Origin of the sequence: Microbacterium sp. EST19A, from assembly GCF_019969685.1 — a bacterium.
In the GTDB taxonomy this organism is placed as follows: Bacteria; Actinomycetota; Actinomycetes; order Actinomycetales; family Microbacteriaceae; genus Microbacterium.
Genome location: NZ_JAHXYZ010000002.1, coordinates 563500 through 621170, shown reverse-complemented (window position 1 = coordinate 621170; position 57671 = coordinate 563500). Strand labels below are relative to the sequence as shown.

The following is a 57671-nucleotide window of genomic DNA, read 5'->3' as shown; positions in this document are numbered from 1 at the left end:
TCGCTCTGGCCTCGCCCAGCCGTCACTCGAGCTCACGCGTCTGCTCGCGGAGCGGGCCGCCCGTCAACGGGGCACGGATGCCGCCGCACCGACCCGCGTTCCCGCCTCCCGCTTCAAGGACTACGTCACGGACTTCGCCGGCACGTTGTCGTCCATCGTGCGGCCGATGCCTGAGCGGCCCTATCGGCAGACTCGCCTGGGCACGCTGTTCCACGCCTGGGTGGAGCAGCGTTCCGAGCTCGTGGGCGTCGGAAGCCGCGTCGACGAAGCGCTCTGGGAGCTCGACGAGGACGAGGTCCCGTCCGATCCCGGGTTCGGCTCCGACGACGCTCTCGACGGAGCGACCACCGCCGCGGATACGGCGGACCTGGCAGCCCTGCAGCAGACGTTCGAGCGGAGCGAGTGGGGACTGCTGCAGCCGATCGCCGTCGAGATCGAGATCGACTTCGCGCTCGGCTCCGGCATCGCGGGACCCGGCGATCCGGAGCAGTCGCACATCGTCATCTGCAAGCTCGATGCCGTCTACCGGCGCGACGACCGCGGCGGGCGCATCGAGATCGTCGACTGGAAGACGGGCAAGGCGCCGCGCACTGCTGCGGAGCGCGAGGAGCGGATGCTGCAGCTCGCGCTGTACCGCCTCGCGTACCACCGGCGCTTCGAGGTGCCGTTGGAAGACATCGACGTGGCGCTGTACTACGTGGCGGACGACCTCGTCATCCGCGGGGACCGCGTCTACTCGGAGGAGGAGCTCTTCCAACGCTGGAGCGCGGCACGCGCGGCACGCTGAGCCTCTTCGGAATCGTCGGCGGCCTCGTCGGACGCGTCGTCATCCGCCGGCTTCGCCTGAACGGGACGCGGGGTCAGCGGATGCGAATCCTCGCGGACGCCGGCCGCACCGTTGGTACCCGCGAAGAGCCCGGCCACGCCCGAGAGATCCTCGGTCTCGACGTTCAGCATCTCCGCCCGGTGCGCCGCTTCGGTGCTCTGCGCGTCGGACGTGTCACGCCCCTCTGCAGCCCACGGCGGCGCGGACGTCTCGGCGTGAGCGTCATCCGCGTCATCCGCGTCGGTGTCGGAAGCGCCATCGCTCCACAGCTCGTTCGGGTTGTAGGCGTCGGTCTGCATCGACGTGTCGACCTCGGCGGACGTGGCGACCGGAACGCGGCCCAGGGCGTCGAGGGCCGAGTCGACTCCTTCGCTGCGCGCCGCGATGATGCTGAGATCATCGGTGCGCAGGCCCTCGGCGAGGGATTCGAGGAGAGCGGCGGCATCATCGACGATGTCGGGTCGACGCATCGAATCGCCGTGCACGAGCCAGCGTGCGAACTCCAGCTCGGCCAGCAGTCGTGCGCGCACCTCGAGCCCGGCATCCGGAGCGCGATCGACGGCACGGGCGTAGGCGGCGTGGACGTCACCCGCCGCATCGGGTGCGGCCGACAACCAGGAGAGGTCGATCGCAGGGTCTCCGACCGACAGGCCATGCCAGCCGAGGAGACCGGTGACCTCGGGTCCCCGCTCCGGATCGTCGGCGAAGAGGAACGAGGTCGCCTGGACTCCGCCGAGCACGACGGTCGACTCGAATCGCCAGAGATCGTCGTCGGCGACGGCATCCCGCCAGCGCACGGTGAGACGAGCGGGCACTCGGCCCGTCGAAGCGGCCGAGTCGACCAGGCGGTTCAGCTCGGACCGGCTCTCCTCGGCGGAGCGCATCACGAGGCCGGCACCGCGGACGACCGAGGTCGGCATCCCGTGCACGGCGGCGATCGCCGCGCCCATGGACTCGGCGGCGCCGCGCCCTTCCGGCACCAGGGAGGCTTCGATCTGGAAGCCGGGGAGCAGTTCGGTCACCAGCGCGCGGCCCTTGCCGACGGTCGTCTCTCCGATGTACTCGGGCGCCTGGAACGGCAGCATGGCCCGGGCGCCGTCCGTCAGTGCGCGCAGCGCCAGCGCTTCCGCGGACAGTTCACGCGCGGTGTCCTCGTCGTCGGCCACGCGGATCGCGAGCTCGCGGCCGTCGGCCAGCGAGGCGACCGCCGAGTCGAATCGACCATCGCCGTCTGCGCTCAGAGCACGGGCACCCGTGACCTCTGCGCCGGGCAGTGCGGCCGTCACCGCCGCGGCTAGAGTGAAAGGAGAGCGTCCCATGCCCTTAGGGTAGGTCGACGCCGGGGCGGTCCCGCCTCCGCCACGCCCGTGAGAGAGGGAGTCGATGACCTTTCAGCCCCCCGCCCTCGACCGCGCCGCTGAACTCCGCGAGGAGCCGGGTGCCGTCGAACGTCTGCGATCCGAGCCCGGAACCCGTGCGATCGTCGTTCGCGACGGCCGGGTCAGGGTCGTCGAGTCCGCGCTCCTGAGGGTTTCCGCGGACGCTGTCGGCGAGGCGACCTGGGCTCTGCTGGGGCGCGACCAGGACGGCACCGTGCTGCTGCTCGCCGCGGCTCCGCCGGAGAACGATGCCCTCGACACGGCGCCCGACGAGATCTGGCTCGGACTGCGCGACCTCGGTGGTCGCATCGACCGGCTCGAGTCCGAACTGCTCGTCGAGGCGATCGCGATCGCCGGATGGCTGCGGGACGCCTCGTTCTGTCCGACGTGCGGTGGCGGCACGGAGCTCCGCCAGGCCGGGTGGTCGCGGCGCTGCCTCGTCTGCGGACGCGAGCACTTCCCGCGCACCGATCCCGCCGTGATCGTCGCCGTCGAGAGCCGCGACGGCGAGCGGCTGCTTCTCGGCGCGAATGCGAACTGGGGCGGACGGATGTACTCCTGTTTCGCCGGATTCACCGAGGCGGGGGAGTCGCTCGAGTCGACCGTGCACCGCGAGATCGAGGAGGAGTCCGGCGTGCGGCTGTCGGCCCTGCGGTACATCTCCTCGCAGCCCTGGCCCTTCCCGCGCTCGCTCATGATCGGCTTCCGCGCCGTCGTCGACGACGAGTCCGAGGCTCTCGCGGACGGTGAGGAGATCGTCGACGTCCGCTGGTTCACGCGCGAGGAGATCGGCTCGGCGCTCGCCGGCGATGGACCCGTGGGTCTTCCCGGGCCCGCGTCGATCGCCCGTGCTCTGATCGTCGACTGGTACGAGGGGCGCGAGTGAGCGCACTCGATGCCCTCGACGAGCGGCAGCAGGCCGCGGCATCCGTGCTGCGCGGTCCGGTCGCTGTGCTCGCCGGCGCCGGAACCGGCAAGACCCGGGTGATCACCCACCGCATCGCCCACGGCGTCGACACCGGCGCGTATTCGCCCTCGCGGGTGATGGCGGTGACCTTCACCGCGAAGGCGGCGGGAGAGCTCCGCGGCCGGTTGCGCGCGCTCGGCGTCGAGGGAGTCGCCGCCCGCACCTTCCATGCCACGGCCCTCGCGCAGCTGAACTTCTTCTGGCCGACCCTGGCCGGCTCTCCCGCCCCGTCGATCATCGACAACAAGGTGCGGATGCTGGGACAGGCGGCCGACGCGATGCGGCTCCGGCCGAGCACCGCCACGCTCCGCGACATCGCCTCGGAGATCGAGTGGCGCAAGGTCTCGATGCTGTCGATCGAGCAGCACGCCGCGCTCGGCCGCACCGTCACCGGAGTCGACGCAGGCCAGCTGATGGAGCTGATGCGCGCCTACGAGACGCTGAAGGACGAGCGCCGGCAACTCGACTTCGAAGACGTCCTGCTCGCCTGCGCCGGCATGCTGGAGGCGGAGCCGCGGGTCGCGGCATCCGTCCATGAGCAGTACCGGCACTTCACGGTCGACGAGTTCCAAGACGTCTCGCCCCTGCAGAACCGCCTCCTCGAGCTCTGGCTCGGAGACAGACAGGACATCTGCGTGGTCGGCGATGCGAGCCAGACGATCTACTCGTTCGCGGGTGCCGAGCAGCGGTTCCTGCTCGAGTTCGGACGCCGCCACCCGGACGCGACGGTCGTGCGCCTCGAGACGAACTACCGCTCTCAGGCCCCGATCCTGACGGCCGCCAACGCTCTCATGCACGGTCGGCCCGGTGCGCTCGAGCTGGTGCCGGCGCGTGAGCAGTTCACCGCGGACGCGCCGACCGTGACCGCCTACGACTCCGAGACCGAGGAGGCCGCAGGGATCGCGGCGGCGATCTCGGCCCGGATCGCGTCCGGCGCCTCGCCGGCCGAGATCGCGGTGCTGTACCGGGCCCACGCGCAGTCGGGGGTGCTGCAGCAGGCGCTCGCCGCCGAAGGCATCCCCACCTCCGTGCTCGGCGGAACGCGCTTCTTCGCGATGCCCGAGGTGCGGCAGGCGATCCTGGCCCTGCGCGCGGCGGCCGTGGCTCCGACGGAGCAGGGATTCCTCCCGAACGTGCAGCGCGTGCTGCGAGAACTCGGTCTGACCGAGGAGCCCCCGGCGGCGGGCGGTGCTCAGCGCGACGGCTGGGAGGCACGACGGGCGATCCTGAGGCTCGCCGAGGACGCCGGGCCCGACGCGAACCTGCGCAGCTTCAGCGACGCGATGATGGCGCGGGCGAAGGACCAGCACGAGCCGACGATGCGCACCGTGACCCTGTCGACCCTGCACGCCGCGAAAGGTCTCGAATGGCCGCACGTGCACCTCGCGGGCTGGGCGGAGGGCTCGCTGCCGATCTCGTACGCCACCAGCTTCGAGGCCGTCGACGAGGAACGGCGCCTCGCATACGTCGGCGTCACGCGCGCCGCGCGTACCTTGGAGATCTCGTGGTCGCGGTCGGCAGGGCGAGGAGAGCGGGCCCCGTCGAGGTTCCTGGCCGAGATGGGGACGACGGCTCGCGGCACCGGCATCCTTCGTGAAACGTCACCGCACGCCACGCGCGCGAGCCGTCCGCGCTGACCCGGACGACCTGACCGCCGCCGTCGCCGAGTGCGAGGAGCCGCGCGGCGAGGAGAGCTCCTTCTGCCACCTGCGCGGCCCGGAGCGGACCGGCCTCACGATCGATCAGCTGCGCATGCAGCAACGGCCATGCCGGGTCGCGGGCCGTGTCCTCGGCGTCACGGCAGGACAGGCACGGCGTGTGCCCCGGGACGACGAGCGGACCGACGGTGACGTGTCCGGGCTCGAAGGCGACGGGCAGGTGCGGTATGTCCTCGCGCAGATACCGGGCGAACTGCAGCGCAGCGGCGGAACCCTGCACGAGGATGATGCCCACCGCACCGCGTACGGCGCGATCGACGAGCGTGACGCCCTCGTCGGCGAGCGTTTCCCTCGCGCGGTGGGCGCCGCGTCCGTCGGTGATGCCGATCGTCTCGACCCATGCGGGCGGCATGGCGACCGGGTCGTCGATCAGCAGGTGCTGGATGCGGGCGAGCAGCAGCCGTGCCTCCTCACGCGGCGCACCGGTGCCATGCGCGATGACGTCGAACGATGCGCGCCGGAATCCGGACAGCAGACGGCTCAGGAGCAACTCGACCCACGGCGCATCGGCCGGGATCTGCAGTGCACCGTCTGTCCCCAGCTGCAGCGTGTGCCCGTCCCGCCACAGCAGCGGCGCGCCCGGGTCCAATCGGGTGAGGGTCGGCGGAGTCAGCGGCATTCACCGATTCTGGGCAGGATCCGTCGGCTGTGGCGTCGCGAAGGCGGTTCCGTGGACAACTTCCGCGGGCGGCCCGTCAGGGGAGGAGTGGTCACCCGCCCGCTCGCTCAGACCGGTCGTTCGCCTTCCGGTGTCGCGTCCCCGTCGGAATCGTCCGATCCGCCGTCTCCGTCGCCCGGCTCCTCCGCCGAGAAGTCGTCGCCGTCGAGGAGGCGCGCGAGAGCCTCGTCGAACTCGTCCGCCACCGGCTGCTCGCCGCGCTCCGCGGCCTGCAGGCGGGCGATCAGTGCGCTCGGGTCGTCGATGTCCTCGGCCGCCGGCATCAGGTCGGGGTAGTCCCAGAGCGAGTCGCGGCCGGCGATGCCGACGGCATCCGTCACCGCCTGCCACATCGCCGAGGCCTCGCGCATCCGGCGCGGGCGCAGCTTCAGCCCGACCAGAGCGCCCAGGGCGTCTTCCGCGGGACCGCCGACCGCGCGGCGGCGGCGGGCCGCCTCCGCGATGCGGGCGCCGTCGGGAAGCCGCGCGGTCGCCTGCGCGGTGACCACGTCGACCCAGCCGTCGATCGTGGCGATGAGGTTCTCGAGCCGCTCGAGCGCCTCGCGCTGCGCCTCGGTCTGCGCCGGCAGCAGTGCGCCGCCCTCGATCGCGGCCCGCAGCTCCTCGGGGTCGGACGGGTCGAGGCGACTGGCGACGTCTTCGAGCGCATCCACGTCGACGCTCACGCCGCGGGCGAAGTCGGTGATCTGCGCCATCACGTGCAGGTGCAGCCATTTCGCGTGACGGTAGAGGCGGGCGTAGGCGAGCTCGCGCGTCGCGAGATACAGCGCGATCTGGTCCTCGGGGATCTCGAGACCCTCGCCGAAGGCGGTGAGGTTCTGCGGGATCACCGCTGCCGTCCCGGCCGGAAGCACGGGGATGCCGACATCGCCGCCGGAGACCACTTCGAGCGACAGGTTGCCGAGCACCTGGCCGAACTGGGCGGCGAAGACCGATCCGCCGAGACCGCGCATGAGCTTTCCCGCGCCCTGCACGACGCTGCGCATCTCCTCGGGGACCTGAGTGTCGAGGGCCGAGGTCAGCGCGTCGGCGATGCTCGTCGACACCGGGCCGGCGATCTCCTTCCACACCGGCAGCGTCTTCTCGACCCACTCGCCGCGGGTCATCGCCGTCGGAGCCTCGGCCAGTTCGGAGATCGTCGTGGCCTCGCCCAGCCAGAGGTTCGCGAGGGTGAAGGAGTCGACGAGCGAGCTGCGTGAGCCGTCGGTCACGCCCTGGCCGTCGCGGTTCGCGATGTGCAGGGCCTGCCGCTGCGCGTTCTCCCACGGGTCGCCGCCGAACGCGCCCTGCAGCTGCGACATGATCGTCTGCATCATGGCGGGATCGAACTGGAAGCCCTCCATGCCCTGCATGGCCTCTCGAAGAGCTTCGGGATCGATGTCTCCGCCGCCCTGGTTCGAGAGCATCCGTCGGAGGAACTCCTGGAAGTCCTCGGGTGTCGGGTCGTTGTCTGCCATGTCGTTCGCCCTCTCAGCACGCCTATAGCCGTGGCATCTACGCTAGTCACAGGTTTCTGCACGCGTCCCCGAAGCGAGCAGATCGCTGTACGCCGCTCGCGAACGACGGAGGATGCTGTGGATCGAACGCGGTCAGGAAAGCTCGGACTGGGAGTCTGGGCGCTCATCGTCGCGCTCATCGCCCTGGCCGTGCTGACCTTCCTCCCGACGCCGTACGTCATTCAGCGGCCCGGGCCGGTCTACGACACCCTCGGCACGGCGACCGGGACCGACGGCGAGCCGGTCCCGCTGATCAGCGTCGAGGGAGCCGAGACCTTCGAGACCGCCGGAACTCTCGACCTCACGACCGTGCAGGTGGTCGGCAACCGCGAGCGCACCCCCAGCTGGTTCGAGCTCGCGCTCGCCTGGATGGATTCGTCCCGCGCCGTCGTGCCGCTCGACTCGGTGTTCCCCGCCGGCGTCACGACCGAGCAGCGCGACGAGCGCAACGCGATGCTGATGGTCGACTCGCAGCACGAGGCCACCGCCGCGGCGTTGAACGAGCTCGGCTACGACACGGGCGCGCAGGTGGTCGTGCAGGAGGCCGTCGCCGATGCGCCGGCCGACGGGCTGCTCGAAGCGGAAGACGTGATCACCGCGATCGACGGCACCCCCGTCACGTCCGCGACGCAGCTGCGCGAGGCGATCCAGGATGCCGGGGGAGACCCGGTCGTGCTCGACGTGCTCCGCGACGGCGAGCATCAGACCGTCGAGGTGACACCCGAGAAGCACGTCGAGAACGACGTGACGACCTGGCTCATCGGCATCACGCTGCGCACCGACTACGACTTCGAGGTCGACGTCACCCTCCAGCTCGACAACGTCGGCGGGCCGAGCGCCGGGATGATGTTCGCGCTCGGCATCATCGACACGCTGACCGAGGGTGAGCTGAACGGCGGGAAGAACATCGCCGGCACCGGGACGATCGACGCCGAGGGCACGGTCGGCCCCATCGGCGGCATCCGTCAGAAGCTCTACGGCGCACGCGACGCGGGCGCCGACTACTTCCTCGCCCCGGCGTCGAACTGCGACGAGGTCGAGGGGCACGTGCCCGACGGTCTCCAGGTGATCCGCACCGCGACGCTCGAGGAGTCCCTCGACGCCCTCGAGGTGATCGCGGCCGACGGCGACGTGGACTCGCTCCCCACGTGCGACGTCGCGGCGTCGTGACACCCGTGACACCCGCGGCGCCGTGACCTCGCCGTGACCGGGATGACAGCCGCCGCACAGTGAGGCCCGCCTAGGATGGAACGGTGACCTCGAACTCAGCCTCAGCTCCGACTCCGGCCACGCCTCGAACCTCCCGACGCATCCTCGGCATCTCCCTGGTGATCATCGCCGCACTGATCGCGGCGTTCTTCGTGTTCGCCTCGCTCTACACGGAGTTCCTCTGGTTCGACCAGGTGGGCTTCACCGGCGTCCTCACCACACAGTGGATCGCCACCGCCGTGATGTTCGTGGTGGGCTTCCTGGGCATGGCCGTGCCGCTCTTCCTCGTGATCCAGCTGGCATACCGCCTGCGACCCGTCTACGTGCGGCTCAGCTCGCAGCTGGACCGGTACCAGGAGGTCATCGAGCCCCTTCGCCGTCTGGCGATGTGGGGCATGCCGATCTTCTTCGGCCTGTTCGCCGGCTTCGCGGCCGCCGGACAGTGGAAGACCGTCTGGCTGTGGGCCAACGGCGTGGCGACCTCCGACGTCGACCCGCAGTTCGGGATCGACACCGGCTTCTACATGTTCGCGATGCCGTTCTACTCGATCCTGCTCGCGTTCGTCTCGGCCGTGCTCCTGCTCTCGCTGCTGGTGACCGCGCTCGTCTCGTACCTCTACGGCTCGGTGCGCATCGGTCAGGGTGAGCTGCGCATCTCGAAGCCCGCCCGCATCCAGCTCGCGGTGATCGCCGGTCTCTACCTGCTCGTGCAGGCTGCGAGCCTCTGGCTCGACCGGTACAAGACCCTGACCACACCCGACGACCGCATCACGGGTGCCGCCTACACCGGCGTCAACGCCACGATCCCGGGTCTCGCGATCCTCGCGATCATCGCCGCCGTCGTCGCCGTGCTGTTCTTCGTGACCGCGGCCATCGGCCGCTGGCGCTTCCCGCTCGCGGCGACCGCGCTGCTCCTCGTCGCCTCGCTCGTCGTGGGCGTCGGCTACCCGTGGGTCGTCACGACCTTCCAGGTCAAGCCGAACCAGAACGCGTACCAGGCGGAGTACTACCAGCGGAACATCGACGGCACGAAAGAGGCCTACGGCGTCGCCGACCTCGAGACCACGGCCTTCGAGGCCGAGACGGATGCCGCTGCCGGCCAGCTGCGCGAAGACGCCGAGACCACCGCGTCGATCCGCATCATGGACCCGAAGGTCATCCCGCCGACCGTCCGTCAGCTCGAGCAGTACCGCGGGTACTACCAGTTCCAGACGAACATGGACGTCGACCGCTACGAGATCGACGGCGTGATGCAGGACACCGTGGTGTCGGTGCGAGACCTCGACATGTCGGGCCTCGGCGACGGCGACAACTGGAACAACCGCGTCGCGGTCTACACGCACGGCTACGGCCTCGTCGCCGCGGCGGGCAACCAGCGCACGAGCGACGGCGAGCCCGTCTTCCTCGAGCGCGGCATCCCGTCCTCCGGGTTCCTCACGGACCGCGAGAACTTCGAGCCCCGCGTCTACTTCGGCGAGAACTCCCCGGAGTACTCGATCGTCGGAGCCCCGAAGGACTCCGAGCCGGCCGAGATCGACTACCCGCGCGGCAAGGACGGCTCGAGCGAGACGAAGACGACCTTCGAGGGGAACGGCGGCCCCAAGGTCGGCGACACCTTCACGAAGCTGCTCTACGCGCTGAAGTTCCAGTCCGAGCAGATCCTCTTCTCGAACCTCGTGAACGAGGACTCGCAGATCCTCTACGACCGTGACCCGAAGACCCGTGTGCAGAAGGTGGCGCCGTACCTCGAGCTCGACAGCGACCCGTACCCGAGCGTCGTGGACGGTCGCATCGTCTGGATCGTCGACGGCTACACCACGAGCTCGACGTACCCGTACTCGACGGGCGTCAGCCTGTCGGACGCGATCGCCGACTCGAACGTTCCGTCGCCGACGCTCGCGATCGACGACATCAACTACATCCGCAACTCGGTCAAGGCCACGGTCGACGCCTACGACGGCTCGGTCACGCTGTACGCGTGGGACGAGGAAGACCCGGTGCTGAAGACCTGGCAGAAGGTCTACCCGTCGACGGTCAAGCCGATCAGCGAGATGTCCGGCGAGCTGATGAGCCACGTCCGCTACCCGACCGACCTGTTCAAGGTGCAGCGCGACGTGCTCGGCATCTACCACGTCGACAAGGCAGGCTCCTTCGCACAGCAGGACAACCGGTGGCAGACGCCGAACGACCCGCGCAGCGAGGCGATGCTCCAGCCGCCGTACTACCTGACCATGAAGATGCCGGGCCAGGACGAGCCGCGCTTCTCGATGTTCTCGACATTCATCCCCGTGTCGCAGGGTGCGGGAGGCAGTCGCGACGTGCTGATGGGCTACCTGGCCGTGGACTCGGATGCCGGGTCCGAAGCCGGCGTCAAGGGGGAGGGCTACGGCCAGCTCCGAATGCTGGAGATCGACACGGACACCACTGTGCCCGGCCCCGGTCAGGTGCAAAACACCTACAACTCCGACACGGCCGTGGTGCCGCAGCTGAACCTGCTGCAGCAGGGCGAGTCCGAGGTCATCTACGGCAACCTGCTCACGCTTCCGGTCGGCGGCGGTCTGCTGTACGTGCAGCCCGTGTACGTCCAGTCCTCCGAGGGCACGCAGCTGCCGCGACTGCAGAAGGTGCTGGTCGCCTTCGGTGATCGCGTCGCCTTCGAAGACACGCTCACCGAGGCTCTCGACACGCTGTTCGGTGGTGACTCGGGCGCGACCGGTGGTGACGATCAGGTGGAACCGACCGATCCGGCTGAGGAGGGCACACCGGATCCCGACCAGGGCGAGACCCCGACCGAGCCGACGGCCCCCACGGGCGATGAGGCCACAGCCCTCGCCGAGGCGCAGCAGGCGCTGCTCGATCGGGACGCCGCGCTGAAGGCCGGAGACCTCGAGGCCTTCGCAGCGGCCGACAAGCGCCTCACGGCGGCCGTGGAGAAGCTCCTCGAACTGGATACCGCCGCGGGTCAGTGATCCCACGCAGCTGAATCGAATCGGGCGTCCCTTCGGGGGCGCCCGATTCGCGTATCGGCTCACCCTGTGGTTCCCATCGGATTCGCTGGATGGGACGCGAGCAGGTGGCCACCTACTGTTGCATCCAGAGCGTCCTACCCGACCCGATGGAGCAACGTGAACGAGCAGAACGACCCGGCAGAGCCCGGCCCCGTGCAGATCGCCGTCGCCCTCCCCTCGACGTCGGGGATCGAGGTCAAGTCCATCGACTGGGTGCCGCTTACCGAGCGCACCGGTACGCCCTCGAGCCTGTTCCCCCTCTGGTTCATGTCGAATGCGAACCTCACGACACTCGCGACGGGCATGGTCGGGGTCGCCATGGGGGCGAACTTCCTCGTGTCCCTCGTCGCGATCGTGCTCGGTGTCTGCGTCGGCACCGTGTTCACGTCCTTCCACTCCGCCCAGGGGCCGCAGCTCGGGCTGCCGCAGATGATCCAGTCGCGGGCGCAGTTCGGTTACCGAGGCGTCGCTATCGTGTGCCTCGTGGTCGTCGCCAGCATCGTCGGATTCAACATCTTCAACCAGCTACTCGCCGGCCAGGTGCTCACCGCGACGACCGGTGTGGATGCGGGCGCCGGATGGTACGTCCTCATCACCGCGCTCGCGCTCACCCTGGCGATCGTCGGGTACCACTGGATCCATCGCGTGCAGAAGTGGCTCACCTGGCTGTTCCTCGCGACCTTCGGCGTGTTCACGGTCGTGGCGCTCTTCGCGTTGCCGCTCACGGCGGCCGACTTCTCGCTGGGCGACATCAGCTGGCCGGCATTCCTGGTGCAATTCGCCGCTGCCGCCGCGTACGCCCTCGGGTGGGCCCCGTATGTGTCGGACTACTCGCGGTACCTCCCGCCCCAGACGAGCCCGCGCCAGGCGCTGTTCTACACGTCCTCGGGCGTGATCGTCGGCGCAGGTTGGCTCATGATCCTCGGCGCGTTCGTCGCCTCGCTCTTCGCGGATATGGACCCCGTCGAGGCGATCACGGCGGCGGCGGACGCGATCGTGCCCGGCGCAGGGGCGGTGCTGCTGTGGTCGGCGCTCCCCGCATTGATCACAGTGATCACGATCAACATCTACGCTGCGAGCATCGAGCTCATCACCGTGGCCGACTCGTTCCGCTCCGTGCGGCCGACGCGTTTCGCCCGCATCGTGGCCTGCAGCATCATCGGCCTCGGCGGCCTGCTGGGTGCCGCGTTCTCTACGGGGGAGTTCCTCGACTCGTTCGGAAGCTTCCTCGTCGTCCTGCTCTATGTGCTCGTGCCGTGGACCTCGGTCAACCTCGTCGACTACTACTTCGTGCGCCGCGGGCGCTACGCCGTCGCCGAGATGTTCCGCCCGCACGGCATCTACGGCGCGTGGGGCTGGCGGGGCATCACCGCCTACGTCATCGGCATCGCGGCGATGATCCCATTCGTCGTGACGACCTGGTTCACCGGACCGCTCGCCACGGCGATCGGCGGCATCGACATCGCGCTGTTCGTCGGACTCGTCGTCTCTGCCGTCGCCTACGTACTGCTCGCGCGCGGGCTGGATCTCGATGCCGAGCGCCGGCTCGCCCGAGATGAGGCCGAAGCGATGGGCGTGCGCTCCGTGACGTTCGGTGCGGAGCGTGGCTGAGGCCTCTTCCGTGGTCCCCATGGGGAAAAGCGAAAGGCCCCTGATCTGGATTTCTCCTGATCAGGGGCCTTTCTTGTGTCGCATTCTCGTTGCGGGGACAGGATTTGAACCTGCGACCTCCGGGTTATGAGCCCGGCGAGCTACCGAACTGCTCCACCCCGCGGCACAAGAAGTAACTTATCACGGATTCGGAGAGGCGGCCAATCGAGCGGGCCCCTCGCCGATGCGAGAGGATGAGGTCATGTCCGAGACCGCTGCCGTGTCCGTCGCCGTGTGCCAGTTCGCGCCTTCGGCATCCCGTTCCGACAATCGTGAGCGGATCGCCGCGCTCACAGCGGATGCCGCGGCGCGTGGCGCGAAGCTGATCGTGTTCCCGGAGTACTCGAGCTACTTCGTGGATCCGATGGACGCGACCCTCGCGGCGAACGCCGAAGAACTCGACGGCGAATTCATCGCGACTCTCACCGCTCTGGCCGCCGACTACGCCGTCGTCATCGTCGCCGGCCTCGCGGAGCGCGCCACCGACGGCCACCGCGTCCGCAACACGGTCGTGGCGGTGCGCGGCGACGGCATCCTCGCGGTCTATCGCAAGGAGCACCTGTACGACGCCTTCGGGCAGACGGAGTCGGACTGGGTCGAGCCCGGTGACCCGGGGGAGCCGTCGACGTTCGAGCTCGGGGGCCTGCGCTTAGGCCTGATGACCTGCTACGACCTGCGGTTCCCGGAGCTGGCGCGCACGCTCGTCGATGCGGATGCCGATGTGCTCGTCGTGCCGGCGGAGTGGGTGCGCGGTCCGCTCAAGGAGCACCACTGGACGACCCTCCTCGCTGCGCGGGCGATCGAGAACACGGTCTACGTCGTCGCCGCCGACCACCCCACCCCGATCGGGGTCGGGCATTCGCAGATCGTCGATCCGCAGGGTGTCGTGATCGCCGGGGTCGGGACGACCGAGGGCATCGCCGTCGCGCCGGTCGAGCGAGCCGCGATCGACCGGGTCCGGTCCGTCAACCCGTCGCTGCGGGTGCGGCGCTACGCCGTCGTGCCCCGCTGAGGCGGAGTCGCCCCTCAGCCGGCCAGCGCAGCGAGACGCGACGCGGCCTCTTCGAGCACCTCGACGCGCTTGCAGGCGGCGAAGCGGACCAGGCCGCCGTACTCGCCACGTCGTCCTTCCGACACGAAAGCGGTCAACGGGATCGCGACCACGCCCGCGCGCTCCGGCAGGGCACGGCAGAATGCCGCGGCATCCGCGCCTCCCAGCGCCGTGGCGTCCGCGACCGTGAAATAGCCGCCCTGCGGCGTGTGCACCGTGAATCCGGCGGCCCGCAGTCCGTCGCCCAGGATCTCGTGCTTGCGGGCGAGCGCCGACGCCGCACCCGTGAAGTAGGCATCGTCCAGACGAAGGCCGACCGCGACGGCCGGCTGGAACGGCGATCCGTTGACGTACGTGAGGTACTGCTTCACCGTGAGGACGGCCGTGATCAGCGCGGCCGGACCGTGGACCCAGCCGATTTTCCAGCCGGTCGCCGAGAAGGTCTTGCCTGCGGACGAGATCGTGAGCGTCCGCTCCGCAGCGCCGGGGAGGGTCGCGATCGGCGTGTGCGGGCCGTGGAACGCGAGGTGCTCGTAGACCTCGTCGGTGATGATGATCGCGTCGTGCTGCTCGGCCAGACGGACGACCTCGGTGAGCACATCGGCTCCGAAGACGGCTCCGGTGGGATTGTGCGGGTCGTTCACGAGGATGATGCGGGTGCGATCCGTGACTGCGGCGGCGAGCTCGTCGAGATCGGGCTGGAAGTCCGGAGCGCGCAGCGGCACCGTACGCAGTCGCGCACCCGCCAGCGCCACCGCAGCGGCATAGGAGTCGTAGTACGGCTCGAAGACGACGACCTCGTCATCGGGACCGTCGATCAGCGCGAGCAGACTGGCCGTGAGCGCCTCGGTCGCGCCGGCCGTGACGATGACCTCGGTCGCCGGGTCGACCTCCAGCCCGTAGAACCGGAGCTGATGCTCGCTGATCGCCGCGAGGAGATCGGGGATGCCGCGCCCGGGCGGATACTGGTTCACCCCGTCGGCGATGGCCTGACGAGCCGCCTCCAGGACCGCCGACGGACCGTCCTCGTCGGGGAAACCCTGGCCGAGATTGATCGCGCCGGTTCTGGCCGCTGCCGCCGACATCTCTGCGAAGATCGTAGGTGCGACGGTTCCGTCTGCGGCGAGCAGACCTGCACCGGCCGCCGTGCGCCGCCATGCGCCGGGAATGACATTCATGAAGAACAGGCTAAGGCCATAGCTGAAACTCATCTTCGCCATACGAAACGCACAGATACAGGCGGCAGTCTGAAGGGGCGTTGATGAAGGAGCACACCATGAACGAAGACGACACCCAGAACCACTCGGCACCCGCGTCGAACGACGTCGTGCCGTCCGCCCCGGCAGCAGAGGGCGCCGCTCAGTCGGCGGCTCCGGCTACCCCCGAGAACACCGCACCGGCCGCGCCGGCGCACGGACACGAGGTGCCGTCGACCTTCACGTCGCAGGCGCCCGCCGCCCCGGCAGCGCAGTCGGCGGTCACGCCGTCACCTGCCGCGGCGACGCACATCGCGCCGCAGCCCTTCGTCGCCCCTCACCCGGCGCACGCGACGGCCTCGGCATCGGGAGCCGCCTTCGGCATCCCGACGGCGACCGCGCACACGCAGCCCACGCAGCCGCTGGACGGCACGGCACCGCTCGGCTTCGCCGGCGTTCCGGCCGACGGCACCAAGACCAAGGAGCCCAAGTCGAGGGGCGGCGCGAAGTTCGCGGCGTTCATCGTCGCGGCGGCCCTCGTCGGCGGCGTCGCGGGCTTCGGCGGCGGCGCGCTGCTCAGCGGTCTCCAGGATCAGCCCACCGGCGGAACCGCCAGCGGACCGCAGACCGTGACCGTCAACAACCCGGGCTCCGTCAACGAGACCACCGCGGTCGCGACGGCCGCACTGCCTTCGGTCGTCACGATCGAGGTGGCAGGATCCGACCAGGCCGGCAGCGGCTCGGGTGTGATCATCAGCGATGACGGCTACGTCCTCACCAACACCCACGTCGTGACTCTCGGCGGAGCTGTGGCCGACCCCAGCATCCGCGTCACCACGTCCGACGGCCGCATCTTCGAGGCCACCGTGGTCGGCACCGACCCGATCTACGACCTCGCCGTGATCAAGCTGACGGACGCGGACGGCCTCACGCCCATCGAGTTCGCCGACTCGTCGAAGCTCAACGTCGGCGACACCGCCGTCGCGCTCGGCGCACCTCTCGGCCTCGCGAACTCGGTCACCACCGGCATCGTGAGCGCACTCAACCGCAGCATCCAGATCGCCTCCTCGGCGCTGCCCGACTCGTCCTCGGAAGATGCTCCTCAGGAGCAACAGCAGACGCCCGAGGACCAGGGTCAGGGTGAAGGGCCGTTCCAGTTCGACATCCCCGGCAGCACCGGGCAGCAGTCGAGCGACTCGATCTCGATCGCCGTGATCCAGACGGATGCCGCGATCAACCACGGCAACTCCGGAGGTGCGCTCGTCAACAGCAAGGGCGAGCTGATCGGCGTCAACGTCGCGATCGCGAGCTCGGGAAGCTCCGAGGAGTCGGGTTCGATCGGCATCGGCTTCGCGATCCCCTCGAACATCGCTCAGCGGGTCTCCGACGAGATCATCGCCGACGGCACGGCCACGCATGGGCTGCTCGGAGCATCGGTCCGCGACGCCGCGAGCGTCGAGGGTGCGAATGTGGCCGGTGCGTACATCGCCGACGTCACCGACGGCGGAGCGGCGGCGGCTGCCGGTCTCAAGGCCGACGACGTCGTCACGGCGTTCAACGGCGTCCCGATCACCAGCGCCAGCGACCTCACCGCGCAGGTGCGCGCGGCGGCCGCCGGCAGCGACGCCAAGGTCACCTACGTCCGCGGCGGCAAGGAAGGCGAACTCGAGGTGACGCTCGGCGAGCTCGCCGGCTGACCCCGCACCGAGAAGGACGCCACCCCGCGATAGGCTCGCGGGGTGGCGTCCTTCTCTTTCGGCACCGGCAATGCGGCCAAGCTGCTCCGGATCCCGCTGTATGCCATAGGGCGCATGGGCACCTTCCTCGTCCCGCGCGGGCGCCGCTGGGTCTTCGGATGCGGGGCAGGTATCGGCGACGGCGCTCTGGCCCTGCAGAGATATGCGGCCGATACCGGGCACGACACCCTGTGGCTCACCTCGTCGGCCCGTGAGGATCAGGATGCCGCGGCGCTCGGCATCCGCACTCTGCGCAAGAGCGGACTGCGCGGCTGGTGGGCGACCGCCCGCGCCAGCGTGCTCGTCGTCACGCACGGCCTCGGCGACGTCAACCGCTACGCCAACGGCGGAGCCTTCGTCGTGCAGCTCTGGCACGGCATCCCGCTCAAGCGGATCGGCCTCGACTCACCGGCCACCACGCAGGTGCCGAACGTGCCGGGAGCACCCCTTCTGCGCCGGGTCGTCGGTCTGCTGTACCGCGGGGCCGCCCAGCGCATCAGGGTCCTGCCCGCCGCCTCCCATCGCTCGAGGGGGCGCCTGGAGTCCGCTTTCGGCCTGGGCGACGACCGCGTGGTCGTGACGGGCGAACCGCGTGTCGACGTCCTGTCGGCCGGATCGATCGAGGAGCGCAGAGCCGCGGCATCCGCTCTGCTCGGTCGCGTTCTCGGCGACCTCCCCCCGGGGGCGCGCACGATCCTCTACGCCCCGACGTGGCGCGACGGCGCCGAAGACCCAGCCGTGCCGTCGGCATCCGAGTGGGTGCGGATCATCCGCATGCTCAAGGAGAACGATGCGGTCCTGCTCGTGCGATCGCATCCGCTCGGTGAGGGCGGCTACGCTCCGCCCCTCCCGAGTCGGAGGGTGCGGATGCTGGGAGCATCGCTGCTCGCCGACGTGACGCCCGTGCTGCCGGCCCTCGACGTGCTGATCACCGACTACTCATCGCTCGCCTACGACGTCGGGCTCCTGGCGACGCCAGTGCTCTACCTGGCTCCGGATGCGTCCGAGTACGCGCGCACGCGCGGCTTCTACGGGCGGTTCGAGGATGTCGCGGGGCCGGACGCCGCCGCATCGTGGTCCGAGCTGCTCGTGCAGCTGCGGGTGCTGCTGTCCGATGAGGCCGCATACGACGCGGAGTCCGTCCGGTCCGCTACGCTCAGCGCGGAGATGCACGCATATCGAGACGGACGCAACACCGATCGGGTGTATCAGGCAATCCGCGCGCGGGGGATCCCCGCACCGAAGGGAGCAGCATGACAACGGCCCGGATCGATGAGGCGGCGGAAGCGCTGATCATCGCAGGGACCGGTCAGCGACCGGCGACGGCAGAGCTGGTCGGACCCCGGGCGCGCGTCGACGCACGCCTCACGGGTGGCGGCAAGACCTGGAAGGCGACGTTCCCGCTGCAGGCGTCGCGATGGGGCGGTCCGGAGCTGCCGCTTCCGTCGGGGGAGTACGAGCTGCGCATCGCCGACACCGATCTCGACGGGCTGCAGGTCGCGCCGGTCGTGATGACGGGCCTCCGGATCGCCGTCGACGGCGGAGCGGTGCGCATCGCCGCGCCGATCTCTCCGGTGTACGAGACGGTCGAAGGGCAGTCGACGCTCGAAGGGCGCTACGTGGCCCAGTCCGGCGGCACAGAGAACGCGGTGTTCTTCGAGAGCTTCTACGGCCGCAGCGTCGGCTGCAACCCGCAGGCGATCGACCGGGAGCTCGCTGCTCGCGCGCCCGAGGTGCGGCGATACTGGAGCGTCGTGGACCTCTCGGTCGCGGTTCCGGAGGGCGCGATTGCCGTCGTCGAGGGAAGTCCCGAGTGGTGGCATGCGCGGGGCGCCGCCCGTCTGCTCGTCGTGAACGACTGGCTGCGCCGTCGCTTCGTGCGCAAGCCCGGGCAGAAAGTGCTGCAGACCTGGCACGGCACTCCGCTCAAGCGGCTCGCCCTGCACCGTCCCGGGTTCGACCCGCGACGGATGGCGGCCGTGGTGAAGGAGTCACGACGGTGGGACGTGCTGCTCGCGCAGAACACCTACTCCGAGCGCATTCTCCGCAAGGCATATGCGTTCTTCGGCCGGCCGATCTGGGTCGAGGGGTACCCCCGCAACGACGCGCTCATCACCGGGGATCCGGCCGCGATCCGCACGGCCCTGGGCATCGGCGAGGGGGAGCGGGTGCTCCTGTACGCGCCGACCTGGCGCGACGATCGCAGCGAGATGGTCGACTTCATCGACCCGGAGCTCCTCGCCCGGCAGGCTGACGCCGTGGTGCTCGTCCGCGGGCACTCCCGCACACTGCAGCAGGGCCGCGACCGCGCGGGAGCCAGGGTCATCGACGTGACCGGATACCCCGAGACCGCGCAGCTGCTCCTGGCGGCCGACGCCCTCATCACCGATTACTCCTCGGTGATGTTCGACTTCAGTGTCACCGGCAAGCCGATGTACTTCCTCGTGCCCGACATCGATCACTATCGCGGACAGCTGCGCGGCTTCTACTTCGACCTCGCCGAGCGCGCCCCCGGCCCGCTCGTGCGCACGCAGGACGAGCTCGCCGCCGCGTTGGCCGACACCGGTCACGCAGCCTCCTACGCCGGCCGGTACGAGGCGTGGCGCGCCCAGTTCAACAAGCGCGACGACGGTCATGCCGCCCGTCGCGTGGTCGACCGCATCCTCGATCTGGGGTTCGTCACTCCCTGATCGTGCGCCTCGCCGTCAGGGCAGAGGCGTGTTGCGGGTGCCCAGGCGCGACGCGTCGACCGTGTCGCGCGCACCGCGCAGGACTCCGCCGAGGAATCCGACGCCCCACGACAGGTGCATGGTCGGGAGCACGAGCAGCGTCCACAGCTTCTGACGCAGACCGCCTCCGCCTGGCGCGAAGGCCACGGCGATCACGAGGAGCAGATAGAGCGCGAGCGGCAGGTAGGCCACGATCGACGCCACGAGCGAGAAGACCCCGCTCAGCACGCCGGTGAGCTGCAGCGCGCCGACGACGATGGCGAGCACGACCACCAGCACGAGCGCGGGCGGCGCGAAGTAGCGGATGCCGTTGCTGCGGCCGAACCGGCGAACCAGCTCACCACGCCAGGCGCCGGTGGCGCGGAACTGCCGCGCGAGGCGGAGCCAGCTCTCGCGCGGCCAGTACGTGACGGACAGGTTCGGGTCGAACCAGACGCGATGCCCTGCCTGGCGGATGCGCAGGTTGAGCTCCCAGTCCTCGCCGCGGCGGATCGACTCGTCGAAGAGCCCCACCTCGTCGAGCACCTCACGGCGCATGACGCCGAGGTAGGCGGATTCGGCCTCGCCCTCGTGCGTGCGGCCGTGGTACGCGCCGCCGCCGAGGCCGACGGGGGAGTTGTACAGCCGGGCGACCGCCTTCTGGAACGGCGTGCGCCCCTCGGCGTGCATGACGCCGCCCACGTTCGCGGACTGCGTGCGATCGAGGGTCTCCAGGGCGCGGGCGGCATATCCGGGAGAGAGTTCGGAGTGGGCGTCGACCCGCACGATCGTCGCGTAGCGACTGGCACGGATCGCGGCGTTCAACCCCACGGGGATGTGCGCGGCCGGGTTCTGCACCAGGCGGATGCGGTCGTCTGCCGCGGCGAGACCCTCGGCGAGCTCGGTCGTCCCGTCGGTCGACGGTCCGAGCGCGAGGACCAGCTCCGAGGGGCCGTCGACGTCCTGCGTGAGGACGGATGCGACGGCATGCTCGAGATAGGCCCGCTCGTTGAGCACCGGCATCACGAAGGACACCCCGGCGTCGGGCGTGACGGATTCGTTGGCTGGCACATGACGATCATGTCACGGCGACATCGGGCGTTCCCTGATCTCCGTATTCTGGAGGGATGGGTGCATTGTCTGACGCCAAGAAGGCGTACCGTCTCCTCACGCGCGCGCTCGCGTCCCGCAGCGCGGTGCAGCGGGTCCGGCGGCGCCTCGCCGAGCGCGAGCCGCATCCGCTCGATCACTTCCAGGTCGCGGTCTACTTCGCCGACGGCGCCGTGAACATGTACCAGATGCGGCAGTGGTACCGGCCTCTCGCCGAGCTCTCGAAGCGCTGGCCCGTGGTGGTGCTCTCGCGGTCCGCGACCGGCGCCGAGAAGCTGCTCGATGAGGACGGCCCGCCCGTCGCGTTCGTGCCGAAGGTGCGTGACCTCGAGAGGTTCATCGCGCAGCAGGACATCCGTGTCGTGCTGTACGTCAACCAGAACACCCGCAACTTCCAGATGTTCCGCTACGGGCGCCGCTGGCACGTGTTCATCAACCACGGCGAGTCCGACAAGATGTACATGACCACCAACCAGTACAAGGCGTACGACTACGCCTTCGTGGCAGGCCAGGCCGCGCGCGACCGGCTCTCCCGCACGCTCTGGGACTACGACGTCGACCGCCGCACCATGGACATCGGCCGCCCTCAGGCGGATCACTACTCCGGGACTCTGCCGTACACGCCGGACGAGCGCACCGTGGTGCTCTACGCGCCGACGTGGGAGGGGGACCGCCCGAGCGCGCTCTACGGATCGATCGCGACGCACGGTGAGGCACTCGTCAAGAAGCTGCTGGCGACCGGTGCGCATCGGGTGATCTATCGTCCGCACCCGCGAAGCGGCGTGGTCGATGAGGCGTACGGTGCTGCGCACCGCCGGATCATCTCCGCGATCAACGCGGCGAACTCGGCCGACCCGACCGCCCAGCACGTCTACGACCATGGCGCGGAACTCGGCTGGCAGCTCTCCGCGGCCGACGTCGCCATCGTCGACATCTCGGCCATGGTCTACGACCGTCTCGCCGCGGGCAAACCCCTCATGATCACGCGCCCCGCCGACGAGCGCGCCTCGATCGACACGACCGGCTACCTCGCGGACTGCGAGTGGCTCACCGTCGAGGGCGCTTCCCGCATCGTGACCGAGGTCGAGCGCGTGCGCGCCGATGACGCGGCCGTCGCCCGTCTGCGGATGTGGGTGCAGCACTACTTCGGAGACACGACGCCGGGCGTCGCCACCGAGAAGTTCCACGCCGCCGTCGAGACCCTCATGCAGGAGTGGGAGCAGTGGCAGGCGCACGAGGTCGGCGCCATCCGCGAGGACGAGGACGACGACGACGAAGAGGCAGACGAGGAGGACGCATGAGCGGCGATTTCGCGCGCGCCCGCGCAACGGCATCGCACCTGGAGGTGCGGGAGGAGACCGGCTCGACGAACGCGGATCTTCGCGAGCGCGCGGATGACCTCGAGCGCTGGCCCCACCTTTCCGCCCTGATCACGCGCAACCAGACGGCGGGCCGCGGGCGTCTCGACCGCACCTGGGTGGCTCCGGCCGGGGCGTCTCTCGCGATCTCGGTCCTCCTGCGCGCGCTGCCCGCAGCCCCGGCCGCGCGCGGATGGATCCCCCTGGCAGCAGGAGCGGCAATGGCCGAGGCCGTCGCCGCGCAGCTCCCCGGGCACGAGGTGGCCGTCAAATGGCCCAATGACGTGCTCGTCGACGGCCGCAAGATCTGCGGCATCCTCGCGGAGGCGACGGCGGATGCCGTCATCGTCGGTTCCGGCGTCAACACCGCCATGACCGCCGAGCAGCTCCCGGTGCCGACGGCGACGTCCTTCGCCGTCCTCGGTGTCGACGTCGATGAAGACGGACTGGTCGCGGACTACCTGCACGCCCTCGACGCGCACATCTCGGCGCTCGCCGCCGCGGACGACGCGATCGCGAGCGGCTTGCACGGTGCGGTGACCGCCCTCTGCGCGACCCTCGGTCTCCCCATCCGCGTCCTGCTCCCGGGCGATCAGTCGCTCGAGGGCGTGGCGACGGCGCTGGACGCCGAGGGGCGTCTGCTCGTCTCCGCCGACGGGACGGTGCACGCCGTCTCGGCGGGAGACGTCGTCCACGTGCGTCCCGCCTGAACTGACACGCCGTCACGCAGACGGCAATGTCGCAGATGACGGGCACAATGGTGGGGTGACTCAGCCCGTGACGCTCGGAGGCCGGCCGGTGATGCCGCCGCCCGGTGCGCCGACCGAGGAACTGATGATCGCACGCTTCCGTGGCCATGCCCGCCGGCTCTTCTGGTCTGCGCTCGTGCTCATCGCGTCGTTCGGGGCGACCGCGTTCTTCTACGACAACCTGCCCGCGGGGCTCGAGAACTGGATGCTGCTGACGGCCGCCGGTGTTCTCGTCCTTCTCGTCGTGGTGGTGCCGTACATCGTCTGGTTCTCCCGCAGCACCACGGTGACCACCCGCAGAGTCATCGCGCACCACGGGATCGGTGCCCGGCAGCGTCGTGAGATGTCGCACGCCAGGGGGTACACGATCGCCGTCCGTCGCGGACCGCTGCAGCGGCTGTGGGGCGCGGGGACCATCACTCTCTCCAACGGCGTCGACGCGCCGCTGCGTCTGCCGAACGTGCCGAACGTCACCCTCGTCCACGAGACGCTGGCCGACCAGATCGAGGTCGGCCAGATCCTCGCGCATCGCGACGCGCAGGGCACCACGGAGAGCCACGACATCGTCTGATCCGGCGGCCTCGACGCACGACGGCGCACACGTGTCGTACGGGACCGCCTCCGTGCGCGAGAATGGGTTCGGACGAATGGAGGCGGCACATGGCGCTGCGTGTGGGCGTGATCGGCGGAGGACAGCTGGCCCGGATGATGATCGCTCCGGCGGTCGAACTGGGACTCGACCTGCGAGTGCTCGCGGAGGACGAGGGCATGTCCGCCCAGCTCGCGGCGACCGCCGTCGGCGACTACCGCGACATCGATGCCGTGCGTGCCTTCGCGGCCGACGTCGACGTGGTCACCTTCGATCATGAGCACGTGCCTCAGGACGTGCTGCGGGCTCTCGTCGCCGAGGGCGTCGCGGTGCACCCGGGACCGGACGCGCTGCAGTACGCGCAGGACAAGCTCGTGATGCGCGCGCGCCTCACCGAGCTCGGCATCCCGCAGCCCGAGTGGGCGGCGGTGCGCAGCGCGGACGAGCTTCAGGCCTTCCTCGATGAGCACGACGGCAGCGGCGTCGTCAAGACGCCTCGCGGCGGATACGACGGCAAGGGCGTGCGGGTCGTCCGCGCGGCGGCGGAGGCCCAGGACTGGCTCGATGCCGTGGCCGAGGGAGAGGCGCTGCTCGTGGAGGAGCTCGTGCCGTTCGTCCGAGAGCTCGCGCAGCAGGTCGCGCGTCGCCCCAGCGGTCAGATCGTCGCTTACCCCGTCGTCGAGACGGTGCAGCGCGGCGGCGTGTGCGCCGAGGTGATCGCCCCCGCGCCTGCCGCGACGGAGCGGCTCTCCCAGGTCGCCGAGCAGATCGGCCGGACGATCGCCGAAGGCCTGGCTGTGACCGGCATGCTGGCCGTCGAGCTCTTCGAGACCGACGACGAGCGGATCCTCGTGAACGAGCTCGCGATGCGGCCGCACAACAGCGGTCACTGGGGGCAGGACGGTGCGGTCACCGGGCAGTTCGAGCAGCATCTGCGCGCCGTGGCCGATCTTCCGCTCGGCAGCACCGCGCCACGCTCGGCATGGTCCGTGATGGTGAACATCCTCGGAGGCCCCACCGAGGGCACACTCGACGAGCGATTCGCCGCCGCGATGGTGGAGCACCCCACGGCGAAGATCCACACCTACGGCAAGGCGCCGCGACCGGGTCGCAAGGTCGGTCACGTCAACGTCTCGGGCGACGACCTCGACGACGTCGTGTACGTGGCCAGGGCCGCTGCCGCGCACTTCGACTGAGTGCCGGACACCGGTCAACAGGTGTGCCGTTGGGGGCTTCTCACAGCAGCAGACCGTAGCCTGATCTGGTGACCGAGCCACTGCACTCCGCCGCCGCACCGCTGGTCGGCGTCATCATGGGATCTGACTCCGACTGGCGTGTCATGAGCGACGCATCCCAGGCGCTCACGGACTTCGGCATCCCGCATGAGGTGGAGGTCGTCTCGGCCCATCGCACACCGGACAAGCTGATGTCGTACTCCCGCGAGGCCAGGGCCCGCGGCGTCCGGGTGATCATCGCCGGCGCCGGGGGAGCAGCCCATCTGCCGGGGATGGTCGCATCGATGACGGCGCTGCCGGTCATCGGGGTTCCCGTGCCGCTCGCGTATCTCGACGGCATGGACTCTCTGCTGTCGATCGTGCAGATGCCGGCGGGCATCCCCGTCGCGACCGTCTCGATCGGCGGCGCACGCAACGCCGGGCTGCTCGCCGCCCGGATCCTGGGCACTTCTGATCCCGACCTCGCCGACCGCGTCGAGAGCTTCGCGCGCGACCTCGAAGCGCAGGTCGAGGAGAAGAATGAACGGTTGAAGGGCTCGCTGTGACGCTTGCGCCGCCGCGCGTGACCGGGCGCCCGCTGATCGAGACCCGGCCGCTGCGGCATCCGGACTCCTCCGATCAGGGGATGATGGCCAAGCGCGGCTGGTGGCTCGTCGCGCTGAACCTCTTGGTGCCGGGCTCGGCGCAGGTCCTCGCGGGAAACCGGCGTCTCGGACGAATCGGCCTCGGCGCCACACTCCTCGCCTGGTTCCTCGTGGTCGTCGCCGCGGGGCTCGGCCTGTTCGCGCGGCCGGTGCTGCTGTGGCTCACCATCGGCGGAGGGTTCGTCTCGGCGGCGGTGCTCACGATCGTGCAGATCCTGCTGGTCGCCTACGTCGTGCTGTGGATCGTGCTGACCTTCGACGCGCTGCGCCTGGTGCGCCTCGTGAGGGTTCCCGGCGCTTCGCGCTTCGCGATTCCCGTCGTGGCACTGATCCTGCTGGGCCTCGTGGGCGGCGGCGCCGGGTACGCGGCGACCGTCGTGGGATCGACCCGCAGCACCATCAGCACCATTTTCGGTCAGAGTGGACCGAGCCTTCCGCCCGATGACGGGTACTACAACATCCTGCTCCTGGGCGCCGACAGCGGCGACGGGCGCGACTCGATGCGGTTCGACAGCATCTCGGTGGTGTCCGTCAACGCCGACACGGGAGCCGTGACTATCACCGGTATCCCGCGCGAGCTGCCCAACGCGCCGTTCAGCGAGGGCAGCCCGATGCAGGCGCTGTACCCGAACGGGTTCGAGGGGCACGGCTCGTCGACCTGCGGCTGGAACGGGTGGATGAACCACGTGCGCAATGCCGCCGAGATCTGCCGTGAGGACCAGGGGGCGGGGCTCTACCCCGACGCCGTCGCGCAGGGATCGGACCCGGGCATCGAGGCCACGAAGGATGCCGCCGAAGGCGTGCTCGGGATCAAGATCCCCTACTACGTCTTCGTCGACATGCACGGTTTCGCTCAACTCGTCGACGCCCTGGGCGGCGTCGACATCAACGTCACCGAGCGACTTCCCAAGGGCGGCCCGCCGGAGAACTGGCACGGCACGGATGTGAACGAGTGGGCGATCGGGTGGATCGAGCCCGGCCAGCAGACCATGGACGGCGACACCGCCCAGTGGTACGCCCGCTCGCGCTACACGACCAGCGACTGGGACCGGATGAAGCGCCAGCGCGAGCTGCAGGAGGCGATCCTCGCCCAGTTCACCCCGCAGACGGTGCTCACGCGCTTCAACGAGGTGGCAGCGGCGGGAACGGCTCTCATCAGCACCGACCTGCCGCAGGACAAGCTGCCGGAGTTCTTCGACCTCATGCTCAAGGCGAAGGAGCAACCGGTCACGTCGATCGAGCTCACCCCGGAATCGGGAGTCGATGAGCACCAGCCCGACTACGCCTACATCCAGCAGATGATCCGGACGGCTTTGCATCCGCCGACGGAGACGCCGACGCCGACGCCCTGATCGGGCCCGCTGCGCGGAGGTTCCGCCCGGCGGGATGCCGCCGGGCGGAGTTCCGCCGCGGGGAAGAGGCCCGCGCGGAGGTCAGCGGACCTCGACACGCGGGCGCGCCGCAGCCCACGACCGTCTCCCTCGAGAAGAAGAGGTCGTGGGCTTCCGGTGCGGCCACCGGATTCGCCAGACGACGGTGATCGGAGGGGGAGGGATCACCGTCGTCCAGCCGACCACCGCACGAGGCGGTGGCCAGACTCAGGCGCGCTTGCGGCGAGCCGCACCAGTCGCGACAAGAGCTCCGCCGGCGACGAGAGCGACTGCTCCGCCTCCGAGGATCCACGGCGAGACGCTTCCGCCGGTGAGAGCCAGCTCGGTGCCGCCGGTGAGCGGCAGCTCGGAACCTGCGGGTGCGACCGCGGGATCGTGGTCGCAGCTCACGGCGGCGTCGTGTCCGTGCGAGACCGTGACGGTGGCGGTGTAGGAACGCGAGCCGCCGAACGCGATGGCGTACGAGCCCTCACCGTCGGACGGCGGACGGAACGTCAGCGTCAGGCTGCCGTCGGCGCCCGCGGTGTTGCCCGAGACCGCCGAGTTTCCGGCGTTCAGACCCGACACCGATACGTTCACGTTCTCGGACGGCAGGAAGTAGCCGGAACCGAAGACGATGGTCGAGACCTCGCAGATGTCGATGATCGGGTCATCGACCTTCACGCCAGGAGGCGACGGGTAGGAGTCGGACGCTGCTTCCGGCACGGCAGGCGCGGCGGTCGCAACGGTCGGCGCGATGAATACCAGCGCGCCAGCGGCAAGGCTGATGGCAGCCAGTTTCTTCAGCATGATTTCTCCCCAGAATTTCACGCGGAATCGCACCCGAATACACCCCTGCATTCGACTGCGTGAGCTCATCCTGCCCCCACGGCAGGAAGACAGAGCCCAGATATTCCCCAGTGAGTCGACAGTAGCCTATTCACCGGCGAAAGTCACGAACCGCAGCGCAGTTCTTCCCGAGAGATCTTCGGAGCCTCGATCAGCGGCGTGACAAGAGCGTCGGTGAGCCGCTCGCCGGCGCCCTCACCCTGGAATTCCACCGTGATCGTCGTCGACTCTCCGGGGGCGAGCAGGACGTCGTGCTGCACCACCGAGCGGTCTCCGAGCGTGGTCGTCTGCACGCCCTCCTCGGCGCCGTCGCGGTCGATGTGCGACGGTGTGGATCCCTCCGGGCCGTATACGGCGATCAGGGTGCCGACCGATCCCGGGGCGACCCCGTAGACACCGTCGCCGGTGACGTACGGCGGCAGCGATGTCGCCGCATCCGCCGGCGCGGTGTTCGTCCAGGTCACCCGCACCTGCGTCGTCGCCTTGCCTTGGCAGGTGCCGACGGCCGTGGTGATCGAGGCGCGCGTGTAATAGTCCATCTTCGCGCCGGTGGCGTCGTTCATGAGCACCCCGACGTAGGTCGCATCGGCGCTGTCCTCGGGGATGGTGCCGCCGAGGGCGGAGCCGGCGAGCACCGCCTCCTCGTCCTCGTGCGCGCTCCAGATGCGGATGCGGCCCTCGCCCGCCGATTCGGCCAGAGCGCCGATCAGAGCCTTCGGGTCGCCGCCGGAGAGCGCAGCGGCGAAGAGACCGCTCGCCGCCTGCGCGAAGACGTCGTCCTGAACGGCCGGATCGGGGATGGCGGCGTAGATCTCGGAGAGGAGGATGCTGATCACCGTCTCGGGCGTCGCCGTGAACGGGCCGAACGTCAGATCTCCGGTGGCGGCCATCAGGTGCTGCGCCACCACGGCGTCGACGGCGATCACGCCGTCGATCTCGCCGCCGAACCGGCCCTGCCAGCGCGCCGCGATCGTCGCACCCGCTTCGGAGAAGTCCGGGATGCTGGTGATGTTCTGCAGGTAGCGTCCCGGGCGGTCCTCGAACAGCGCGATCGTGGACTCGCTGAGGGGGAGGGCCGTGTCGAGCGCGGGGAAGTCCGTGGTCGACGCTTGCAGGCCCAGCGTGATCCGGCCGCCTTCGGCGTGCAGCAGCGCGATGGAACCGATGATCCCGCCGGATGAGCGCACCTCGGCATTGTTCTGCATCGCCAGCACGTAGTTGCGCGGACCGTCGCCGCCGAGCATGGTCGGCAGCAGCACCGAGGCGCCGTGCAGCGATCCGACCACGGTCGCCGCTTCGGTGACGGAGGAGCGCAGCTCCCGCACCGCGTCGGCGAGAGGCGGAAGCGTGGCATCGGCGTCGATCTGCTGGGCACGCTGCTCTGCCGAGGTGAGGGCGGCGCTGGCCGTGCCGAGGGGCTTCTCGATCTCGGCGAAGGGGGCGAGGTCGATCGCGCCGCCCGTGAAGCCGAGGCTGGCCAGATCGAAGTCGGCCGCGACGCCGAGGAGCGGAGTGAGAGCGTCGGCGGACACGTCATCGGCGATCTCGGCGACATCGCTCACCGCACGGAAGTTCGGCCCGAGCCAGGGGATGACGCCGAAAGCCTGCCAGACCGGGTCGGACGTGAGGTCGTGCGCCGAGCGGGCGTTCCCGGCGATGCTCTTCGCGATCGGCTCGGCGCCGTCGAGGTCGCCTTCCGCGATCGCCGTCTTGAGCTGCGACGCACCCGCGGCGACCTGTTGCAGGTCGCTCACCGCGCCGATCCCGCGGACCGTGACCCAGCCGATCAGGATGACGAGCAGCGTCAGGACGATGCCGACGGTCCAACCGACCCATCGGCGCCGCCGGGGAAGTCGACCGTCGCTCACGTGAGCATTCAAGCATGAACAGCGGGCGAGCCGGAGATCGGATGCTGTGGGAACCCTGATATTCGTGCGGCGCCGGGGCGAGGCTCCGCAGGGGAAGGGCACCGCGAGGATAGCCTGATCCCATGGGTGCTCGGCTGCGTGTGGTTCTGGATCAGCTCGTGCATGTCGTCGACGCCGACCACGCGGCGGCGGCCGTGGACCTCACGATCGGACTCGTTGCGACAGCGCCTTCCGGCTGCACCGTCGACGCCATCGTGCCGGCCGGTGCCGAGGTCACGGTGACCGGCGTCTCCGACGTCCGCACGCTCAATCTCGGTCGTCGTGAGCTCGCTGCCGCCTGGCAGATGGGCATCGCGCCGGGCGTCGGCGGAGGCCTGATCCATTCGCCGAGCCTGATGGCTCCGCTGGTGCGCCACGATCGGGTGCACGACAACGACCAGACGACCGTCACCGTCTGGGATCTGCAGGCGTGGGATGCCCCGGAGCTGCTGTCGAAGAGCGCGGCGGGATGGCAGCGCGCCATGCTCAAGCGAGCGGTGAAGCACGCGGACGCCGTCGTGGTGCCGTCGCACGCCGTCGCCGAGCGGCTGTCGGAGTTGGCCAGGGTCGGCGACCGGGTGCGGGTCATCGCCGGAGCCCCGCCTCGCGGTTTCGCCGCGCCCCGTGACGCCGACGCGCGCCGCGCGGCGTTATCGATCCCCTCGGAGTACGTGGTGCTCACGGGCACCGCGGCATCGCTCGAGGCGGGATTCCGCGGCGCGGTCGCCGCCGGTCTCGACGCCGTGGTCCTGGATGCGTCGGAGGGATCGGAGCCCCGTCTCTCCGAGCTGGCCTCCATCACCGGCCTCCCGGAGCGGCGCGCGCATGTCCGCGGCACGCTGTCACCGGAGGACCGCGCGGCCGTGCTCGCCGGCGCCGCCGCTTTCGTCGCCACGAGTCCTGTGGCCGGCTGGCCGTGGCGTGCCGTGGAGGCGATGACGGTCGGAGTTCCCGTGATCGCGGTCGACAGTGGTTCGCACCACGATGTCGTCGCGGACGGCGGAATGCTGGTGTCGGAGACCGACCTGCCGGATGCCGTCGCCGAGGCATCGCGAGCAGCCGGAGCACGCCTGCGCGTGCTCGCCGCCGACCGCTCGCGCGCGTTCTCCTGGGCGAGCTCGGCGGAGCGTGTGTGGGGGCTGCACGCCGACCTCTGATGGCTGAAAACCCTCTGGGCGTCCGCGCAACACGCGCACTTCATACAGCGAATTCTCAGTAACAGTGGCATCATCCTGCAACTTCCGTCACACTGGTCACATGTCTCGACGTGCCCCACGCTCGCGAAACACCCTGAGGATCACCCGACTCCTCACCTGTTTCCTCGCTGCCTCCGCCCTGATCGTCGGCACGGTCGTCCCCGCGACCGCCGCCACGGCATCCGTTTCCGCGTCCGGCGCCAGCCTCGCCCGCGTGTCCGGCACCCCCGCCGCGACAGGCATCGCCAAGACCACGCTCGCCGGTTTCAACGCGGGCAACATCATCAGCGATGCCGTGTTCACCAACAAGAACTCGATGTCCGAGGCGCAGATCCAGGCGTTCTTCAACAGCAAGGTGTCGCGCTGCCTCGGCGGCACGGATTCCCAGGGCCGCCCCATCGTGTGCCTCAAGGACTTCACGATCACGACGGTGACCCGGCCCGCCGACGCCTACTGCTCCGGATACACCGGCGCCGCGAACGAATCGGCCGCACGTGTCATCTACCGCGCGGCGCAGGCCTGCAACATCAACCCGCAGGTGCTCATCGTGATGCTCCAGAAGGAGCAGAGCCTGGTCACCAGCAACTCGCCGAACCCCGGGCGTTTCAACATCGCACTCGGACAGGGCTGCCCCGACACCGCGCCGTGCGACCCGCAGTACGTCGGCTTCTTCCATCAGATCTACGGCGCCGCGCGCCAGATGCAGATCTACATGGAGGGCAAGTGGTTCCAGTGGTACGCACCCGGCAGGACCTGGAACATCCTCTTCAACCCCAACACCGCGTGCGGCTCGGCACCCGTGTACGTCGCGAACAAGGCGACCTCGGCGCTGTACTACTACACCCCCTACCAGCCCAACGCTGCCGCGATGGCGGCAGGGTACGGCGAGGGCGACGGATGCTCCGCCCACGGCAACCGGAACTTCTACAACTACTTCACCGACTGGTTCGGCTCCACGCAGGTCCCGACCTCGATGCTGCCGACGCTCTCGTCGATCGACATGAGCTCTTACGTGCTCGGCGTCGACTCGGCGGGGGAGGCCTGGGGATATCCGTTCCTCAACGGCGCGTGGGGCGATCGGGTCAAGGTGGGCACCGGACTGACCGGGCTCAAGAAGTTCTTCGGCGTCGGCGACCTCGACGGCGACGGCCACCGCGACTTCGTCGCGATCAAGACCTCCGGTGCCGCGCAGGTCGTGCGGAGCAACGGCTCCACGACTCTCGGCGCACAGACGGCACTGGCGGGCGACTGGTCCGGCGTCGTGCTCGCCACACCGGCCGGCGACTTCGACGGCGACGGCATCCCCGATCTGTTCACGACGGACTCGGCGGGACGACTCATGCTCTGGAGCGGCAATGACCGCGGTGGCTTCGTCGCTCCGCGCGTCGTCGGCTCCGGCTGGTCCGCGATGAACCTGATCACCGGCAACGGCGACTTCGACGGGGACGGCCGCGCCGACCTCGTCGCCCGCGACGGTGCGGGTCGCCTCTATGTCTACTCGGGCGACGGGAACGGATCGTGGAAGGGCTCCAAGCAGATCGGAAACGGCTGGCAGGGCTTCACGGACATCTTCAACTCCGGAGACTTCAACGGCGACGGCAGGCCCGACCTGCTCGCGGTCGACGGTGCAGGAACCCTCCGCCTGTATCCCGGCGCGGGTGGCGGGGCCATGAGCTCGGCGATCGCGATCGGGATGGGGTGGCAGGGCTTCAACGCGTCCGCATCAGGTCCCGCTGTCGCGGCGCCTCGTGCCCTTCCGGCAGGTGCCGGCAACCTCGACGGCGTGCCCGGCGGCGACCTCGTCGGCCTCACGACGTCGAACGAGCTGCGCGTGTACGGCCTGAAGCGCGACGGCAACTGGGGCGGCGTGCTCCGTGTCCCGGGCACGTGGGCCGCGACCGACCGAGTGATCCCGATGGGCGACTTCAACGGCGACGGGTTCAACGACATCGGCCAGATCGATGCGGCGGGTGTGTTCTACCTGCATCCCGGCATCGCCGGCGGCGGCTTCGGTGCGCGTGTCGTCATCGGAAGCGGCTGGGGAGGATTCCTGCGGGTCGCCGGCAACATCGACTTCGACGGCAACCGTCTCCCCGACGTGCTCGCCGTGGATTCCAAGGGCGACCTCCTCCTGTACCGCGGCAACGGCAAGGGCGGCTGGACGACCGGATCCGGTCTCATGATCGGCCAGGGCGGCTGGGCGGGCTTCACCGATCTCTTCAGCGTCGGCGACTTCGACGGCGACGGCGCGGCCGACCTCATGGGTCGCACGAGCGGTGGAGTGCTGATGCTCTACTCCACGACCGGCGACGGAAACTGGGGCAACGCTCGGCCCATCGGACAGGGCTGGGCCGGCATGTCGTTCGTCTTCAGCATGGGAGACATCGACGGAGACCGCCGCGTCGATGTTCTCGGGATCGCCGCCAACGGCGACATGTACCTCTACCGCGGTGACGGACGGGGCTCGTGGCGAGGCGATCAGCCTCGCATCAACGCCGGCTGGCAGATCATGAAGCAGCTCTTCTGAGCGGCCTCCTGCGCGGCGCGAGGGCACCCTCCGGGGTGTCCTCGGCCCGTTTCCAGGGGTGCCATAGAATACTGGGATGCGTCGTGGCGACCGCCACCGCAGCTGAATGAGTGGGCCAGTGACAGATACCCGAGATCTTTTCGCCGTCGTCCCGCGTTCCGAGTTCGATACCCCCGGCACCAGCCGGGGGCTCATCGATGTCGTGCGCTGGCGTTATCTCCTGTACCTGCTGGTGCGGACGGGCGTCACGACCCGATACCGCAACTCGGTGCTCGGCTGGACGTGGTCCTACGTCCGACCCGGAGCGCAGTTCCTCGTGTTCTGGGTCGTGCTCGGGCTCTTCCTGAACCTGAACCGCGACATCCCGAACTACCCGGTGTACCTGTTCTCCGGCATCGTGGTCATCAACCTCTTCTCCGAGGCCTTCAAGAACGCCACGACCTCGATCGTGAACAACGCGCCGCTCGTGCGCAAGGTGTTCCTTCCTCGGCAGCTCTTCGCCGTGTCGTCGGTCCTCGTGGCCTTCATCCACTTCCTCCCGCAGCTCGCGCTGCTGCTGGTCGTCTGCCTGTTCCTGGGCTGGATACCGAGCGTCTCGATCCTCGGCGTGCTCGCCGCACTGGCCGCGATGATCATCGTGTCGCTGTTCGCGCTCGGCATCGGGCTGTTCTTCGGCGCGCTAAACGTGCGGTTCCGCGATGCGGAGAACATCGTCGAGCTGCTGCTTCTCCTCGCGACGTGGGCGTCGCCCGTGCTCTACGCCTGGACGATGGTGCAGGACGCGATGGACAAGCTCGGATGGCCGGACTGGCTCGTCAACCTCTACCTGCTCAACCCGATCACCCAGGGTGTCGAGCTGTTCCACTACGCCTTCTGGCGTCCGGTCACGGACACCACGCTGGCCCTGCCGCCCGACCTCGCCTGGAACTCGCTCTGGACGTTCCTGATCGCCGTGGTCACGCTGCTGCTCGGCCAGCTCGTCTTCCGCCGTCTCGAGGGAAAGTTCGCACAGGACCTATGAGCACTGCAACCGCTTCGCGCCCCAGCATCGTCGTCGACGGCGTGCGCAAGAAGTTCACCCTCAACCACGCGCTCTCCTTCAAGGACACCGTCGTGGCATGGATCCGCCGTCGCAAGACGAGCAGCACGTTCGAGGCGCTCAAAGGTCTCGACCTCGTCATCAATGAGGGCGAGTCGGTCGCGATCCTCGGCCTGAACGGCTCGGGCAAGTCCACCCTCCTCAAGCTGATCTCGGGGGTCATGGAGCCGGATGACGGCGAGGTGCTCACGCGCGGTCGGGTCGCGGGTCTCATCGAGGTCGGTGCCGGCTTCCACCCGGAGCTCTCCGGGCGAGAGAACGTGTTCCTCAACGCGGCCATCCTGGGGATGCAGCGCAAGGAGGTCGAGGAGCGCTACGACGAGATCGTCGCCTTCAGCGAGATCGAGCAGTTCATCGATCAGGAGGTCAAGCACTACTCCTCGGGCATGTTCATGCGGCTCGCCTTCTCCGTGGCGATCCACGTGGAGCTCGACGTGCTCCTCGTCGACGAGATCCTGTCGGTCGGCGATGCGCCGTTCCGCGAGAAGTGCCGCCTCAAGTTCGCTGAGCTGATCGAGCAGAAGAAGACGCTCGTCGTGGTCAGCCACGACATGGAGATGGTCCGCGAGCTCTGCACCAGAGGCGTGGTGATCAACAAGGGCGAGGTCGTCTACGACGGTGAGATCGAGGGCGCGATCGCGCTGGTCGACGAATGATCACCGACTGGCTGGCGCAATCGGGGCTCTTCGCCCTGACCCTGGCCGTGGTGTTCGTGCCGGGTCTGCTGATCGGCCTGATCCTCCGTCTGCGCGGCCTCGTGCTGTGGGCGGCTGCTCCGGGGATCTCGGTCGGGCTCCTGTCGGTGCTGGCGATCGTGTACGCGTTCCTCGGCATCCGCTGGGGACATCTGAGCGTGGCCATCGGCGTCGCGATCGTGGGCGCGCTGCTGTACGGGCTCTCGCTGCTCGCCGGCCGTGGCCGCTGGGTCTCGCTGCCGACTCGACGTGACCGCAGGGCGAACCTGCTGCTGGCGGCGGGACTGATCATCGGCGGCGGCCTGAACGCCGCGCGCCTGATGACGTATGTGGGCCTGCCGAGCGCGATCTCGCAGACGAACGACGCCGTCTTCCATCTGAACGCCTTGCGCTGGATCGCGGAGACCGGCAGCGCATCCTCGCTCGACGTGTCCGGCCTCATCGGCGGCACGTCGTTCTATCCCGCGGCCTGGCATGCCGTCGCGTCGCTCGTCGCCGTCGATGTCGCACAGATCCCCGTCGCCGCCAACATGGTGTCGCTCGTGATCGCCGCGGTGATGTGGCCGCTGGCGATCGCGCTGTTCGCGCAGGTGGCGAGCCGCGGCGACCGTACGGTCACCGCATTGGCGGCCGCGCTGTCGGCCGGGCTGCTCGCGTTCCCGCAGCTGATGTTCGAGTGGGGCGTGCTGTACCCGTACGCGCTGTCCCTTGCCGTGGTGCCGGCCGCCGCGGCGCTCACGATCAACCTGCTCCGCACCTGGATGGGTGCAGCCCCCGGCGAGAAGCTCCACCGCGCGGTCGGCTTCGGCGTCGCCGCCGTGCTCGCCGTCGCGGGCACGACGCTCGCGCAGCCGTCGTCGGTCCTCGTCTGGGGCGTGCTGGTGATGCTGTGGCTCACCGCGATCGTCCTGCATCGCTATCGCGCGAGCGACCGTCTCTTCCGCCGGCGCTCACTGGTGGTCCTGCTCGGCGGATGGGCGGCGGTCCTCGTCGTCTGGCTCGCGCTTGCGTATCTCGCCGGGAGCGTGCTGTGGCGGTCCTACCGCGGCGTGCCGGGCGCGTTGCTCGACGTCGTGCTGAACAGCCATTCTCTGCTCCCGGCGGCGTGGGGGATGAGCGCGCTGCTGATCGTGGGCATCGTGGTCGCGATCCGCGAGCCGCGTCTGCGGTGGCTGATCGTCGCCTGGGCCGGGATCTCGGTGCTCTACGTCGTCAGTGTGGCGACCGACCTCCCTGTGATCAAACGCGTGCTCACCGGTCCCTGGTACGGCGACTCCTTCCGCCTCGCGTCCATCGTGCCTCTCGTCGTCGTGCCGCTGGCGGCCATCGGGCTCGCCGCCCTCATCCGCGCGATCGCGCGCCGATGGTCGACGGTTGCGGCCCTGGGCCGACGGCCCCTCACCGGCCTGGCGATGCTCGTCACAGCCGCGGTCGGCGTCATCGGCGTCGTCGTCGCCCCCGTCATCCTGCTGCGCGTGGCGGCCGACACGGACGAGCAGTCGCGCTATGCCATGGATGCCGAGAGCTACCTCTCGTCCGACGAGTACGCGCTCCTCCGGCAGCTCCCGGAGCTCATCCCCGAAGATGCCGTGATCATCGCGAACCCGTCGACCGGTGCCGCGTTCGCCTACGTGCTGGGAGACCGGGACATCATCCCGCGCACCTGGTCCCCGCCGCAGTCGCAGGCATGGGACACGCTCGCCTCCGCGATGCGCGACGCCGATGAGGATCCTGCGGTCTGCGACGCCCTCGCCGCGTACGGCGCGCCCGAGTACGTGCTCGACTTCGGCATCGGCGGCACGGGTCCCGGCGAGTACCTGATGCCCGGGATGACGGGCTTCGAGGGGCAGGCCGGGTTCACCGAGGTGGCGCGCGAGGGCGAGGCCAGTCTCTGGCGGATCACCGCCTGCGACTAGCGGTTCTCCGGCTGACCGGCATCCGATCCATCGGGCTGTTCCGACGGGCTGGACGCCTGCAGCAGGGCCAGCTTGCGCGCCAGCAGAGTCAGCCGACGCTGCTGCGCGGCGTTGCGCCGCGACTGCGTGTACACGAAAACGAGGAACATCAGCACGAGCGCGTAGAGCAGCAGGTCGGTGCCTCGGCCGACGCCGACGAGGTTGGCCACCCACGTGAGCCACTGCGGGAAGAGGATCGACACGATCGCGACGAGCACGAACACGCCGAAGAGCAGGCGGCGGATGGCGAGATGGCTGTCGGCGCCGGTGCGACGCATGAAGACGGCGCCGATGGCGACGACACCGACGATGAGGACGATCTGGATCCACATGGCGTTACCTCACGATCAGGTCGACGAGGATGTTGACGGAGTTGAGCACCGACTGACCCTTCGACTTCGAATAGTCGGTGTACAGGAGCTCGACCGGATGCTCGATCCAGGGGAGTCCGGTGTGGCCCAGCTGGAGCACGATCTCGGTGGCGTGCGCCATCCGATCCTGCTGCAGCTGGATCTGGCTCGCGGCGTCGGCGCGGATGACGCGCAGACCGTTGTGCGCATCGGTGAGCTTGACGCTCGTGGTGAGGTTCGTCACCCAGACCGCGGTCTTGAGGATCACGCGCTTCATCCACCCGGGATTGGTGCGGTCGTCGAGGAAGCGCGACCCGAAGACGATCGCCGCCCCCGACTCGCGCGCCGCGGCGACCATGGCGATCGCGTCGTCGACACGGTGCTGGCCGTCGGCGTCGAAGGTCACGATGTACTCGCACCCCGGCTGGGCGAGGGCGTAGTCGATACCGGTCTGCAGGGCGGCGCCCTGACCGAGGTTGATCGGGTGCTCCACGATGTGCGCACCGGCCGCCCGCGCCTCTTCCAGAGAGCCGTCGGTCGAGCCGTCGTCGATGCAGACGACGTTCGGGAAATGGGGGAGCAGGGTCGCGATCACCCCCGAGATCACAGTCGCCTCGTTGAACAGCGGGACGACGACCCAGGTATGCGGATCGGGGCTGGCTGGGTTGATCACCCTCCTATCCTCTCAGGAAACGAGTGGGTGAACAGATAGGATGACCGAGTCCCCTTCTTCACCCACGAGGAGAACCCGTATGCCCTCACCGACCGATGTCCGGATCGTCGATTCGGCCGATGTGTCCCCTGAGGCGAAGATCGGAGCAGGCAGCTCCATCTGGCATCTGGCGCAGGTGCGCGAAGACGCGCAGCTCGGTGAGAACTGCATCGTGGGCCGCGGCGCGTACATCGGAACGGGTGTCGTCCTGGGCGACAACTGCAAGGTGCAGAACTACGCCCTCGTGTACGAGCCCGCGAAGCTCGGCGACGGCGTGTTCATCGGCCCCGCCGTGGTGCTCACCAACGACACCTATCCGCGTGCGATCAACGCCGACGGCACGATCAAGAGCGCGCACGACTGGGAGCCCGTCGGCGTGACGATCGAACGCGGTGCCGCCATCGGCGCGCGCGCGACCTGTGTCGCTCCCGTCACGATCGGTGCCTGGGCCACGGTCGCCGCCGGGGCCGTGGTGGTCAAGGACGTGCCGGCGTACGCACTCGTCGCCGGAGTTCCCGCCCGCCGCATCGGCTGGGTCGGCGAGTCGGGCGTGCCGCTCGTCGCCGGCGACGACGACAAGACCTGGGTGTGCCCCTCCACGGGCGCGCACTACATCGAGACTGACGGAACACTGATCAAGGAGACCGTGTGAGCGAGTTCATTCCCCCCGCAAAGCCGATCATCGGAGACGAAGAGCGCGCTGCTGTCGACCGCGTGATGCGCAGCGGCATGATCGCGCAGGGTCCGGAGGTCGCGGCATTCGAGAGCGAGTTCTCCGCGCATTTCGTTCCCGGTCGCCCCTCGGTGGCCGTGAACTCCGGCACCGCCGGGCTCCACCTCGGTCTGCTCGCGGCCGGCGTCGGCGCGGGCGATGAGGTCATCGTCCCGTCGTTCACCTTCGCGGCGACCGGCAACTCGGTCGCGCTCACCGGCGGTACGCCGGTGTTCGTCGACATCGAGCCCGACACGTTCTCGCTCGACCCCGAGGCGGTCGCCGCGGCGATCACCCCGAAGACCAAGGGCATCCTCCCTGTGCACCTGTACGGCCACCCGGCGCGGATGCGCGAGCTCGAGAAGCTCGCCGCCGAGCGCGGGGTCGCGCTCTACGAAGACGCGGCGCAGGCGCACGGCGCTTCGCTCGACGGCCGCCCCGTCGGCTCGTTCGGCGAGTTCGCGATGTTCAGCCTCTACCCGACGAAGAACATGACCAGCGGCGAGGGCGGCATGGTCACGACGGCGACCGACGAGATCGCCCGCCAGGTGAAGCTGCTGCGCAACCAGGGCATGGAGCGCCAGTACGAGAACGAGGTCATCGGGTTCAATGCCCGCATGACCGACATCCACGCCGCCATCGGGCGCGTGCAGCTCACCAAGGTCGACGCCTGGACCAAGACCCGCCAGGCGAACGCGGCGTTCCTCGACGCGAACCTCCAGGGTGTCGTCGTGCCCCCGGTCGCCGACGGCGCCGTGCACGTGTACCACCAGTACACGATCCGCGTGCCCGAAGACCGCGACGGCTTCGTCGCGGCGCTGAAGAGCGAGCACAACGTCGGGGCCGGTGTCTACTATCCGATCCCGAACCACCGCCTCCCCTCGCTGACGCACTTCGCCCCGGGGCTCGACCTGCCCGAGACCGAGCGCGCCGCCCGCGAGGTCGCCTCGCTCCCCGTGCACCCGTCGCTCAGCCAGGACGACCTCGAGCGCATCGTCGCGGCCGTCAACGCCGTCGCCGGAGCGGGCGCCTGATGGGCAACCTGCGGGCCGGTCTGCTCGGCGTCGGGATGATGGGGCGTCACCACGCCCGTGTGCTGCGCGACGTCGACGGCGTCGACCTCGTCGCGATCGCCGACCCGGGGGGAGACCCCCATGGCGTCGCGGGCGGCCTCGAGGTCCTCCCCGACATCGATGCGCTCATCGCCGCCGGAATCGACATCGCCGTCGTCGCCGTGCCGACGCGCTTCCACGAGGACGCCGCGCTCAAGCTCGCCGACGCCGGTGTGCACACGCTCGTCGAGAAGCCGATCGCGCACAACGTCGAGGCCGGTCGCCGGATGACCGACGCGTTCGCCTCGCGCGGACTCGTCGGAGCCGTGGGCCACGTCGAGCGCTTCAACCCTGCTCTACAGGAGATGCGCCGCCGCCTCGAGGCGGGCGAACTCGGTGATGTCTTCCAGATCGCCACGCGTCGCCAGAGCACGTTCCCCGCCCGCATCGCCGACGTCGGTGTCGCCAAGGACCTCGCGTCCCACGACATCGACCTGACGAGCTGGGTCGCCCAGAGCGAGTACAAGACCGTCTTCGCGCAGACCGCTCACCGCAGCGGCCGCGAGTTCGAGGACATGATCACCGTGACCGGTCGCCTGGCGAACGGCGTCATCGTCAACCACCTCGTGAACTGGCTCTCGCCGATGAAGGAGCGTGTCACGGTCGTCACCGGAGAGCGCGGCACGTTCATCGCCGACACCTCCACGGGCGACCTGACGTTCTACGCGAACGGCACGATCCCCCTCGAGTGGGACACGATCTCCTCGTTCCGCGGTGTGTCGGAAGGTGACATCACCCGGTACTCCTACGCCAAGCGCGAGCCGCTCAAGGTCGAGCATGAGGCGTTCCGCGACGCGGTGCTGGGCAAGCCGAGCGATCTCGTGACGATGGAGCAGGGTCTGCACACCCTCGCCGTCGTCGAAGGCGCGGTCACCTCGGCCGCCACCGGCGTGTCGACCACTTTCTGAGCAGCGGAGCGTATGAAGAGAATCTGGCCGGTCCTGAGAGACCTCCTGCCCCTGCTGCCGGAGGGCGCGAGACGATACTTCGCCGGGTACATGGTCGCGACCACCGCGATCACTGCGCTCGACGTCGTCGCGATGTCTCTGCTGGCACTCATCATCGGGCCGGCGTTGTCGGGTGGCACCCTGTCGCTGCCGATCATCGGCGAGGTGCCGACGGAGTCGCTCCCGCTGCTCGCGCTCGGCGCCTGCGTGCTCATCATCATCAAGTCGGTGCTCTCCGTCACGCTGCACTGGTTCGCCACCCGCCGCTTCGCCAGGTACGAGCTGGAGATCGGCGATCGGATGTTCAAGGCCTACATCAACTCGAGCTGGGAGGAGCGGTCGAAGCGCTCCGTCGCCGAGATCACCCGTATCGCCGATGCCGGTATCGCGAACACCATGGCCGGGTTCCTTCTTCCCCTGATGCGGGTTCCGAGCATGATCTTCACGTTCGTCCTGATCATCGCGGTGCTGCTCGTGGCCGATCCGCTGACCGCGGTCATCGCGTTCGGGTACCTGGGCCTCGTCGCCCTCATCGTGCACCAGGTCGTCACCAAGCGGTCGCTCGAGGCCGCGCAGGTGAACCTCACCTACAGCTACCGCGTCGCGATCCTGATGACGGAGATGATGGAGGCGCTCAAGGAGCTGAGTCTGCGCAACCGTCTGTCCGAGGTCTCCGACCTCGTCGCGACGAACCGCAGTCGTTCGGTGCGCGCACGTGCCAACGGAGGGTTCCTGGGCATCATCCCTGGCTTCGCCTTCGAGGCGGCTCTGATCGGCGGTGTCATCCTGATCGGCGGATTCGCCTTCTGGCAGGGCGGCATCACCGCAGCCCTGTCATCGGTCGCGCTGTTCGCCGCGACCGGCTTCCGTCTCATCCCCGCGATCACCGGCATCCAGGGTGGCATCGTCCAGGCTGTGGCGAGCACCCCGGCGGCGCTCGACGTGATCGGCGACCTCATGTCGGCCGAGAAGGACATGGAGTCGTCCTCGACCCCTGAGGACACGGCCGTCCTCGCGGAGAGCCCGCGCGAGCTGCGGCTCGACGACGTCCGCTTCCGCTACCCGAGCGCGTCGGAAGACGTCATCCGCGGGATGTCGCTGGACATCCCGCTGGGAAGCTCGCTCGGCATCGTCGGACCGTCGGGTGCGGGCAAGTCGACCCTGATCGACCTCCTCCTCGGCCTGAGCCAGGCGTCGCGGGGCCTGATCTCGATCGACGGCGCGCCGCTCAACTCGGTCCTCAAGCAGTGGCGAGGACGTGTCGGCTACGTGCCGCAGCGTGTCGCCCTGTTCGACGGCAGCATCGCACAGAACGTGGCGTTGACGTGGACCGAGGAGGTCGACGAGGAGCGGGTCCTGAACGCGCTCGAGCGTGCGCAGCTCGGTCCGCTCATCCGCTCTCGCGCCGGCGGCATCCACGAGCGCATCGGCGAGCGGGGCGTGTCCCTGTCGGGCGGGCAGCAGCAGCGCCTGGGTATCGCGCGTGCGCTGTACACCGATCCGCTGGTGCTCGTGCTCGATGAGGCGACGAGTTCGCTCGACACGAAGACCGAGGACGAGGTGACGAAGTCGATCCGGGCCCTGCAGGGCGAGGTGACGCTGATCTCGGTCGCCCACCGTCTGTCGACGATCAAGGACTACGACCGGATCTGCTACGTCGACGAGGGTGTGATCGCGGCATCCGGGACTTTCCTCGAGGTCGCGTCGATGCTTCCGGACTTCGCCGAGCAGGTCGTTCTCGCAGGACTCGCCCGCGACCTCGACTGAGAGCGACCTCGACGGAGGCGTCCCGGTCTCAGCCGGCGTTCATCGAGCGCAGTCCCGCGAAGAGCGTGCGGAACGGTGCCTGCCGGTGCAGGGCGAGCAACGGATTCCTGGGCGTGAGCGCGCCGACGGTGCGATAGTTCCAGCGCGCATCGAGCAGGTGGAGGATGCGCGCCGGGTCCGGCGTGGCTTCCTGGAGCTCGTCGAGGACCTGGCGGTCGACCCGTGCGAGGAGTCGCAGCACTCCCGGCGCCATCCGCTCGAGGCGGTCGATCACGGCGATGAGGTCTCGTCGGTGCGCTTCCAGGCCCTCCGGTGCGTTCACCCGGGCGAGAACGGCGTCGAATACGTGCACGCGGAGGACCTTGATCGCCAGCGCCTGACGGTCGGCGCGACCCAGCGAGGGATACCAGGGCGTCGCCTCGATCGCGTCGAGGAACGCGAAGTCGGCCGCCACCTCCCTGCTCGAGAATGTGACGCGGTCGTCGGCGTCGTCGTGCACGAGGTAGGCGGGTCCGGCCATGTCGTAGGCGATGTGCGCGCCGGTGAACCAGAGCGTCGCGGTGTAGGCGAGATCCTCACCGGAGGGCAGGCCCTCGGTGAAGCGCAGATCCGCGAAGCGCTCCCGATCGACGACGCCGAGCGGCGCGGACCGGTAAGCCAGACGATCCTTCCGCGCGTCGAGCGCCCGCTGCCGTCGTCCGTTGCGCACGGGAGGGTACGGATCGCTCCCGCGTCCGACGATCCGGATGCGCGCGAGCACGGTCGACGCGCCGGTCTCGGACTGGAGGCGCACCCACGAGTCGATCGCGCCGGGAGCGAGTTCGTCGTCCGACCCCATGACGGCGATGAGCGGGGCGGTCGCCTGGTCGAGGCCGTGGTTCATGGGTCCGGCCGGGGAGCGGATGCCGTCCTCGAAGGGCAGCAGCCGCACGCGGTCGTCGGACATCAGCGATCCGAGGTTCGCCTCGATCACCGACGGATCGATGTTGTGCGCGACGACGCTGACGCGGACTGCGGTCGAGGTGCCGTCGAGGACGGACTTCACCGCGCGATCCACGGGACGCGTGGCGGAGTGGACAGGAATCACGACGTCGATCTGCGGGGTGCTCATCACTGGAATTCTACGGCGCGACGGGGTGCCGCCGAGCCGCCGGGTATCCTGGGTTATCGACCGCCCCCGATACCGGAACCGAGACAGATGTCGCTGCCCTCCCGAAACGTCCTCGCCGAGCCGACACAGCGACTCGACGCACTGACCGGACTCCGGTGGTGGGCGGCGTTCCTCGTCTTCTTCTATCACATGCTCGTCTTCGCTCCGGTGCCGGGAGTGCTGGCGCAGGTGTTCTCGTACGGGTACTTCGGGGTGACGTTCTTCTTCGTGCTCTCGGGGTTCGTGCTCACGTGGTCCGCCCGGCCCGCGGTGTCGACCTCGACGTTCTACTGGCGGCGGTTCGCGCGCATCTGGCCGTCGCACATGGTGGCGCTCATCCTCGCCATCCCGGTCTTCTACACGTTCGCGGCGGTCCCCGAGGGAAGCTTCCTGAAGCCGTTCGACCTCGCCATCCTGGCGCTGTCGGTCGTGCTGCTCCAGGCCTGGTGGTCGAACCCGCTGATCCTGTTCTCGGGCAACCCGGCCGCCTGGACGCTGACCTGCGAGGCGTTCTTCTACGCCCTGCACCCGTGGATCTCGCGCGTGCTCGTGCCGATGGCGAAGCGCGGAGCGCTCCTCCTCGCGGCGGGTGTCGTGCTCTACGCCTTCGTGTACCGGTTGGGCGTCGCGCTGGCGCCGGAATCCTGGCTGCCGCTCGTTCCTCTGCCGGTGCAGCGTCTGCCCGAGTTCGTCCTGGGCATGGCGCTGGCCTGGGCCATGCGCAACGGCTGGCGTCCGCGCATCCACCCCTTCGTCGGCGTCGGCGCGATGGCGGCCGCGATCCTCGCCATACTCCTCAGCACCCGTCTGAACGGGGTCATCCCTCTGATCGGATACGTCGGGACGTTCGCGAACGAGCTGTTCACCGTCGGATGCGCGATCGCCATCGTCGCTCTCGCCTCCGCCTCGCTGCGGGGACGACGTGTCTTCTTCGACACCCGCATCCAGGTGAAGCTCGGCGAATGGTCGTTCGCGTTCTATCTCATCCACGCGACCGTCATCTACACGGCTCTGCGGTTGTTCGGGCTGCAGCCGCCCTCGTGGACGAACCTCATCTGGTACGTCGTCCTGCTGGCCGTCTGCATCGTCGCCGCCTGGGCTCTGCACTCGTTCGTCGAGCGTCCGCTCGAGCGGCGGATGCGCCGCTGGAAGGACAAGCGCGATGCGAAGAGGTCAGTTCCCGTCGGCGTCGCCTGAACGGGTGATCCAGCCGTCCAGGAGGACTGCGGCGCTGCGCGCGCCGGAATGCACCGCTTCGACGTAGGCGGGCCCGCGTGCGGCGATCTCTCGTGCGCCGTCACGGTCGGCGAGCAGCCCGCTGACGACGGCGTGCAGGGTGTCGGGCGTGGCCTCGACGATCGGCAGGGCCAGCCCTGTCTCGGCGAGGATGTGTTCCCGCACCTGCGGGAGGACGTGACCGACGACGATCCGCCCCGCCGCCATGGCCTCGCACGCCGCGACGCCGTAGGAACCGATCCGGAACTGGTCCAGCACGATGTCGGCGCCGCCGATGACGCCGGGCATGCTGTCGGAACTCACGCCCGACACGAGCTCGTATCCGATGGTCTGCGCATCGATCAGGGAGCGCAGAGCGGGCTCGATGTGATGGCTGCCCTTCTGCACCGGAGAGCTGGAGACGTGGATGACACGGGCGGTCTGCTCGGAGAGGACCGGGCGGTCGCTGGCGAACCGCGCGACGTCCACGACGACAGGGCACCAGCGGGCCCACGGGATGTCGAGGAGGAGGTCGGGCGTGGAGACGAACGTCGGGCGCCGGAGCGTCTCGAGGAGGTCGGCGTTCGCGTCGGCGTCGGACTGGAGCGTGTCGGTGCGCGGATCCTCGGGATACGGCGACCAGGGGGTCAGGGCGGCGTGCGACCGCGGGCTGCGGATGTCGGTGCCGTGGCTGAGGAACGCGACCGACAGTCCGGCGGCTTCGAGCGCCTCGACCTCGGAGAGCACGCTACGCCCGAAGAGCCCGCCGAAGATCGGGCGCTCGGCCTCGATGAGGACGTGGGTGAAGCGCTGCACCGCTTCCCACTCGGCACGCTGCCACTCGGCTGAGGCGCTGTTGACGGCGATCGGCACCGTCGTGTCCGCGCGGAAGGCGAATCCGCCGGGGATGTCCACGGCCATGTTGCGTGCCCCCACGTCGCTCTGGGCGCGTTCGAGCGCCCGAGCCCAGAGGAAGCCCTGACCGGAGTAGTTGGTCGGTGCGATGTAGACACGGATGACGGAGTCCGGCACCTGCGTGTTCGGGGCGCCGCTCGACCCGAGGATCCGATAGGCGAGTCGGCCGATGAGTCCGTCGGGGTGGCGCGCCGGGGCATCGATGATGCGAGCCATCCAGCCCGGCAGCGACGACCGACGGCGGACCAGCCATCCGGCGAGGTCATGCAGTCCGGCCATGTCAGTCCTCCTCGGACCGCGCGGCCGCGGACTCGATGTTGTCGACCACGCGACGCGCGACCGCGGAGAGCGAGTGCTCTTCGGCCGTCCAACGTCCGAGCGCGACCCTCTCCTCGGCACTGGACGGGTCGGCGGCGAGCTGCGCCATCGCGATGGCGATCTGCGACACGTCGTACTCGCACGCGATCCCGGCGCGCACGTGACGGTTCGCCTCGCGGAGGAACGGCGCGGTCGGTCCGGGACCGGCGAACAGCACAGGGCAGCCCGCGGCGAGGGAGGAGTAGGCCTTGGTCGTGAAGGCGTAGTCGTAGCCGGTGTTCGGACGCAGTGTCGCCATGCTCGCGACGGCTTCGTTCAGGTGCGGGAGAAGCTCCTCGGCCGGCATCGCCGGGATGAACTCGATGGCGTCGGCGACTCCGGCAGCGCCCGCCCGCTCCTCGATGAGCTCGCGCTCGCTGCCGTTGCCGATGAAACGTAGCGTGTAACCGGGGTGATCTGCCGAGAAGATCCCGAACGCGTCGACCAGTGCCTCAGCCCCGTGCCATGGCGAATAGCTGCCGGCGTAGACGAAGAGAGGCCGCACCGGTACGGCGGGATCGGGGGCGAACGCGCCCGTGTCGGCACCGAATCCCGTCACCGCGATCTTCCGGCGGACACCGAGCGCACGTGCGCGCGTCACGACCCCCTGCGAGATGGTGACGAGGCGCTCGGCCCCGCGCATCCCGAAGCCCTCCATGGCGCGGAGCACGCGGATGACGAGGGCGGAGTTCGTCGCCTGATCGGCGGCATCCGACCACACATCCGCGGCGTCGTAGACGTACGGGATCCGGCGCAGGGCGCACACGACGCGGACGACGACGCCGGTGGTGGGAGGGGGCTCCATGAACACGACATCCGGGCGCCGCATGAAGAGCATCCGGAACGCCAGTGGGATGTCGAAGCTCAGGTACGGGATGTAACCGCGCACATACCCCTGACGATCGCGGACGACGGGGAACGTGCGCACCGTCTCCGCGTACCGCGGAGCCTTCATCCGCTTCGGCAGTCGGGCCGTCAGGACGACGACGTCGTTGCCGCGGCCCGTCAGCTCGTCCGCGATCGCGCCGAGGAACAGCGACGCGGCAGAGGGCTCCGGTCGGTAGATGCGCGAGACGATGGTGACGAGCATGGAGATCAGACCGTCAGGAAGTGCTTGACGAGCACGTCGCGCGAGAAGGTTCCGTCGTGGAGCCGACGGACGAAGGCGGGGCCGGACTCGGCGATCGCGCGATAGTGGTCGCGACGTGCGACGATGTCCCGCAGCACGGCCTCGATGTCGTCAGGGTTCGCCTCCACGACGGGCAGCGGCATGGCGGCGTGGCTCTCCACCTCGGTACGCACCTGGTCCGTCACGTGGGCCAGAACCAGACGGCCGGCGGCCATCGTCTCGCACGCCGCCACACCGTAGTCGCCGACGCGGAACTGATCCACGACGATGTCGGCGGACGCGAGCACGGCCGGCATCTCCTCGTTCGGAGTGCGGTCGAGCTGGACGAACTCGATGAGACCCTCGTCATGAAGCCGCTGCGCCGCCGGCACGATGAGGGGAGTGCCCTTGACATGAGGATTCGTCGGAGCATGGATGACCTTCAGCCGGTCGCGTTCCAGCACGGGTGCGTCATTCGCCCACTTGTCCGGCTCGATGACGACGCCGAGGAAGTGCGCGTCGGGGAGGTCGATGAGGAGCCCGGCCGTGGACACGAACGTCGGCAGTCCGAGTTCGGCGATCACCCGCAGGTTCTCCGCGACGACGGTCTCGACCCGCTCCGCGGCCACCCATTCGTCGCTGTCGACGAAGTGGGACCACGGCGTCGACTGCAGGTGCGTCGACGGCAGGCGCACATCCGTACCGTGTCCGATGATGCCGATCCGTGCGCCGCCGGCTTGCATCAGGGCCACCTGGCGTCGCAGATCGCCGGAGAACATGCCGCCCAGCACCGGCACGCAGGCCTCGATGAGCACGTGGGTGTACTCCGCGGCGATGGTGTCGGCCATGGCGCGCTGCCACGCGCGTGAGTGCTCCGATGTCCGCCACGGTACGACGTAGTCCGCGCGGTACTGCAGGACGTTGTTCTCGGCGTGGACGAAGTTCCTGGCCGAGACGTCTCCGCCTTCCTCCATCGCCCGAGACCACCGGTAGCCCTGACCGGCATAGTTCACCGGGCCGATGAGCACGCGATGGCGCCGGGTCACGTCGGGATGAGGCGGCGGCGGAGGGACGACGCCCTTCGCCCGGTCGACTCCAGCGGCGATGAAGTCCTGCACGGACTTCGGGATCAGCTTCCAGATCCGTTCAATCGCGGGATGCATGTGCTTCGCCTTCCTGGTCGGTTCTGGCCCGAGGCGTGATCCAGTCGTCCCGCAGCACCGCGGCGGCCAGGCGTCCGTCGTGGACGTGGCGCACGAAGTCGACGCCGGCGACGATGAGCTCGGATCGGTCCGGCAGAGCGGCGAGGGAGCGGAGAGCCGCCTCGATGCCGGTCGGATCGCTCTCGACCACCGGAAGCACCCGACCGGTGCGGCGCTCCACCTCCGTGCGCACGCGCTCGGAGACGTGGCCCACCACGATGCATCCCGCGGCCAGCGCCTCGCAGGCCGCGACGCCGTACGAGCCGATGCGCACCTGGTCCACCACCACTTCGGCCGCGGCGAACACGGCAGGCATCTCCGCGCTCGGGACGCCCTGCACGAGCCGGAGGTCGATGATGCCCTCCTGATCGAGCTTCTCGAGCGCGGGAAGGATGAGCTGCGTGCCCTTCACCGTCGACACCGAGGGCACATGAGCGACCCGCAGGGGACCGTCGGGGCGGTGCGGGCGTTCCGTCGCCCAGCGAGCCGGGTCGACGACGACGGGGCACCAGCTCGCGGAGGGCAGGTAGTCCAGGAGGTCGGGTGTGGAGACGAAGAGCGGTCGGCCGCTCTCCTCGAGCAGGCGGATGTTCCGTGCGGCGAGGATCTCCGCCCTCGGTGCGTACAGCGCGGGATCGCCGTAGTGCGACCACGGGTTGTCGGACATGTGCCGAGAGGGGAGCCGCACGTCCGTGCCATGGGCGAGGTAGGCGACGTCCACGCCGCGCTCCACCAGTGCCGCAGCCTGGGCGACGACCGAGCGGGAGAGCATCCGTCCGAACGGCGGCTCCTCTGCCTCGATCAGCACGTGCGTGGCGCGACTCGCAGCGGCCAACTGGCGATCCTGCCATTCCGTTCCGTTGTGATAGGTCCCGACGGGAACGACCAGGTCCGCATCGAAGGAGAACCCGCCGGGCACATCGACGGCCATGTTGCGCGCCGAGATCGACGCGTCGGCGGCTTCCAGCGCCCGCGCCCATGCGCGCCCCTGTCCGGAATAGTTCACCGGAGCGATCAGCACCCGGATCGGCTTGTCCTCGAACTGCGTCACGGGAACGACGCCCGCAGGCGCGGCGGCGCCCAGGCGGCGTGCGGCGAGCCGGCCGATCGGACTCATCGGCGCGTCCGCGATCCGGTCGACGACGGAGTTGATCCAGCCAGGCAGACGATTGCGGTTCACGAGCGCGGAGCGATCGTGGAACGGGCAGCGGTCATCCCCTCAGTCTACCGAGACCGAGCTGCGTCCTCCCGGGAGCCGCCGCCGCGGCGTCCTAGACTGGTGCGCATGAGTGCCCGGATCGCAACCGTCGACGACCGCCCCGCAGCTCGCCGGATCGTGACGTCGTGGTGACGTCGTCGGCGCGGCCGACCGTCCTCATCCTCTCGTACGACGCGATCGACATCGATCCGCGCGTCATCAAGCAGGTGCGCCGACTCGCCGACGAGTACGAGGTCACGACGTGCTCGCCCGGTGCGTCCCCTGATCCCCGCGTCGAGCACATCTCCCTCGATCCGGATGATGTCCGCCCGAGAGGGCGGTGGGGCAACCTCATCGACGACATCGCCCGCGAGCGGGAATGGTTTCGCTGGACGTACGATCATGTGCCGCTCGTGCAGCAGACGAGGCGCCTCCTGAACGGGCGCCGGTTCGATGCGGTCATCGCGAACGATGCCGAGACCTTGGGCGCGGCGATCTCGGTCGCGGGGGCCGATCGCGTCCACGCCGACCTCCACGAGTTCTTCCCGGGGCTTCCCGTCGACGACACGAAGCTGGGTCAGCGACAGCGCCGGTACTGGACCTGGCTCATCACGCGGTTCGCGTCGCGCGTACGGTCGTCCACGACCGTCGGCCGCGAGATCGCGAAGCGCTATGGCGAGTACGGCCTCGACGCCGGCGTGGTGACCAACGCGACACCCCTCCGGGATTTCGCACCCACCCCGACCGGGGCCACCATCCGACTCGTGCACAGCGGCAATCCGTTCCGAGAGCGCGGTCTGGCCGAGATCATGCGGGCGGTCGCCCAGTCATCGGCGGACGTCAGCCTCGACCTCTACCTGACCTACAACCCGCCCACCGATCGCGAGCACCTGGTCGCTCTCGCCGGGGAGCTCGGGCCGCGGATCACCGTGCACGAGCCGGTGTCGCAGGCGGACCTGATCGACGCGCTCCACGGCTACGACGTGGGGATCCATGTGCTGCCGCCGACCAGCGAGAACAACGCGCTCGCGCTGCCGAACAAGTTCTTCGACTTCGTGCAGGCGAGACTCGGCATCATCGTCGGGCCGTCGATCGAGATGGCCGGCATCGTGACGGAGCGCGGCCTCGGTATCGTCACCGCGGACTTCACCGAGTCGAGCATCCTCACCGCGGTGAACGGGCTCTCGGCCGAGGCCGTCGACGGGTTCAAGGCCGCGGCGCAGACTCACGCAGAGGCACTCTCCGCCGAGGCGCAGGTCGAGAACTGGGCGGCGGCCGTGCGCGCGATCACTCGCTCCGCGTAGGTGCGGCGTCCAGCTCTGCGGCGGCGTCTTCGAGGTACTTCCTCGACCAGGAGAGCGCCAGCGCGACGCTGCCGACGTGGAGGTCCCCGGACTCACGGGCATCGACGGTGACGCCGTCCAGGTCCACGCGTGCTTCGACGCCTTCGTCCGTGAACAGGGAGTTCCAGAACTCGGTCTCCGCGGTGGGCGCGGGCCTGCCGATGTAGTGGTTGGCCGGCCTCAGTCGACGCACGAACTCCTGGACCGACGCCGGCAGGAGCCCGAAGAGCTCCGGGCGGGTGCGGGGGAGGCGCGGAGGCAGCACCGGCTCGGGGCTGACCGGTGCTCCGGTGTTCGCATTGGGCACGTCTCGCAGCGCGACGAGGCGCGAGTGGATCATCCGGCGGTAGTAGTTCTTGGCGATGATGTCGGTGGGGCTCAACGTGAGGAGCGCGTCCAGATAGGGCCCGGCCAGCACCGGGGTCACCGCCAGCACGTCGTGGGAGAGGATCGCCGGGCTGACGTAGCTGAAGCGCGGCTGACGTTCGAACATCGCCCACGCGCTGATCGCCTGCGCGGCTGAACGACCCGGCGACCGCAGCACGCTTCGGCGCAGGGAACGGTCGGCGGTCTTCGCGATGCCCTTCGCGCGGGATCCCGTGACGGCCACGCCGCGCGCGCGCCAGATCGGTGCGCGTTTGCCGGACCAGTCGCGCAGGGCCCAGCCGCGTGAGAAGCGGGAGACCATCAACGGCATCACGGGAACGTACGAGCCGATGAGGCAGTCGCCGGGCCAGGCGCCGACCAGCGTGACGTCGCCGTTCGCCGCCTTGGCGGACACCTCGTAGGCGAGGATGTTGCCTGCGGCGGCGTGCACCGAGACCTGACCGCCGGTGAGCGACCATCCCGACCGCGCCGCGTGCAGCGACATCTCGTCGAGTCGGGCCGTCCGATGCGGGAATCCGAGCGTCGTGGCGACGCGGTGCGCGACCTCGAGCTCCTCCGGCGTCGACAGGTCGAGCGTCACCGCCTCCGGCCTGTCCGGGCCGGCCTCCGCCAGAACGCCGAGGGTGAGCCTGCTGTCGAGTCCGCCGGAGATCTGAAGCGTCAGCGTGCGGTCCGGATCGTGCAGCGGTCCGATCTGCGCGACCGCGTCGCGCAGGGCCTCGTAGGTCTCGTCGGGACTGGCCGCAGGACGCGAGTACTGCATGCTCGAGCGACGAAGAAGCCGGACCCCGGGGCTCCCGGAGCCGTCGGTCTCGGCCTGCAGCGCTTCGCCGGCCACGAGGGCGTAGACCCCGCTGAGCGTCGTCTCCCGTCCGATGGCGTGGTGATACGCCAGGAGCTCGTAGGATCCCTGCGCGCTGAGCGTCGTGATGCCGAGGGCGAGCGCGACGAAATGCGGGTCGTTGGAGATGACCGTGTGGCGACCCGCCGTGCCGTGGTACAGCGGCCACGAGCCCGCGCGATCAGCCCAGACGTCGATCTGTGAACCGGCCGTCGTCGGACGAACGCGAATGGCGGCGAATTCTCCCCAGTTGTCAGGATCCTCCGTCGCGTGCCGGCCGTCGCGCCACCCGTCATCGCCCGCGACGTAGCCGCCGCGGAGCAGGAACCCGCTGCCGTCGGGCGCGTCGGTGATGTCGGCGTGCGAGGAGCCCGCGTCCCAGTGCAAGGACCCCCCGACGAACTCGCGTCGCCCCAGGTCGCCGAATCGCCCGGACTCCGCGAGGTGACGCGCATGGAGCTGCGCTGCTCGATCGACGCGATCCGAACTCCCGGCCGGATGCAGGCTCACTGCGAAGAACATGGTGACTCCTTCTCCCCGACGTTCAGGCGTCGGCGATCGCGCGCGTCAGCGCTCTCGTGCTGGCCGAGGCGGAGGCGTGGCGCATCGACCAGTCCCACCCGTGGTCCGCCAGTTCCGGCATCCGCTCGGGGTGCGCCAGCAGGTCCGCGACCACGTCGTGGAGCGTGTGCACGTCGGCGACGGCCCACGCGCCCTCCGCGTCCTGGCCGAGATCGGGCTCGTCGGCCACGCGCGCGCTCGTCACGAGGACGCAGCGCCGTGCCATGGCCTCGACCCCGAAAACCCCGGGAACCGAGGCGTAGAACTCGTTGAGGGCGATGTGCGCCTCGTCCAGCGCGGCGAGGACCTCTTCGTGGGGCACGCCGATCAGTTCCCGATACTCGACATGCGGGTGCGTCCGCGTGATCCGCGCCATGGCCTCGCGCACGGCATCCGTGCCCTTGAGGAGGGGATTGGACGGCGCATGGACGACGACGATGCGCTCGGGCGCGTCGAACTTGTCGGTGGGACCTGCGAACTGCTCGTCGGGGTAGAAGTAGAGGAAGGGGTGGGTGTGCCCCTCCAGGTAGGAGAGCTGGTCGTTGCGGGCGTTGAAGATCGCCTCCGCATGCCGCTCGGCCACCTGGGCGCGGGTTCGTCGCGCGTCGTCGTACTCCGGGCTGGCGAACACCGGATCGACGGTGACGAGGATCGACCCGATGTTGGGACGGCCGGTCTGCTCGGCCTGCTCCACGGAGAGCCGGGGCGAGCGGATGTCGTTGCCGGTGAAGTAGCAGACGAGGCGCCGCTTGCGACCGCGGATGAACGCGAACTCGAACTCCCGCTCGTCGTGATGTCCTTCGAGGAACGCGCCGCCGCCGACGTAGATGAATCCCCGGGCCCGGTTGACCAGCCAGGCGAGCAGGATCGGACCGCCGTAGAGACGTCGCCAGGTGGCGAGCCGGCCTCCGAATGCGGTCGACGACGTCTGGATCACCGCGTCGTACGGCACCGTGTAGAAGGGGTTGCGCGCATGGATCGCGGTGTAGCTGTTCGGCAGCGCCTCCGCGATGTGCGTCGCCATGAGCGCGATGTCCTCCGGCCCGACCACCCAGTCGATCCGCCGGGTGAACAGCGCGAACGGCCGGAAGACCCACGACAGTGTGCGTAGCAGCGCCTTCTGCCGACGGAACACCACCGAGGTGGAGTCCGCCATCATCGCTTCTTGCGCGGGATGCAGAACTTCACATAGAAGCTCTTCGGCACGCGGTCCAGCTTCCACATGAGCCAGAAGAACGGCCGGAGCAGCTCGAAGCGGCGCTTGTATGTCGGGTAGTCCGTGTAGTCCTTCTTCGGCATCGTCATGATGTGCTCGAAGCCGGCATCATCGAAGCCGATGCGCTTCTTCACCATCGCGATGAGTTCGGGGTCGCCGTGCCGCGGCTCGATGAACTGGGCGGCAGCGAGCCTCCGGTCCATCTGCCCCGAGCGCACGAGCGCGGAGAGCTCGATCTGTCGGAAGTTGATCCCGAAGCGGGTGGGCAGGAAGTAGGTGTGGTAGAACGCTGTGAAGCGGTTCTCCAGGTGGTGTCCTCCGTACCACTGCCAGCCGTATTCATCGGCCAGGAAGCGCTTGGCGTCTTCCTTGTTGTAATCGATCCAGTACAGCGGACGCGTGCGCTGGATGCGGCTGAACGCCGACCACTTGACGAAGTTCGTGAAGTCGAGGTTCGGGTAGGTCTTCATCGGAAGCCGGCCGAAGAGCTTGTGCACTCCCTTGATGTAGCCGCCGTCCATGTAGAGCCAGCCCATGGGGGAGATGCCCTCGGTGCGGAACGAGTGGCCCTCGACGATGTGGCGGATGCCGTGCTTCTCGGCCGCGCGGTAGAGGACGCCCATGAAGCCGATGTCTGTCGGCGCCTCGATGTCCTTGACGCCGGCCAGCATGAACGAGCGGTAGATGTCGTCGTACTCCGCGTTGTCGACGACGTAGGTCTCGAGGTCGACGCCGAGCTTGTCGAGCACCGCGAAGATGTTCGAGGTCGCTGTGGGGGAGTTCCAGGTGTTGTCGAAGTGCACGGCCAGCGGGCGCACGCCCTTCTTGACGAGCAGGTGCGCGAGGTACGACGAATCGGTTCCGCCGCTCACCCCCATGATGCAGTCGTACTTCTTGCCACGGCCCGCGGCCTTGAGCTCGGCGACGAACTTGTCGAGCGCCTTCTCGCTCTCGGCCCCGATCGGGTACTGCTTGTCGAGCGAGTCGTGCAGGTGGCAGTAGTAGCAGACGCCGTCGGCGTCGAAGGCCGCACCAGGGACGTCGGAGGTGATGATGCACCGGCGGCACACGCTCGGCGAGCTCAGGAACTCGTCGGACGTCGCGGCGTCCAGGTCCAGCCCGAACTGCTGCGCGGCGATGGGCTCGCCGCGTCCGTCGAAGAGGTGGCCGAAGAGGGCGTCGATCTGCGGCCTCGTCGGGTAGTTGATGAGCACGCTCTCGCGGCCGGACTGCATGACGAAGGCCGTTCCCGCGGCGACCGCGGAGGCCCCCGCATGCTCGATCGGAGAGACCAGGTCGTCGCGGCCGCCGACGCCGCCGTGCGCGATCACCGGCACCGTCGCGGTCGCGGCCACGGTGCGGACGAGGTCGAGGTCGATGCCTCCGCGCGTGCCCTCGTGATCGATGTTCGTGACGAGGATCTCGCCGACTCCGATGTCGGTCGCGAGCGCGACCCATTCGTCGACCGTGACGGGCGCGGCATCCACTCCTCCGCCGGTGTGCACGACGTACCCGTCTTCGGTGCCGCGCACGTCGAGGCTCGCGACGATCGCCTGCGAGCCGAGCGCCCGGACCATCTGGCGCACGTCGTCGGGGCGCGTCACCAGAGCGGTGTTCACGATGATCTTCTCGAAGCCGGAGGCGATGATCGCCTGCGCCTGCTCCGCCGTCTCGACCCCGCCGCCGTAGGCGAGCGGGATGAAGGCCTCGGTCGCGATCCTGCTCAACAGCGCCATCGGCGCCGGCACGCGGCTTCTCGCTGCTCCGATGTCGAGGATCACCAGTTCGTCGACCTCGAGGTCGTTGAAGATGCTGATGACGTTGACCGGGTCGCCGACGTAGCGGGGATCATCGAAGGCCTTGGTCTTCACGAGGCGCTCGCCCTCGAGGAGGAGGACGGGGATCAGCCGGGGATAGACGTGCATCAGACCTCCGCCACCGCGAACTCGCCGAGGAGCGTCAGTCCGTAGCGGTGGCTCTTCTCGGGGTGGAACTGGATGCCGATCACGTTGTCGCGCTCGACCGACGACGCGTAGCGCTCGCCGTACTCGGTCCAGGTGAGGACGTCGGCTTCGGCGTCGGGGGTGACGGCGTAGGAGTGGACGAAGTAGAACCGCCCGCCGTTTCCGAGTGAGGGAGCGAGACGCGACGGCTTCGCCGCCACGGCCGCGCTCCATCCCATGTGCGGCACGAGCAGACGCGAGCCGTCGATCTCGTCGGGGAAGCGGTGGGCCCTGCCGGGGATCAGCCCGAGTCCCGGGCGTTCGCCCTCGTCGCTGCCGTCCATGATCAGCTGCATGCCGAGGCACACACCGGCGAGCGGTGTGCGCTTCTCGCGGGCGGCGGTCACGACGGCCTCGCCGAGTCCGGTCGACGTGAGACGGTCGACGGCATGGTCGAAGGAGCCGACGCCGGGAAGGATGATGCGCGCGGCATCGAGAACCGTCTGCGGGTCGCTCGTCACCTCGGACGAGCGGCCGACCTTGGCCAGCGCGTTGCGCAGGGAACCGAGGTTCCCCACGCCGTAGTCGACGATCGTGACGTCGGGACCGGTCATCGCGTGCTCTCCGCGATGCTCTGGCGCAGCGCGTCCGCGATCGCGTCCATGTCGTCGTCGGTCAGCTGGGGGTAGAGCGGGAGGGTGAGCGCCTGGTGGTGGGCACGCGTCGTGTGGGGGAGCGCCTCGTCGGGGATGCCGAAACGATCCCGGAAGTACGGCTGCAGGTGCATGCCGTAGGTGCCCAGCGTCGTCTCGATGTCGCGGGTGCGCATGCGACGGATGACCTCGTCCCGGTCGATGTCGTCGTCCAGCAGGACCACGTACGACTGGAACGTGTGGGAGGTGCCGGCGGGCTCTGTCGGTACGTGCACGCCCTCGATGCCGGAGACGCGGCTCGTCAGCTCGGATGCCGCACGTCGTCGACCCGAGATGATGTCGTCGATGCGGGTCATCTGCGCGAGCCCGATCGCCGAGTGGACGTCGCTGAGCCGGTAGTTGAATCCGGCCTCGACGAACTCCATGTACAGCTCGCCGCGGACGGCGCCGTGCGCGCGCAGGACGGCGATGCGTGCGGCGAGGTCGTCGTCGTCGGTCGTGATCATGCCGCCCTCGGCGGTCGTGATGATCTTGCGCGGGTGGAACGAGTACACCCCGGCCGTGCCGAGGGTGCCCGCGTGGCGTCCGCCGTAGGTGCCGCCCAGTGCACAGGCGGCGTCTTCGAGAACCGGTAGCCCGTGGCGAGCGGCCACCGCATTGATGGCGTCCATGTCGGCGCAGAGGCCGAACGCGTGGACCGGCATGATCGCGCGGGTGCGCTCGGTGACGGCGGCGTCGAGCAGTGCGGGGTCGAGGTTGAACGTCGACTCGTCGATGTCGACGAACACGGGCGTCGCGCCCTGCTGGATCACGGCGTTCGCGGTCGCCGGGAAGCTGAATCCCGGGATCACGACCTCGTCGCCGGGCTGCACGCCCAGCGCGACGAGCGCGAGATGCAGGCCCGTCGTCGCGGAACTGACCGCTGCCGCGTGGCGTGCGGACGTGAATCCGCGGACGGCATCCTCGAACGCCGCGGTCTTCGCGCCCTGCGTGAGATAGCCGGACTCGATGACCTCGCGCACCGCGTCGACCTCGGGGGACCCGGTCAGCGGGATGTTGAGCCTCATGAGAGGACC

The 57671-nt window shown here is 69.3% G+C and carries 46 protein-coding genes and 1 tRNA gene (2 of these 47 only partly in view); 27 read left to right on the top strand and 20 right to left on the bottom strand.

The genetic code is table 11. The annotated features are described in order from the left end of the window. Positions 1-787: the end of an ATP-dependent DNA helicase gene (locus LC452_RS12980; RefSeq protein ID WP_223625991.1), read on the top strand. The gene continues 2759 nt to the left of window position 1, outside the view; the window shows 787 of its 3546 coding nt (coding positions 2760-3546); the start codon falls outside the window, past its left edge; the stop codon is at positions 785-787. On the opposite strand, the gene LC452_RS12975 is transcribed toward LC452_RS12980, so the two are convergent. Then, entirely contained in the window at positions 733-2145 is a 1413-nt protein-coding gene (locus LC452_RS12975) for a phosphotransferase (protein WP_223625989.1), read from the bottom strand. The genes LC452_RS12980 and LC452_RS12975 overlap by 55 nt on opposite strands. A 64-nt stretch (positions 2146-2209) precedes the next feature. On the opposite strand from LC452_RS12975, the gene nudC reads away from it, so the two are divergent. Then, entirely contained in the window at positions 2210-3091 is an 882-nt protein-coding gene (nudC, locus tag LC452_RS12970) for an NAD(+) diphosphatase (RefSeq protein WP_223625987.1), read from the top strand. Continuing rightward, positions 3088-4809: an ATP-dependent helicase gene (locus LC452_RS12965; protein ID WP_223625985.1), complete on the top strand. Its 1722-nt coding sequence runs from the start codon at positions 3088-3090 to the stop codon at positions 4807-4809. The genes nudC and LC452_RS12965 overlap by 4 nt, the downstream gene beginning before the upstream one ends. An 807-nt stretch (positions 4810-5616) precedes the next feature. Here LC452_RS12965 and LC452_RS12960 read toward each other — a convergent pair. Then, complete coding sequence (locus LC452_RS12960; RefSeq protein ID WP_223625984.1) at positions 5617-7026, bottom strand: zinc-dependent metalloprotease; 1410 nt, start codon at positions 7024-7026, stop codon at positions 5617-5619. A 117-nt stretch (positions 7027-7143) separates the two neighbouring features. Between LC452_RS12960 and LC452_RS12955 the strand changes: the two genes are divergently transcribed. From LC452_RS12955 to LC452_RS12945, 3 genes are all read left to right on the top strand, one after another. Beyond that, a complete protein-coding gene (locus tag LC452_RS12955; protein ID WP_223625982.1) occupies positions 7144-8235 on the top strand; it encodes a PDZ domain-containing protein in 1092 nt (363 codons plus the stop codon). Between the two features lie 83 nt (positions 8236-8318). Beyond that, a complete protein-coding gene (locus LC452_RS12950) occupies positions 8319-11243 on the top strand; it encodes a UPF0182 family protein (protein WP_223625980.1) in 2925 nt (974 codons plus the stop codon). Between the two features lie 156 nt (positions 11244-11399). Then, positions 11400-12893 (top strand): cytosine permease, encoded by a 1494-nt coding sequence (locus LC452_RS12945; protein WP_223625978.1) that lies wholly within the window; start codon positions 11400-11402, stop codon positions 12891-12893. 89 nt (positions 12894-12982) lie between these two features. On the opposite strand, the gene LC452_RS12940 is transcribed toward LC452_RS12945, so the two are convergent. Further along, positions 12983-13056 (bottom strand) — tRNA-Met (locus tag LC452_RS12940). A 78-nt stretch (positions 13057-13134) separates the two neighbouring features. Here LC452_RS12940 and LC452_RS12935 point away from each other — a divergent pair. Continuing rightward, a complete protein-coding gene (locus LC452_RS12935) occupies positions 13135-13944 on the top strand; it encodes a carbon-nitrogen hydrolase family protein (RefSeq protein WP_223625977.1) in 810 nt (269 codons plus the stop codon). Positions 13945-13958: 14 nt separating this feature from the next. Here LC452_RS12935 and LC452_RS12930 read toward each other — a convergent pair whose 3' ends face one another. Next, positions 13959-15161 carry an aminotransferase class I/II-fold pyridoxal phosphate-dependent enzyme gene (locus LC452_RS12930; protein ID WP_223625975.1) on the bottom strand — a complete coding sequence of 401 codons (1203 nt, stop codon included), beginning with the start codon at positions 15159-15161 and terminating at the stop codon, positions 13959-13961. Positions 15162-15259: 98 nt separating this feature from the next. Between LC452_RS12930 and LC452_RS12925 the strand changes: the two genes are divergently transcribed. From LC452_RS12925 to LC452_RS12915, 3 genes are read left to right on the top strand one after another with little or no spacing between them, the layout of a single operon-like run. Further along, the gene (locus tag LC452_RS12925) at positions 15260-16876 is read left to right on the top strand and encodes a S1C family serine protease (RefSeq protein WP_223625973.1); all 1617 of its coding nucleotides are present in this window, start codon (positions 15260-15262) and stop codon (positions 16874-16876) included. 42 nt (positions 16877-16918) lie between these two features. Continuing rightward, positions 16919-18172 (top strand): CDP-glycerol glycerophosphotransferase family protein, encoded by a 1254-nt coding sequence (locus tag LC452_RS12920; protein ID WP_223625971.1) that lies wholly within the window; start codon positions 16919-16921, stop codon positions 18170-18172. Beyond that, the gene (locus tag LC452_RS12915; protein WP_223625970.1) at positions 18169-19605 is read left to right on the top strand and encodes a CDP-glycerol glycerophosphotransferase family protein; all 1437 of its coding nucleotides are present in this window, start codon (positions 18169-18171) and stop codon (positions 19603-19605) included. Before LC452_RS12920 ends, LC452_RS12915 begins: the two co-directional genes overlap by 4 nt. A 15-nt stretch (positions 19606-19620) precedes the next feature. Here the strand turns inward: LC452_RS12915 and LC452_RS12910 are convergent, their stop codons facing one another. Next, positions 19621-20646, bottom strand: a complete 1026-nt coding sequence (locus LC452_RS12910; RefSeq protein ID WP_223627661.1) for a glycosyltransferase family 2 protein — start codon at positions 20644-20646, stop codon at positions 19621-19623. Positions 20647-20750: 104 nt separating this feature from the next. On the opposite strand from LC452_RS12910, the gene LC452_RS12905 reads away from it, so the two are divergent. The 6 genes from LC452_RS12905 (at position 20751) to LC452_RS12880 (ending at position 26660) form a co-directional block, all read left to right on the top strand. Continuing rightward, positions 20751-22034 carry a CDP-glycerol glycerophosphotransferase family protein gene (locus tag LC452_RS12905; protein WP_223625968.1) on the top strand — a complete coding sequence of 428 codons (1284 nt, stop codon included), beginning with the start codon at positions 20751-20753 and terminating at the stop codon, positions 22032-22034. Then, positions 22031-22801, top strand: coding sequence for a biotin--[acetyl-CoA-carboxylase] ligase (locus tag LC452_RS12900; protein ID WP_223625966.1), 771 nt, complete (start codon positions 22031-22033; stop codon positions 22799-22801). Before LC452_RS12905 ends, LC452_RS12900 begins: the two co-directional genes overlap by 4 nt. 91 nt (positions 22802-22892) lie before the next feature. Further along, complete coding sequence (locus LC452_RS12895; RefSeq protein WP_223627659.1) at positions 22893-23411, top strand: PH domain-containing protein; 519 nt, start codon at positions 22893-22895, stop codon at positions 23409-23411. Between the two features lie 89 nt (positions 23412-23500). Further along, complete coding sequence (locus LC452_RS12890) at positions 23501-24625, top strand: 5-(carboxyamino)imidazole ribonucleotide synthase (protein ID WP_223625965.1); 1125 nt, start codon at positions 23501-23503, stop codon at positions 24623-24625. Between the two features lie 116 nt (positions 24626-24741). After that, the gene (purE, locus tag LC452_RS12885) at positions 24742-25209 is read left to right on the top strand and encodes a 5-(carboxyamino)imidazole ribonucleotide mutase (RefSeq protein WP_223627657.1); all 468 of its coding nucleotides are present in this window, start codon (positions 24742-24744) and stop codon (positions 25207-25209) included. Further along, a complete protein-coding gene (locus LC452_RS12880) occupies positions 25206-26660 on the top strand; it encodes an LCP family protein (protein WP_223625963.1) in 1455 nt (484 codons plus the stop codon). The genes purE and LC452_RS12880 overlap by 4 nt, the downstream gene beginning before the upstream one ends. Positions 26661-26906: 246 nt before the next feature. Here LC452_RS12880 and LC452_RS12875 read toward each other — a convergent pair whose 3' ends face one another. Together LC452_RS12875 and LC452_RS12870 are read right to left on the bottom strand one after the other, a co-directional pair. Beyond that, positions 26907-27488: a hypothetical protein gene (locus LC452_RS12875; RefSeq protein ID WP_223625961.1), complete on the bottom strand. Its 582-nt coding sequence runs from the start codon at positions 27486-27488 to the stop codon at positions 26907-26909. Positions 27489-27631: 143 nt separating this feature from the next. Beyond that, positions 27632-29395, bottom strand: a complete 1764-nt coding sequence (locus LC452_RS12870; RefSeq protein WP_223625959.1) for a DUF4012 domain-containing protein — start codon at positions 29393-29395, stop codon at positions 27632-27634. Between the two features lie 122 nt (positions 29396-29517). Here LC452_RS12870 and LC452_RS12865 point away from each other — a divergent pair, with 122 nt between their 5' ends. From LC452_RS12865 to LC452_RS12845, 5 genes are all read left to right on the top strand, one after another. Continuing rightward, positions 29518-30591 carry a glycosyltransferase gene (locus LC452_RS12865; RefSeq protein WP_223625957.1) on the top strand — a complete coding sequence of 358 codons (1074 nt, stop codon included), beginning with the start codon at positions 29518-29520 and terminating at the stop codon, positions 30589-30591. Positions 30592-30691: 100 nt separating this feature from the next. Further along, positions 30692-33157, top strand: a complete 2466-nt coding sequence (locus LC452_RS12860) for an FG-GAP-like repeat-containing protein (RefSeq protein ID WP_223625956.1) — start codon at positions 30692-30694, stop codon at positions 33155-33157. Between the two features lie 118 nt (positions 33158-33275). Further along, positions 33276-34178 carry an ABC transporter permease gene (locus LC452_RS12855; RefSeq protein WP_223625954.1) on the top strand — a complete coding sequence of 301 codons (903 nt, stop codon included), beginning with the start codon at positions 33276-33278 and terminating at the stop codon, positions 34176-34178. Continuing rightward, positions 34175-34912: an ABC transporter ATP-binding protein gene (locus LC452_RS12850; RefSeq protein WP_223625952.1), complete on the top strand. Its 738-nt coding sequence runs from the start codon at positions 34175-34177 to the stop codon at positions 34910-34912. Before LC452_RS12855 ends, LC452_RS12850 begins: the two co-directional genes overlap by 4 nt. Beyond that, entirely contained in the window at positions 34909-36867 is a 1959-nt protein-coding gene (locus LC452_RS12845) for a DUF6541 family protein (RefSeq protein ID WP_223625951.1), read from the top strand. Before LC452_RS12850 ends, LC452_RS12845 begins: the two co-directional genes overlap by 4 nt. Here LC452_RS12845 and LC452_RS12840 read toward each other — a convergent pair. Both LC452_RS12840 and LC452_RS12835 read right to left on the bottom strand, forming a co-directional pair. Further along, a complete protein-coding gene (locus LC452_RS12840) occupies positions 36864-37238 on the bottom strand; it encodes a DUF2304 domain-containing protein (protein WP_223625949.1) in 375 nt (124 codons plus the stop codon). The genes LC452_RS12845 and LC452_RS12840 overlap by 4 nt on opposite strands. Positions 37239-37242: 4 nt before the next feature. Next, positions 37243-37929 (bottom strand): glycosyltransferase family 2 protein, encoded by a 687-nt coding sequence (locus tag LC452_RS12835; protein ID WP_223625947.1) that lies wholly within the window; start codon positions 37927-37929, stop codon positions 37243-37245. A 79-nt stretch (positions 37930-38008) separates the two neighbouring features. Here LC452_RS12835 and LC452_RS12830 point away from each other — a divergent pair, with 79 nt between their 5' ends. Genes LC452_RS12830 through LC452_RS12815 form a run of 4 tightly spaced genes read left to right on the top strand, consistent with a single transcriptional unit; the run spans position 38009 to position 42506 of the window. Further along, a complete protein-coding gene (locus LC452_RS12830; RefSeq protein ID WP_223625946.1) occupies positions 38009-38620 on the top strand; it encodes an acyltransferase in 612 nt (203 codons plus the stop codon). Continuing rightward, positions 38617-39714: a DegT/DnrJ/EryC1/StrS aminotransferase family protein gene (locus LC452_RS12825; RefSeq protein WP_223625944.1), complete on the top strand. Its 1098-nt coding sequence runs from the start codon at positions 38617-38619 to the stop codon at positions 39712-39714. Before LC452_RS12830 ends, LC452_RS12825 begins: the two co-directional genes overlap by 4 nt. Next, positions 39714-40700 carry a Gfo/Idh/MocA family protein gene (locus LC452_RS12820; RefSeq protein ID WP_223625942.1) on the top strand — a complete coding sequence of 329 codons (987 nt, stop codon included), beginning with the start codon at positions 39714-39716 and terminating at the stop codon, positions 40698-40700. The genes LC452_RS12825 and LC452_RS12820 overlap by 1 nt, the downstream gene beginning before the upstream one ends. Before the next feature lie 12 nt (positions 40701-40712). Next, a complete protein-coding gene (locus LC452_RS12815; protein ID WP_223625940.1) occupies positions 40713-42506 on the top strand; it encodes an ABC transporter ATP-binding protein in 1794 nt (597 codons plus the stop codon). Between the two features lie 28 nt (positions 42507-42534). Here LC452_RS12815 and LC452_RS12810 read toward each other — a convergent pair whose 3' ends face one another. Beyond that, a complete protein-coding gene (locus LC452_RS12810; protein ID WP_223625939.1) occupies positions 42535-43617 on the bottom strand; it encodes a glycosyltransferase in 1083 nt (360 codons plus the stop codon). An 87-nt stretch (positions 43618-43704) separates the two neighbouring features. Between LC452_RS12810 and LC452_RS12805 the strand changes: the two genes are divergently transcribed. After that, positions 43705-44853, top strand: coding sequence for an acyltransferase (locus LC452_RS12805; RefSeq protein ID WP_223625937.1), 1149 nt, complete (start codon positions 43705-43707; stop codon positions 44851-44853). Here LC452_RS12805 and LC452_RS12800 read toward each other — a convergent pair. From LC452_RS12800 to LC452_RS12785, 4 genes are read right to left on the bottom strand one after another with little or no spacing between them, the layout of a single operon-like run. After that, positions 44830-46065 carry a glycosyltransferase gene (locus LC452_RS12800; RefSeq protein ID WP_223625936.1) on the bottom strand — a complete coding sequence of 412 codons (1236 nt, stop codon included), beginning with the start codon at positions 46063-46065 and terminating at the stop codon, positions 44830-44832. The two genes, LC452_RS12805 and LC452_RS12800, sit on opposite strands and share 24 nt — an antisense overlap. A 1-nt stretch (position 46066) precedes the next feature. Further along, positions 46067-47233 (bottom strand): glycosyltransferase family 4 protein, encoded by a 1167-nt coding sequence (locus LC452_RS12795; protein WP_223625934.1) that lies wholly within the window; start codon positions 47231-47233, stop codon positions 46067-46069. 5 nt (positions 47234-47238) lie between these two features. After that, complete coding sequence (locus LC452_RS12790; RefSeq protein ID WP_223625932.1) at positions 47239-48414, bottom strand: glycosyltransferase; 1176 nt, start codon at positions 48412-48414, stop codon at positions 47239-47241. Beyond that, positions 48398-49633 carry a hypothetical protein gene (locus LC452_RS12785; RefSeq protein ID WP_223625931.1) on the bottom strand — a complete coding sequence of 412 codons (1236 nt, stop codon included), beginning with the start codon at positions 49631-49633 and terminating at the stop codon, positions 48398-48400. Before LC452_RS12785 ends, LC452_RS12790 begins: the two co-directional genes overlap by 17 nt. 164 nt (positions 49634-49797) lie before the next feature. Between LC452_RS12785 and LC452_RS12780 the strand changes: the two genes are divergently transcribed. Beyond that, the gene (locus LC452_RS12780; RefSeq protein ID WP_223625929.1) at positions 49798-50955 is read left to right on the top strand and encodes a glycosyltransferase family 1 protein; all 1158 of its coding nucleotides are present in this window, start codon (positions 49798-49800) and stop codon (positions 50953-50955) included. Here LC452_RS12780 and LC452_RS12775 read toward each other — a convergent pair. The 6 genes in view from LC452_RS12775 to LC452_RS12750 are tightly spaced (at most 22 nt apart) and all read right to left on the bottom strand, a layout consistent with a single transcriptional unit that may run on beyond the window. After that, positions 50939-52744 carry an asparagine synthase-related protein gene (locus tag LC452_RS12775; RefSeq protein ID WP_223625928.1) on the bottom strand — a complete coding sequence of 602 codons (1806 nt, stop codon included), beginning with the start codon at positions 52742-52744 and terminating at the stop codon, positions 50939-50941. The genes LC452_RS12780 and LC452_RS12775 overlap by 17 nt on opposite strands. Before the next feature lie 22 nt (positions 52745-52766). Continuing rightward, complete coding sequence (locus tag LC452_RS12770) at positions 52767-53939, bottom strand: hypothetical protein (RefSeq protein ID WP_223625926.1); 1173 nt, start codon at positions 53937-53939, stop codon at positions 52767-52769. Beyond that, on the bottom strand, positions 53939-55924 hold the full coding sequence (locus tag LC452_RS12765; protein WP_223625924.1) for an N-acetyl sugar amidotransferase: 1986 nt from the start codon (positions 55922-55924) through the stop codon (positions 53939-53941). The genes LC452_RS12770 and LC452_RS12765 overlap by 1 nt, the downstream gene beginning before the upstream one ends. Further along, a complete protein-coding gene (hisH, locus tag LC452_RS12760; RefSeq protein WP_223625922.1) occupies positions 55924-56556 on the bottom strand; it encodes an imidazole glycerol phosphate synthase subunit HisH in 633 nt (210 codons plus the stop codon). The genes LC452_RS12765 and hisH overlap by 1 nt, the downstream gene beginning before the upstream one ends. Continuing rightward, positions 56553-57662, bottom strand: coding sequence for a DegT/DnrJ/EryC1/StrS aminotransferase family protein (locus LC452_RS12755; RefSeq protein ID WP_223625920.1), 1110 nt, complete (start codon positions 57660-57662; stop codon positions 56553-56555). The genes hisH and LC452_RS12755 overlap by 4 nt, the downstream gene beginning before the upstream one ends. Then, positions 57659-57671, bottom strand: partial view of a dTDP-glucose 4,6-dehydratase gene (locus tag LC452_RS12750; RefSeq protein ID WP_136055144.1) — the final stretch only. Its footprint extends 953 nt past the window's final position; only the last 13 of its 966 coding nucleotides appear in the window; the start codon falls outside the window, past its right edge; it ends in the stop codon at positions 57659-57661. The genes LC452_RS12755 and LC452_RS12750 overlap by 4 nt, the downstream gene beginning before the upstream one ends.

Coding starts and splice junctions, on each gene's coding strand:
- LC452_RS12775 (WP_223625928.1), bottom strand. CDS start 52,744: ATGTTCTTCGCAGTGAGCCTGCATCCGGCCGGGAGTTCGGATCGCGTC.
- LC452_RS12845 (WP_223625951.1), top strand. CDS start 34,909: ATGATCACCGACTGGCTGGCGCAATCGGGGCTCTTCGCCCTGACCCTG.
- LC452_RS12850 (WP_223625952.1), top strand. CDS start 34,175: ATGAGCACTGCAACCGCTTCGCGCCCCAGCATCGTCGTCGACGGCGTG.
- hisH (WP_223625922.1), bottom strand. CDS start 56,556: ATGACCGGTCCCGACGTCACGATCGTCGACTACGGCGTGGGGAACCTC.
- LC452_RS12795 (WP_223625934.1), bottom strand. CDS start 47,233: ATGCTCGTCACCATCGTCTCGCGCATCTACCGACCGGAGCCCTCTGCC.
- LC452_RS12800 (WP_223625936.1), bottom strand. CDS start 46,065: ATGGCCGGACTGCATGACCTCGCCGGATGGCTGGTCCGCCGTCGGTCG.
- LC452_RS12935 (WP_223625977.1), top strand. CDS start 13,135: ATGTCCGAGACCGCTGCCGTGTCCGTCGCCGTGTGCCAGTTCGCGCCT.
- LC452_RS12900 (WP_223625966.1), top strand. CDS start 22,031: ATGAGCGGCGATTTCGCGCGCGCCCGCGCAACGGCATCGCACCTGGAG.
- LC452_RS12830 (WP_223625946.1), top strand. CDS start 38,009: ATGCCCTCACCGACCGATGTCCGGATCGTCGATTCGGCCGATGTGTCC.
- LC452_RS12805 (WP_223625937.1), top strand. CDS start 43,705: ATGTCGCTGCCCTCCCGAAACGTCCTCGCCGAGCCGACACAGCGACTC.
- LC452_RS12840 (WP_223625949.1), bottom strand. CDS start 37,238: ATGTGGATCCAGATCGTCCTCATCGTCGGTGTCGTCGCCATCGGCGCC.
- LC452_RS12860 (WP_223625956.1), top strand. CDS start 30,692: ATGTCTCGACGTGCCCCACGCTCGCGAAACACCCTGAGGATCACCCGA.
- LC452_RS12910 (WP_223627661.1), bottom strand. CDS start 20,646: ATGCCGGTGCTCAACGAGCGGGCCTATCTCGAGCATGCCGTCGCATCC.
- LC452_RS12930 (WP_223625975.1), bottom strand. CDS start 15,161: ATGAATGTCATTCCCGGCGCATGGCGGCGCACGGCGGCCGGTGCAGGT.
- LC452_RS12755 (WP_223625920.1), bottom strand. CDS start 57,662: ATGAGGCTCAACATCCCGCTGACCGGGTCCCCCGAGGTCGACGCGGTG.
- LC452_RS12790 (WP_223625932.1), bottom strand. CDS start 48,414: ATGCATCCCGCGATTGAACGGATCTGGAAGCTGATCCCGAAGTCCGTG.
- LC452_RS12875 (WP_223625961.1), bottom strand. CDS start 27,488: ATGCTGAAGAAACTGGCTGCCATCAGCCTTGCCGCTGGCGCGCTGGTA.
- LC452_RS12960 (WP_223625984.1), bottom strand. CDS start 7,026: ATGGCAGACAACGACCCGACACCCGAGGACTTCCAGGAGTTCCTCCGA.
- LC452_RS12890 (WP_223625965.1), top strand. CDS start 23,501: ATGGCGCTGCGTGTGGGCGTGATCGGCGGAGGACAGCTGGCCCGGATG.
- LC452_RS12865 (WP_223625957.1), top strand. CDS start 29,518: ATGGGTGCTCGGCTGCGTGTGGTTCTGGATCAGCTCGTGCATGTCGTC.
- LC452_RS12815 (WP_223625940.1), top strand. CDS start 40,713: ATGAAGAGAATCTGGCCGGTCCTGAGAGACCTCCTGCCCCTGCTGCCG.
- purE (WP_223627657.1), top strand. CDS start 24,742: ATGGGATCTGACTCCGACTGGCGTGTCATGAGCGACGCATCCCAGGCG.
- LC452_RS12770 (WP_223625926.1), bottom strand. CDS start 53,939: ATGGCGGACTCCACCTCGGTGGTGTTCCGTCGGCAGAAGGCGCTGCTA.
- LC452_RS12820 (WP_223625942.1), top strand. CDS start 39,714: ATGGGCAACCTGCGGGCCGGTCTGCTCGGCGTCGGGATGATGGGGCGT.
- LC452_RS12925 (WP_223625973.1), top strand. CDS start 15,260: ATGAACGAAGACGACACCCAGAACCACTCGGCACCCGCGTCGAACGAC.
- LC452_RS12765 (WP_223625924.1), bottom strand. CDS start 55,924: ATGCACGTCTATCCCCGGCTGATCCCCGTCCTCCTCCTCGAGGGCGAG.
- LC452_RS12915 (WP_223625970.1), top strand. CDS start 18,169: ATGACAACGGCCCGGATCGATGAGGCGGCGGAAGCGCTGATCATCGCA.
- LC452_RS12895 (WP_223627659.1), top strand. CDS start 22,893: ATGCCGCCGCCCGGTGCGCCGACCGAGGAACTGATGATCGCACGCTTC.
- LC452_RS12975 (WP_223625989.1), bottom strand. CDS start 2,145: ATGGGACGCTCTCCTTTCACTCTAGCCGCGGCGGTGACGGCCGCACTG.
- nudC (WP_223625987.1), top strand. CDS start 2,210: ATGACCTTTCAGCCCCCCGCCCTCGACCGCGCCGCTGAACTCCGCGAG.
- LC452_RS12905 (WP_223625968.1), top strand. CDS start 20,751: ATGGGTGCATTGTCTGACGCCAAGAAGGCGTACCGTCTCCTCACGCGC.
- LC452_RS12810 (WP_223625939.1), bottom strand. CDS start 43,617: ATGAGCACCCCGCAGATCGACGTCGTGATTCCTGTCCACTCCGCCACG.